53 protein-coding genes and 1 tRNA gene (1 of these 54 running past the window's edge) are annotated in these 56,253 nt (G+C 68.2%); 28 read left to right on the top strand and 26 right to left on the bottom strand.

Annotated elements, in window-relative coordinates:
- The 4 genes from AC1DH3_RS06865 to AC1DH3_RS06850 all read right to left on the bottom strand — a co-directional run.
- Positions 1 to 1,336: the 5' portion of a glycoside hydrolase family 65 protein gene (locus AC1DH3_RS06865; protein WP_476908894.1), read on the bottom strand. It extends 1,001 nt beyond the left edge of the window; 1,336 of the gene's 2,337 nt are visible here — the first part of the coding sequence; it begins with the start codon at positions 1,334 to 1,336; its stop codon lies off the left edge, out of view.
- 54 nt (positions 1,337 to 1,390) lie between these two features.
- Positions 1,391 to 2,137: an HAD family hydrolase gene (locus AC1DH3_RS06860; protein WP_441418077.1), complete on the bottom strand. Its 747-nt coding sequence runs from the start codon at positions 2,135 to 2,137 to the stop codon at positions 1,391 to 1,393.
- A 100-nt stretch (positions 2,138 to 2,237) separates the two neighbouring features.
- Positions 2,238 to 3,248 (bottom strand): LacI family DNA-binding transcriptional regulator, encoded by a 1,011-nt coding sequence (locus AC1DH3_RS06855; protein WP_441418078.1) that lies wholly within the window; start codon positions 3,246 to 3,248, stop codon positions 2,238 to 2,240.
- A 184-nt stretch (positions 3,249 to 3,432) separates the two neighbouring features.
- Entirely contained in the window at positions 3,433 to 4,050 is a 618-nt protein-coding gene (locus tag AC1DH3_RS06850; RefSeq protein ID WP_441418079.1) for an alpha/beta hydrolase, read from the bottom strand.
- Between the two features lie 405 nt (positions 4,051 to 4,455).
- Here AC1DH3_RS06850 and AC1DH3_RS06845 point away from each other — a divergent pair, with 405 nt between their 5' ends.
- From AC1DH3_RS06845 to AC1DH3_RS06815, 7 genes are all read left to right on the top strand, one after another.
- The gene (locus AC1DH3_RS06845; protein WP_138767724.1) at positions 4,456 to 4,719 is read left to right on the top strand and encodes a DUF6458 family protein; all 264 of its coding nucleotides are present in this window, start codon (positions 4,456 to 4,458) and stop codon (positions 4,717 to 4,719) included.
- A gap of 675 nt (positions 4,720 to 5,394) precedes the next feature.
- Entirely contained in the window at positions 5,395 to 6,204 is an 810-nt protein-coding gene (locus tag AC1DH3_RS06840; protein ID WP_476892974.1) for a DeoR/GlpR family DNA-binding transcription regulator, read from the top strand.
- Complete coding sequence (locus AC1DH3_RS06835) at positions 6,201 to 7,187, top strand: 1-phosphofructokinase family hexose kinase (protein ID WP_441418081.1); 987 nt, start codon at positions 6,201 to 6,203, stop codon at positions 7,185 to 7,187. Before AC1DH3_RS06840 ends, AC1DH3_RS06835 begins: the two co-directional genes overlap by 4 nt.
- 2 nt (positions 7,188 to 7,189) lie before the next feature.
- A complete protein-coding gene (locus AC1DH3_RS06830) occupies positions 7,190 to 9,256 on the top strand; it encodes a PTS fructose transporter subunit IIABC (protein WP_476892975.1) in 2,067 nt (688 codons plus the stop codon).
- A gap of 59 nt (positions 9,257 to 9,315) precedes the next feature.
- On the top strand, positions 9,316 to 9,594 hold the full coding sequence (locus AC1DH3_RS06825) for an HPr family phosphocarrier protein (protein ID WP_138767728.1): 279 nt from the start codon (positions 9,316 to 9,318) through the stop codon (positions 9,592 to 9,594).
- A 204-nt stretch (positions 9,595 to 9,798) separates the two neighbouring features.
- Positions 9,799 to 10,329, top strand: coding sequence for an SRPBCC family protein (locus AC1DH3_RS06820; protein ID WP_476908893.1), 531 nt, complete (start codon positions 9,799 to 9,801; stop codon positions 10,327 to 10,329).
- A 2-nt stretch (positions 10,330 to 10,331) separates the two neighbouring features.
- Positions 10,332 to 10,619, top strand: a complete 288-nt coding sequence (locus AC1DH3_RS06815; RefSeq protein ID WP_476892977.1) for a DUF7218 family protein — start codon at positions 10,332 to 10,334, stop codon at positions 10,617 to 10,619.
- A 43-nt stretch (positions 10,620 to 10,662) separates the two neighbouring features.
- Here the strand turns inward: AC1DH3_RS06815 and ku are convergent, their stop codons facing one another.
- The gene (gene ku, locus AC1DH3_RS06810) at positions 10,663 to 11,748 is read right to left on the bottom strand and encodes a non-homologous end joining protein Ku (RefSeq protein WP_476908892.1); all 1,086 of its coding nucleotides are present in this window, start codon (positions 11,746 to 11,748) and stop codon (positions 10,663 to 10,665) included.
- Positions 11,749 to 11,788: 40 nt separating this feature from the next.
- On the opposite strand from ku, the gene AC1DH3_RS06805 reads away from it, so the two are divergent.
- A complete protein-coding gene (locus AC1DH3_RS06805) occupies positions 11,789 to 14,314 on the top strand; it encodes an ATP-dependent DNA ligase (RefSeq protein WP_476908891.1) in 2,526 nt (841 codons plus the stop codon).
- Positions 14,315 to 14,343: 29 nt separating this feature from the next.
- Here AC1DH3_RS06805 and AC1DH3_RS06800 read toward each other — a convergent pair whose 3' ends face one another.
- Both AC1DH3_RS06800 and AC1DH3_RS06795 read right to left on the bottom strand, forming a co-directional pair.
- Positions 14,344 to 14,601: a hypothetical protein gene (locus tag AC1DH3_RS06800; protein ID WP_441418087.1), complete on the bottom strand. Its 258-nt coding sequence runs from the start codon at positions 14,599 to 14,601 to the stop codon at positions 14,344 to 14,346.
- Between the two features lie 72 nt (positions 14,602 to 14,673).
- A complete protein-coding gene (locus AC1DH3_RS06795; protein ID WP_441418088.1) occupies positions 14,674 to 14,919 on the bottom strand; it encodes a hypothetical protein in 246 nt (81 codons plus the stop codon).
- Positions 14,920 to 15,282: 363 nt separating this feature from the next.
- On the opposite strand from AC1DH3_RS06795, the gene AC1DH3_RS06790 reads away from it, so the two are divergent.
- Both AC1DH3_RS06790 and AC1DH3_RS06785 read left to right on the top strand, forming a co-directional pair.
- Entirely contained in the window at positions 15,283 to 16,872 is a 1,590-nt protein-coding gene (locus tag AC1DH3_RS06790) for an MFS transporter (protein ID WP_441418089.1), read from the top strand.
- 148 nt (positions 16,873 to 17,020) lie between these two features.
- The gene (locus AC1DH3_RS06785) at positions 17,021 to 18,088 is read left to right on the top strand and encodes an FUSC family protein (protein ID WP_476908890.1); all 1,068 of its coding nucleotides are present in this window, start codon (positions 17,021 to 17,023) and stop codon (positions 18,086 to 18,088) included.
- Between the two features lie 11 nt (positions 18,089 to 18,099).
- Here AC1DH3_RS06785 and AC1DH3_RS06780 read toward each other — a convergent pair whose 3' ends face one another.
- The 5 genes from AC1DH3_RS06780 to AC1DH3_RS06760 form a co-directional block, all read right to left on the bottom strand.
- The gene (locus AC1DH3_RS06780; protein ID WP_441418091.1) at positions 18,100 to 18,888 is read right to left on the bottom strand and encodes an SDR family NAD(P)-dependent oxidoreductase; all 789 of its coding nucleotides are present in this window, start codon (positions 18,886 to 18,888) and stop codon (positions 18,100 to 18,102) included.
- Positions 18,889 to 18,920: 32 nt separating this feature from the next.
- Entirely contained in the window at positions 18,921 to 19,730 is an 810-nt protein-coding gene (locus AC1DH3_RS06775) for a hypothetical protein (protein WP_476908889.1), read from the bottom strand.
- An 83-nt stretch (positions 19,731 to 19,813) separates the two neighbouring features.
- Positions 19,814 to 20,158: a GNAT family N-acetyltransferase gene (locus AC1DH3_RS06770; protein WP_441418093.1), complete on the bottom strand. Its 345-nt coding sequence runs from the start codon at positions 20,156 to 20,158 to the stop codon at positions 19,814 to 19,816.
- The gene (locus AC1DH3_RS06765) at positions 20,155 to 21,486 is read right to left on the bottom strand and encodes an acyltransferase family protein (protein ID WP_476908888.1); all 1,332 of its coding nucleotides are present in this window, start codon (positions 21,484 to 21,486) and stop codon (positions 20,155 to 20,157) included. Before AC1DH3_RS06765 ends, AC1DH3_RS06770 begins: the two co-directional genes overlap by 4 nt.
- Positions 21,487 to 21,606: 120 nt before the next feature.
- Positions 21,607 to 21,864 carry a metal-sensitive transcriptional regulator gene (locus tag AC1DH3_RS06760; RefSeq protein ID WP_138767747.1) on the bottom strand — a complete coding sequence of 86 codons (258 nt, stop codon included), beginning with the start codon at positions 21,862 to 21,864 and terminating at the stop codon, positions 21,607 to 21,609.
- 201 nt (positions 21,865 to 22,065) lie between these two features.
- Here AC1DH3_RS06760 and AC1DH3_RS06755 point away from each other — a divergent pair, with 201 nt between their 5' ends.
- From AC1DH3_RS06755 to AC1DH3_RS06735, 5 genes are all read left to right on the top strand, one after another.
- Positions 22,066 to 22,887, top strand: coding sequence for an SGNH/GDSL hydrolase family protein (locus AC1DH3_RS06755; RefSeq protein ID WP_441418180.1), 822 nt, complete (start codon positions 22,066 to 22,068; stop codon positions 22,885 to 22,887).
- Between the two features lie 89 nt (positions 22,888 to 22,976).
- A complete protein-coding gene (locus AC1DH3_RS06750) occupies positions 22,977 to 23,186 on the top strand; it encodes a dodecin (protein WP_175322466.1) in 210 nt (69 codons plus the stop codon).
- A gap of 18 nt (positions 23,187 to 23,204) precedes the next feature.
- On the top strand, positions 23,205 to 24,176 hold the full coding sequence (locus AC1DH3_RS06745; RefSeq protein WP_476908887.1) for an aldo/keto reductase: 972 nt from the start codon (positions 23,205 to 23,207) through the stop codon (positions 24,174 to 24,176).
- 205 nt (positions 24,177 to 24,381) lie between these two features.
- On the top strand, positions 24,382 to 24,645 hold the full coding sequence (locus AC1DH3_RS06740; RefSeq protein WP_175322464.1) for a GlsB/YeaQ/YmgE family stress response membrane protein: 264 nt from the start codon (positions 24,382 to 24,384) through the stop codon (positions 24,643 to 24,645).
- Between the two features lie 122 nt (positions 24,646 to 24,767).
- Positions 24,768 to 25,289: a hypothetical protein gene (locus tag AC1DH3_RS06735; protein ID WP_476908886.1), complete on the top strand. Its 522-nt coding sequence runs from the start codon at positions 24,768 to 24,770 to the stop codon at positions 25,287 to 25,289.
- Between the two features lie 10 nt (positions 25,290 to 25,299).
- Here the strand turns inward: AC1DH3_RS06735 and AC1DH3_RS06730 are convergent, their stop codons facing one another.
- A complete protein-coding gene (locus AC1DH3_RS06730) occupies positions 25,300 to 26,193 on the bottom strand; it encodes a putative protein N(5)-glutamine methyltransferase (RefSeq protein WP_476908885.1) in 894 nt (297 codons plus the stop codon).
- Positions 26,194 to 26,397: 204 nt separating this feature from the next.
- On the opposite strand from AC1DH3_RS06730, the gene AC1DH3_RS06725 reads away from it, so the two are divergent.
- The gene (locus AC1DH3_RS06725) at positions 26,398 to 29,493 is read left to right on the top strand and encodes an alpha-amylase family glycosyl hydrolase (RefSeq protein WP_476908884.1); all 3,096 of its coding nucleotides are present in this window, start codon (positions 26,398 to 26,400) and stop codon (positions 29,491 to 29,493) included.
- Between the two features lie 123 nt (positions 29,494 to 29,616).
- Here AC1DH3_RS06725 and AC1DH3_RS06720 read toward each other — a convergent pair whose 3' ends face one another.
- The 4 genes from AC1DH3_RS06720 to AC1DH3_RS06705 form a co-directional block, all read right to left on the bottom strand.
- On the bottom strand, positions 29,617 to 30,540 hold the full coding sequence (locus tag AC1DH3_RS06720; protein WP_476908883.1) for a serine/threonine-protein kinase: 924 nt from the start codon (positions 30,538 to 30,540) through the stop codon (positions 29,617 to 29,619).
- Positions 30,537 to 30,839, bottom strand: coding sequence for a hypothetical protein (locus tag AC1DH3_RS06715; protein ID WP_476908882.1), 303 nt, complete (start codon positions 30,837 to 30,839; stop codon positions 30,537 to 30,539). Before AC1DH3_RS06715 ends, AC1DH3_RS06720 begins: the two co-directional genes overlap by 4 nt.
- Before the next feature lie 106 nt (positions 30,840 to 30,945).
- Positions 30,946 to 31,449: a MarR family winged helix-turn-helix transcriptional regulator gene (locus tag AC1DH3_RS06710; protein WP_441418100.1), complete on the bottom strand. Its 504-nt coding sequence runs from the start codon at positions 31,447 to 31,449 to the stop codon at positions 30,946 to 30,948.
- A 147-nt stretch (positions 31,450 to 31,596) separates the two neighbouring features.
- A tRNA-Lys gene (locus tag AC1DH3_RS06705) sits at positions 31,597 to 31,669 on the bottom strand.
- A 203-nt stretch (positions 31,670 to 31,872) separates the two neighbouring features.
- Here AC1DH3_RS06705 and AC1DH3_RS06700 point away from each other — a divergent pair.
- The 3 genes from AC1DH3_RS06700 (at position 31,873) to AC1DH3_RS06690 (ending at position 34,554) form a co-directional block, all read left to right on the top strand.
- Positions 31,873 to 32,529, top strand: a complete 657-nt coding sequence (locus AC1DH3_RS06700; RefSeq protein ID WP_441418101.1) for a hypothetical protein — start codon at positions 31,873 to 31,875, stop codon at positions 32,527 to 32,529.
- A gap of 389 nt (positions 32,530 to 32,918) precedes the next feature.
- The gene (locus AC1DH3_RS06695; RefSeq protein ID WP_476892990.1) at positions 32,919 to 33,536 is read left to right on the top strand and encodes a DUF47 domain-containing protein; all 618 of its coding nucleotides are present in this window, start codon (positions 32,919 to 32,921) and stop codon (positions 33,534 to 33,536) included.
- A gap of 1 nt (position 33,537) precedes the next feature.
- On the top strand, positions 33,538 to 34,554 hold the full coding sequence (locus tag AC1DH3_RS06690; protein WP_476908881.1) for an inorganic phosphate transporter: 1,017 nt from the start codon (positions 33,538 to 33,540) through the stop codon (positions 34,552 to 34,554).
- Positions 34,555 to 34,571: 17 nt separating this feature from the next.
- Here AC1DH3_RS06690 and pstB read toward each other — a convergent pair whose 3' ends face one another.
- The 4 genes from pstB to pstS form a co-directional block, all read right to left on the bottom strand.
- A complete protein-coding gene (pstB, locus tag AC1DH3_RS06685; RefSeq protein WP_441418104.1) occupies positions 34,572 to 35,351 on the bottom strand; it encodes a phosphate ABC transporter ATP-binding protein PstB in 780 nt (259 codons plus the stop codon).
- Positions 35,352 to 35,397: 46 nt separating this feature from the next.
- Positions 35,398 to 36,507 (bottom strand): phosphate ABC transporter permease PstA, encoded by a 1,110-nt coding sequence (pstA, locus tag AC1DH3_RS06680; RefSeq protein ID WP_476908880.1) that lies wholly within the window; start codon positions 36,505 to 36,507, stop codon positions 35,398 to 35,400.
- Positions 36,508 to 37,440 (bottom strand): phosphate ABC transporter permease subunit PstC, encoded by a 933-nt coding sequence (gene pstC / locus AC1DH3_RS06675; protein ID WP_441418106.1) that lies wholly within the window; start codon positions 37,438 to 37,440, stop codon positions 36,508 to 36,510.
- 136 nt (positions 37,441 to 37,576) lie between these two features.
- A complete protein-coding gene (gene pstS, locus AC1DH3_RS06670) occupies positions 37,577 to 38,695 on the bottom strand; it encodes a phosphate ABC transporter substrate-binding protein PstS (protein WP_476892992.1) in 1,119 nt (372 codons plus the stop codon).
- A gap of 260 nt (positions 38,696 to 38,955) precedes the next feature.
- Here pstS and AC1DH3_RS06665 point away from each other — a divergent pair, with 260 nt between their 5' ends.
- The 7 genes from AC1DH3_RS06665 (at position 38,956) to AC1DH3_RS06635 (ending at position 47,197) form a co-directional block, all read left to right on the top strand.
- Positions 38,956 to 40,083: an FUSC family protein gene (locus tag AC1DH3_RS06665; RefSeq protein ID WP_441418108.1), complete on the top strand. Its 1,128-nt coding sequence runs from the start codon at positions 38,956 to 38,958 to the stop codon at positions 40,081 to 40,083.
- Positions 40,084 to 40,145: 62 nt separating this feature from the next.
- Positions 40,146 to 41,519, top strand: a complete 1,374-nt coding sequence (gene radA / locus AC1DH3_RS06660) for a DNA repair protein RadA (protein WP_441418109.1) — start codon at positions 40,146 to 40,148, stop codon at positions 41,517 to 41,519.
- Positions 41,520 to 41,614: 95 nt separating this feature from the next.
- Complete coding sequence (locus tag AC1DH3_RS06655) at positions 41,615 to 41,950, top strand: SHOCT domain-containing protein (RefSeq protein WP_441418110.1); 336 nt, start codon at positions 41,615 to 41,617, stop codon at positions 41,948 to 41,950.
- The gene (locus AC1DH3_RS06650; protein WP_476908879.1) at positions 41,950 to 43,443 is read left to right on the top strand and encodes a multicopper oxidase family protein; all 1,494 of its coding nucleotides are present in this window, start codon (positions 41,950 to 41,952) and stop codon (positions 43,441 to 43,443) included. The genes AC1DH3_RS06655 and AC1DH3_RS06650 overlap by 1 nt, the downstream gene beginning before the upstream one ends.
- A 113-nt stretch (positions 43,444 to 43,556) precedes the next feature.
- A complete protein-coding gene (locus AC1DH3_RS06645) occupies positions 43,557 to 45,653 on the top strand; it encodes a copper-translocating P-type ATPase (RefSeq protein ID WP_476908878.1) in 2,097 nt (698 codons plus the stop codon).
- Positions 45,654 to 45,667: 14 nt separating this feature from the next.
- On the top strand, positions 45,668 to 46,294 hold the full coding sequence (locus tag AC1DH3_RS06640; protein WP_476908877.1) for a class I SAM-dependent methyltransferase: 627 nt from the start codon (positions 45,668 to 45,670) through the stop codon (positions 46,292 to 46,294).
- A 192-nt stretch (positions 46,295 to 46,486) separates the two neighbouring features.
- On the top strand, positions 46,487 to 47,197 hold the full coding sequence (locus AC1DH3_RS06635) for an EAL domain-containing protein (RefSeq protein ID WP_441418114.1): 711 nt from the start codon (positions 46,487 to 46,489) through the stop codon (positions 47,195 to 47,197).
- 32 nt (positions 47,198 to 47,229) lie between these two features.
- Here AC1DH3_RS06635 and AC1DH3_RS06630 read toward each other — a convergent pair whose 3' ends face one another.
- Positions 47,230 to 48,432, bottom strand: coding sequence for a fatty acid desaturase family protein (locus AC1DH3_RS06630; protein ID WP_441418115.1), 1,203 nt, complete (start codon positions 48,430 to 48,432; stop codon positions 47,230 to 47,232).
- Between the two features lie 14 nt (positions 48,433 to 48,446).
- Positions 48,447 to 49,520 carry a ferredoxin reductase gene (locus AC1DH3_RS06625; RefSeq protein WP_441418116.1) on the bottom strand — a complete coding sequence of 358 codons (1,074 nt, stop codon included), beginning with the start codon at positions 49,518 to 49,520 and terminating at the stop codon, positions 48,447 to 48,449.
- Positions 49,521 to 49,618: 98 nt separating this feature from the next.
- Here AC1DH3_RS06625 and AC1DH3_RS06620 point away from each other — a divergent pair, with 98 nt between their 5' ends.
- Positions 49,619 to 50,821: a PucR family transcriptional regulator gene (locus tag AC1DH3_RS06620; protein WP_476908876.1), complete on the top strand. Its 1,203-nt coding sequence runs from the start codon at positions 49,619 to 49,621 to the stop codon at positions 50,819 to 50,821.
- A 37-nt stretch (positions 50,822 to 50,858) separates the two neighbouring features.
- Here the strand turns inward: AC1DH3_RS06620 and AC1DH3_RS06615 are convergent, their stop codons facing one another.
- Both AC1DH3_RS06615 and AC1DH3_RS06610 read right to left on the bottom strand, forming a co-directional pair.
- Positions 50,859 to 52,217, bottom strand: a complete 1,359-nt coding sequence (locus AC1DH3_RS06615) for a protein kinase domain-containing protein (RefSeq protein ID WP_476908875.1) — start codon at positions 52,215 to 52,217, stop codon at positions 50,859 to 50,861.
- Positions 52,218 to 52,409: 192 nt separating this feature from the next.
- Complete coding sequence (locus AC1DH3_RS06610) at positions 52,410 to 54,023, bottom strand: peptide chain release factor 3 (protein ID WP_476892997.1); 1,614 nt, start codon at positions 54,021 to 54,023, stop codon at positions 52,410 to 52,412.
- A 332-nt stretch (positions 54,024 to 54,355) separates the two neighbouring features.
- On the opposite strand from AC1DH3_RS06610, the gene disA reads away from it, so the two are divergent.
- Positions 54,356 to 55,432: a DNA integrity scanning diadenylate cyclase DisA gene (disA, locus tag AC1DH3_RS06605; protein WP_441418120.1), complete on the top strand. Its 1,077-nt coding sequence runs from the start codon at positions 54,356 to 54,358 to the stop codon at positions 55,430 to 55,432.
- 109 nt (positions 55,433 to 55,541) lie between these two features.
- On the opposite strand, the gene AC1DH3_RS06600 is transcribed toward disA, so the two are convergent.
- The gene (locus tag AC1DH3_RS06600) at positions 55,542 to 56,234 is read right to left on the bottom strand and encodes a hypothetical protein (RefSeq protein WP_441418121.1); all 693 of its coding nucleotides are present in this window, start codon (positions 56,232 to 56,234) and stop codon (positions 55,542 to 55,544) included.
- Between the last annotated feature and the right edge of the window lie 19 nt (positions 56,235 to 56,253).

Raw genomic sequence — 56,253 nt, 5'->3', positions numbered from 1 at the left:
CCCAGATGTAGCGGTTCGTGGCGAAGGCGACCGCGGCGGCGATGTGGAACTGCGCGGTGCCGGCGGCGTAGTAGGCGCTGGCTTCCAGGCCGTTGATGGTGCGCCACGGGAACAGGGCGCCGTCCACGCTGAGCTCCTTGGCGCGGACCCTGGCCTCAGGGAGCAGGTCGTGGCGGAACTCGAGGACCTGGCGGGCGTTGGCGGGGCTGGTGTAGGTCAGGTAGGGCAGCAGGTACACCTCCTGGTCCCAGAAGTAGTGCCCGTCGTAGCCGGAGCCGGAAACGCCTTTGGCCGGAATGCCGGCCACGTCTGCACAGGCCGTGGCCTGGGCCAGCTGGAAAAGGTTCCAGCGGATGGCCTGCTGCAGCTCGGCCTGGCCGCCCACCACGATGTCGCTGGTGGTCCAGTAGTCGCGGTAATGCGCCACGCTCTGGGCAAAGATCTCGGCGACTGGCAACAGGGCCCGCTCGGCGGTGTCGGCGAGGTCTTCATCCGCGGCTGCGGCGCGTCCCACGGCGTAGGAGACGCTCTTCTCCAGCACGAACGGTGTATCCGCGCTGACGGCCAGGACGTAGCGGACGCTGCTGTCGTCCTGGTCCACCTGGGTGTCGAACGGCTGGACTCCGGCGGAGGTCCAGTGGTCCACGGCCATACCGAGCCGCTGCTTGGACTCGGCGGCCTCCCAGGAGAGCCGGAGCGAACCGTCGCCGCCGTCGAGCCTTACCGGGAGCAGCACGCGGCCGGCGTGCCGGCCGGCGCGGCGCGGGTCATGCGCCGAGTGGTCCTCTACCGGCTGGTCCTGCCGGTTCACCACGGCGGAGGTCACGTCCGCGGAGATGTCCCGGTCCGCCGCAACTTCCAGCGAGATGCCGAGGGCGCCGCGCGCCTGGTACCCCACCGCGCGGCGTTCCGTGGTGGTCACGGTGGCGCCGGAACGGCACTGCCAGGTAATCCGGCATTCGTAGATGCCGGTGGCGAAGTCCACGCTGCGCCGGTAGTCCAGCACCGTGGATTCCTCAAGCGTGAGCATCTCGCCGTCGATGACCACGACGAAGTTGTTGGCATCCGGAACGTAAAGGATGCGCTGGCCGGTGCGGGCGAAGCCATAGGCATTTTCCGCGTGCTTGATGTCCCAGATCTCGTGGAAGCCGTTGATGAAGCTGCCCGGAAGCTCGGCGTCGGCGGCCGCCCAGTGGGCGCCCCGGATGCCGAGGTGGCCGTTGCCGAGACTGAAGAGCGTCTCCAGCGTTCCGGCATTGCCCGGCAGGTGGACGGTTTCCACGAGCTGCCAGGGGTCATTGGGGAACCTGGCGCGGTCCGAGGTGATGAGAGCCATGGTTGGGGTCCTTTGGCGGTGACGGTTGTGCGGGTGGGTGGTGGCGGCGGCCGGCTAGAGCAGTTCGGCCAGATCGTTGACCACGATCGTGGCGCCGGCATCGAGCAGGGTCTTCCGGCCCGCTCCGCGGTCCACGCCGATGACCGAGTGGAAGCTCCCCGCGCTTCCAGCCTGGACACCGGAGACGGCGTCTTCGACGACGACGCACTCTTCACTGGGAAGTCCCAGCAGCCGTGCGGCGTACTGGTAGGTGGCCGGGCTGGGCTTGCCCGGCAGTCCCTCCGACACCGCGACGACGCCGTCCACCACCACCGGGAAATAGTCCGAGAGCCCGGCGGCCTTCAGCACCGGGACGGCATTGCGGGAGGAGGAGACGACGGCGAGCTTGAGTCCGCGCTTGAGCGCGGCGTCGATGAAGCGGACGGAGCCCTCGAAGGGCTGCACGCCGCCGGCGGCCACGATGTCGTTGAACACCTTGTTCTTGCGGTTGCCGAGGCCGTGCACGGTGTCGTGCGCCGGATCGTCGTCGGCGGGGCCTTCCGGCAGCACGATGTTCCGCGAAGCCAGGAAGTCACGGACGCCGTCGAAGCGGGGCTTGCCGTCGATGTGGTCGAAGTAGTCGCTCTCGCGGTAGCCCGGGGCCTCCGGCACGCTCTTGAGGAAGCCGTCGAAGAGTTCCTGCCAGGCACGCTCGTGCACCACCGCGGTGGGGGTCAGGACGCCGTCGAGGTCGAACAGGATGGCGGAGGCGCCGGCGAGCACGTCTGCCGGTGCGCCGGCGGCGTTGGAGGTCTCAGTCATGGGGCGAATGTCCTTTCAGACGGTGGCGGGGAAAGTCTTGGAAAAGAAAGTTGGCGGGCCGCCCGCCGGTACGGGGCGTGCCTGCGGGCGTTGGCCGGCATCAGCGTCGGCGGCGGGTGCTCCTGCGCTCGACCAGCTTGGTCTCCAGCAGGTGCGTGGCGGGGGGATTCGGAAGCCCGGAGCGGTGGAGTCTTTCGATCAGCAGGTTGGCGGCGAACGCGCCCTGGTCGGCGACCGGCTGGGCCATCGTGGTGAGCCCGAGGAACCAGCTCATCTGATGATCGTCTATCCCAATGATGGAGACGTTTTTGGGCGCTGACAAACCGAGGTCCCGCAGGGCCATCAGCGCTCCGAACGCGGTCTCGTCGCAGCCGGCGAAAACGGCGGACGGCATCCTGCGGTTCTCGATCAGTTCGGTCATGGCCCGTCGTCCGCCCTCGATGCTGGATCCGGCGTCCAGCACCAGGTCGGGATCAACGGTCAGTTCGTGTTCGGCGAGGGCCATCTCGAAGCCGCGCCGCCGCGCGTCCGCGGTGACCACGGAGCGCTCCCCCGGCTCGCGACCGGCCAGCATCGCCAGGTCCCAGTGGCCTAACCCGAGCAGGTGGCCCGTGGCTTGCCGGGCGGCCCCTTCATTGTCGATTCCCACGTTGTCCCACGGGACGCCGTGCATGCCCACGCTCGCGACGGCGAGGCCGGAGGCTTCGACGGCGGCGATTTCGCCGCCGTCGAGGGCAACGTTCAGCAGCAGGACCCCGTCCACCCGCTGGGCCAGTCCGGCCAGGTCGCCGAAGAGCTTGCGCTGCACGCTGGGCCGGTTGCGGAGGCTGATCAGCACGGTGTCGTAGCCGCTGTCGGCGAGGACTTCCTCCGCAGCCTCGACGGCCTGGGCGAAGAACCAGGCCGTCGCGGTGGGGACGATGATCGCCACTGCGCCAGTGGTTCCGCCGGCCAGGCGCGAGGCCGCGGACGATGCCTTGTAGCCGAGCTTGGCGGCCGCGTCGGCGACTTTTGCCTGGGCCTTTTCGGACACGTTGGGGAGGTGCCGGAGAGCCCGGGAAACGGTGCAAATGGAGAGCCCGGAGAGGGCTGCGACGTCCTGGATGGTCACGCGTGGAGCCTTAGCCATGCGACACGGGCCTGGACCTTTCTTCCCCCTGCAGTAGTGGGCCGATCAAATTGGCCAAAGTTGAGTGTAAACGCTTATAAATTCGGCGCGCAAGTGGCGGCGGTTTTCCATCGAATGGAATTGCCAGAGGGTACGGAATCCGGCTCCTGAAGGTACGGAGTCCGGCTCAGCGCAGCACGTAGTGGCGCAGGAACGCGCCGACATCCACGAGTTCCGCCCGGGAGATCGCGTGGCCCATACCGGGATAGCTGCGCGCCGTGAGTTGGGTGTTGCGGTGCAGCCATTCCTCGGTGTGTGCCGTGGCGGCGTCGTTGATCACGGGATCCGCTTTGTCGCGCCCCCAAAAGAACGGCGGCCTCGCGTCGAAAGACTCGCTCATGGCCAGCAGTTCGTTGTCCAGCACGAAGCCCGACAGCCCGACGACGGCACGGAACCCCTCCGGCCGCAACCTCAGCAGGGTGCTCGCCATGGCCATGCCCTGGGAGAAGCCGAGCAGGCTGACGCTGCTGTGCCGCCCCTTGACGGCGTCGATCCAGCTGAAGACCGAGTTCGTGGCGCTGATGACGTCCGCGAAGTCGTGGGTGAGGAAGTAGTCCAGCAGGAACCAGCCGTAGTCATCGCCGATCACCTTCGGCCCGCGCAGGGCGGCGCAGGTGAAGTCGGGCGGCAGGCTGGCAAACAGGTCCGCCATCCGGGTCTCGTCCGTGCCGTAGCCGTGCAACATCACCAGCAGCGGCGTGCCAGCGCGCTCCGGCTCCGGCCTGGACCAGACAACAGTATTCATGGGGCCAGCCTAGCCAGCCCGGCCGGTGGTGCCGCTTGGCGCCACGGCGTCCGCTCCCCGTGTCCTTGCGCCGGCCCCTGCGCCGGCCCCTGCACCGGTTACCGCGCCGGTTACCGCGCCGGTTACCGGTCCTTGCGCCGGACCCTGCCACGGTTTGCGCTACGGCCCGGGAATTCCGCTACGGATTCGGACAGCTGCACCCCGGATCCGCGCCGCGCTTGCCCGGAGTTGACGCCCTTGTCCGAAAACGCCGCGGAAATGGCCCGATATGGCCCCTCACCTGCGGATTTCCCCGGCGGGGCGCGGCCAAAATCGTTGAAAGGACACGTACCGGGCTGTAGCGTGACGCTGGACAGCATGCTTAGCAATACCTATCGGTCCCACCCGGACAACAAGGAGCAAGTCATGAGAATCGGTTCCTCCATCTTCCTTATCGCCATCGGCGCCATCCTGGCCTGGGCCATCGCGCCCGGCCTGATCCCCAACGTGGACCAGACCATGATCGGTTACATCCTGATGGTGGTCGGCGTCATCGGGCTGGTCGCGTCCCTGATCCTGGCCTCCCCCGGCCGCAGCCGCACCCGCCGTGTCAGCGAGACCCGTTCCGTCGTCGACCCCAACACCGGCGAGACCATCACCCGCAATGAAAGCCGCGACGCCGGCATCTGATCCCCCGGCGCTGCGACGCGCCACCCAACTGACCCGGACGCCGGGCCGGACCTCACAGGTCGGGCCCGGTGTCGGGCGTTTAAGCTGCGGGCCCGGGGAGCTTCCCACGCCCGTCTGGCACGGCCCCGCGTCCGGACATGCCCAACGTCGGGCTTGTCCAATGGACATAGACCTGAACTGTCCACACCCCGGGCCGAGCAATGGACATGCTCCGCCGGGCAAGCGCAGTCCGGACATGCCCACCCCCGGGGTGGTCAATGGACATAGACCCGAAGTGCCCATTCCCGGACCCAGGGAATGGACATGTCCCCCGCTCTTGGTCCGCAGGAAATGGACATGTCCAACGGCTGCGGGGAACGAAGTCCGGACATGCCCAGCCTCGGACGCGGCCAACGGACATGATCCCGAAATGCCCATGCGTCGGCCCGGGGAATGGGCATGTCCCCAACTCCCGGGTGCGAAGAATGGGCATGTCCCCTTCAGGGCACAGGGGCTGGGCATGTCCCCGGGCCCTCCGACACCTCGTCTGCGTTCATGTGGTTTTTCGTTGACAAAGCCACATGAACAAAGATAAAGTCAATCAATTCCACTTCATGCTATGGGGGTCACCGAAGCAGCCGGAAGCCGCGGCACAGGAAATAGCAGCACTCGAGTAAATGTCGCAATGGAGGGCACGTGTTCGCCGAGGAACGCCAACAACTGATCGTGGAGCTCGTCGCCGCCAGCGGCCGGGCCAGTGTCACCGACCTCGCCGAGCGCTTCAGCATCACCACGGAAACCGTCCGCCGCGACCTGGCCGCCCTTGAAATCGCGGGCACGGTCCGCCGGGTCCACGGCGGCGCTGTCTCCCCCGAGCGCATCAGCACCACGGAAGAGAGCATCCTCGAGCGCACTGTGCAGCGGCAGCCCGAGAAGACCCGGATCGCGGAGGCGGCCCTGGCCCTCATCCCGCGGGGCCGGTCCGGCAGCATCCTGATCGACGCCGGCTCCACCACCGAGGCCCTCGCGGAGCTGCTCGCTGCCCGCACGGCCGCCGCCGGAGCGGCCTCCGGAACCGGGGCCGACGCCGAACTGGTGGTCATCACCCATGCACTGCCCATCGCGGCGAGGCTGTCCGGCGAACCCGGCATCGCCCTGCACCTGCTCGGCGGCAAGGTCCGCGGCCTGACCCAGGCCGCCGTCGGCCAGTCCACCGTCGAAGCTGCCGGGCGGATAAGGCCCGACATCGCGTTCATCGGCACCAACGGTATTTCCGCGGCCTTCGGGCTGAGCACTCCCGATCCTGAAGAAGCTGCCGTCAAGGCCGCCTTCGTCCATTCAGCGCGCCGCATTGTGGTGCTGGCTGATACCTCCAAGCTGGATGCAGAGACGCTGGTCCAGTTCGCCTCCTTGAAAGATCTGGACACCGTGATCACAGACACGAAACCCAGCCCGGCCCTCGCCGAAGCCCTCGCGGACGCCGGAGTGGAGGTGGTGGTCGCATGATCGTCACCCTCACGGCCAACCCCAGCCTGGACCGCACCGTGGCGCTGCCCGGCCCGCTGCTCCGCGGCGAAGTGCAGCGCGCCATTTCCGTCCGGCAGGAGTCCGGCGGCAAGGGAGTCAATGTCTCCCGGGCACTCGTCGCCTCCGGGCTGCAAACCCTTGCCGTGCTGCCGGGAGCGGCTGCGGACCCGGTGCTCGCCGGCCTGCGCGACAGCGAGGTGCCGTTCGCCGCCCTGCCCATCGGCGAGCCGCTGCGCAGCAACGTGGCGCTCACCGAGCCCGGCGGCGTCACCACCAAGATCAACGAGCCCGGTCCGGCGCTGAACGGGGAACAGCAGGAGGCCCTGATCGGGCTGCTGCTGGATTCCTCCCGCGGCGCCAGCTGGGTCGTCCTGGCCGGCTCGCTCCCCCCGGGAGTCCCGGTCGACTTTTACGCCACCGTTACCCGGCGGCTGCGGTCCCTGCACGACGGCACCGAGGCACCCCTCATCGCCGTCGACTCCTCCGGCGAACCGCTCGCCGCCGCGATCTCCGGGGACGCCCTGGGGAAACCGGATCTGCTCAAACCCAACGCCGAGGAACTGGCGGAACTGGCTGCCGCGGCCGGGTTCGCCACGGATAAGTCCGCCGAGGAACTCGAGGGTGACCCGGAGGCTGCCGCGGCAGCCGCCGCCGCCGTCGTGCGTTCCGGAGTGGGTGCCGTACTCGCCACCCTCGGTTCCAAGGGTGCGGTGCTTGTGACGGCCGACGGCGCATGGCTGGCCACGCACCCGCCGGTCAAGGCGGTCAGCACGGTCGGCGCCGGCGATTCCTCGCTTGCCGGCTACCTGCTCGCCTCCAGCCAGGGCGCCGCCCCGGCCGATTGCCTGCGTCAGGCGGTGGCCCATGGTGCCGCCGCTGCCTCGCTGCCCGGCTCCACCGTCCCGGCAGTGCATCAAACAACCCCCGCCGCCGTAACCATCACGGCCCTGAAGAAGGATTGACAGTGACCCAGCTCATTACTACCGAACTGGTCGAGCTCGACCAGAATCTAGGCACTACGCCCGAGGACGTGATCCGGCACCTGGCAGGCAGAGTTGCCGCCAACGGACGCGCCACCGAAGTCGAAGGGCTTTTCACGGACGCCTTCGCCCGCGAATCCAAGACCGCCACGGGGGTGCCGGGCGGCATCGCGATCCCGCACTGCCGCTCGACGGCGGTCACGGAAGCGACGCTGGCCATGGCACGGCTGTCCCAGCCGGTCGATTTCGGCGCCAAGGACGGTCCGGCCGACCTGATCTTCTTCATCGCGGCCCCGGAAGGCGCGGACCAGGAGCACCTCAAGCTCCTGTCCAAGCTGGCCCGGTCCCTGATCAAGAAGGACTTCACCGCAGCGCTGCGGGCAGCCGCCACGCAGGCCGAGGTCGTGGAGCTTGTCGAGGGCGCGCTGGCGGACAAGCCCGCCAGCCACGCCGCCGACGTCCCGGCCGACACTGCCGCTCCGGCAGCGGCCGGCTCAACCGCGGCAGCGCCGGCGGCCCCCGGGACTCCCCGCACCAAGCGCCTCGTCGCCGTCACGGCGTGCCCCACCGGCATCGCCCACACCTACATGGCCGCCGACTCGCTCGTGGCTGCGGCCAAGGAAGTCGGCATCGACCTGCAGGTGGAGACCCAGGGTTCCTCGGGCGCGAAGGCCCTCGACCCGGCCGTGATCGCCGCGGCCGACGCCGTCATCTTCGCCGTCGACGTCGACGTCCGCGGCAAGGAGCGTTTCGCCGGCAAGCCGGTCATCAACGCCCCGGTCAAGCGTGGCATCGACGAGCCGGACAAGATGGTCCAGGAAGCCCTCGCCGCGGCCGACAACCCCAACGCCCGGCGCGTGCCGCACTTCGGCGCCGAGGAACAGGCCCAGCACGAGGCCGAGGAAAAGGGCGAGCACATCGGCCAGAAGCTCAAGAAAGCCCTGCTCACCGGCGTCAGCTACATGATCCCGTTCGTGGCCGGCGGCGGCCTGCTGATTGCCCTCGGCTTCCTGATGGGTGGCTACCTGATCACGAAGTACGCGGACACGATCGTGGTGCAGAACAGCCTGTTCAACCTGCCAACCGAGTTCCCGGACAACGCCTGGGGCCCGCTTGGCGCCTACATCGGGGCCGTGCTGTTCAAGATCGGCGCGCTGTCGCTGGGCTTCCTGGTCCCGGCCCTGGCCGGCTACATCGCCTACGCCATCGCCGACCGCCCGGGCATCGCACCGGGCTTCGTCTCCGGTGCCGTGGCCGGGTTCATGGGGGCCGGCTTCCTCGGCGGTATCGTCGGCGGCCTGCTCGCCGGCTACATCGCCCTCGTGATCGGCCGCTTGCAGGTGCCCCGCTGGCTGCGCGGCCTGATGCCGGTGGTTATCATCCCGCTGCTGGCCTCGATCGTCGCCTCCGGACTGATGTTCCTGATCCTCGGCGGCCCGATCGTCGCCATCACCAAGGGCCTGAACACCTGGCTCTCGGGCCTGACCGGCGCCGGCGCGATCGCCCTCGGCGTGATCCTGGGACTCATGATGTGCTTCGACCTCGGCGGCCCCGTCAACAAGGTTGCCTACTCCTTCGCCGTCGCCGGGCTGGGCGCCGCATCGCTGGATAACCAGGCGCCGTGGCAGATCATGGCGGCCGTAATGGCCTCCGGCATGGTGCCGCCGCTGGCCATGGCCCTCGCTTCCACCGTCCTGAACAAGAAGCTCTTCAGCCTCGCAGAACAGGAAAACGGAAAGGCGGCCTGGCTGCTCGGGGCGTCGTTCATCTCGGAAGGGGCCATCCCCTTCGCCGCAGCAGACCCGTTGCGCGTCATCCCCGCCAGCATGGTGGGCGGCGCGGTGACCGGCGCCATTTCGATGGCGGCCGGCGTCGGCTCCAAGGCACCGCACGGCGGCATCTTCGTTTTCTTCGCGATCGACAACTTCCTGATGTTTGTCGTCTCGATCGCGGTCGGCACGGTGGTCACCGCGCTGTCCGTGATCGCGCTCAAGCGCTGGGCAGTCAAGAAGACCGTTGATACGGTTGAACCGGTTCCCGTAACCGTCTGAGCCGGTCCACCACAGACCTTCCCAAGCTGATAATCCAAAGCTGAATTCAAGGAGCAGAAATGACCGAACGTAACGCCACCATTGCCAGCCGCGTAGGGCTGCATGCCCGCCCGGCCGCCATCTTTGCCGAGGCTGCAGGCGAGTTCGATCTCGAAATCACCATCGCCCGGCTCGGCGAACCGGAGGACGAGGCCATGGACGCCGCCAGCATCCTGTCCCTGATGAGCCTGGGCGCATCGCACGGCGAGGTTGTGGTGTTGCGTGCCGAGGGCGACGGCGCCGACGCCGCCCTGGACCGCCTCGTCCAGATCCTCGAGACGGACCACGACGCCGAATAGCGCCAGCAGCGCGGACGGCGGCCCGGCAGCACCCACGGGGTGGTGCCGGGCCGCCGTCGTTTCCGGGCGCGCCCGCGCCGGAAACGCTTCATAAGGGGCCTTAGTAGATGCTTGTTTTCCCCGGCGGGCGTCGATAGCTTGGGAATCGTGGTTGCCGCCCCGGGCAGCCGCCAGGACCAGTTCCCGGCCTCAAGGAGACGAACCATGGCAAGCGTGCAAGAGAGCATTGACGTCGACGTCCCCGTGTCGACCGCATACAACCAGTGGACCCAGTTCGAGACCTTCCCGGAATTCATGAAGGGCGTCGAGGCGGTGGAGCAGATCGACGAGACCTCGCTCCAGTTCCGGACCGACATCGCCGGGGTGCGGCGCGATTACCTCGCCCAGATCACCGAGCAGACCCCGGACCGCAGGATCGCCTGGGTCAGCCAGGACAAACCGCGCAATGCGGGCACCGTCACCTTTGAATCCCTCGGCGCCGAGCGCGCCCGCGTCAGCGTCGAACTTGAGTGGGAGCCCGAGGGCGTGGTGGAGAAGACCGGCTCCGCGCTGGGTGCGGACAGCCGCCAGGTCAGCGCCGACCTGGGCCGTTTCAAGGAGTTCATCGAGTCCCGCGGCATCGAGACCGGCGAATGGCGCTCCTCCGTGGACCGCGGCGAGGTCGACGACGTCGTCCCCGCCGATGCTGTTGTCCCGGCCGATCCGGCCGATCCTGCCGACGGCGGGCCGCGGTAGCCATGCCTGCGAAAAAAGGTGCGCCGCAGGGTTCCGAGAGCCCCAGCATCAAGGACCCGGAACTTTATGAAGCGCTGTTGGAGGACGGCGCCTCGAAGCAGAAGGCAGCCCGAGTCTCCAACGCGGCGGCCAAGCGGGGCAGGTCATCGGTGGGCCGCAAGGGCGGCAAGTCCGGCGACTATGAGGACTGGACCGTCCCGCAGTTGAGGGAAAAGGCCAAGGAGATCGGCCTGAAGGGCTATTCAGCGAAGAAGAAGAGCGAACTGATCTCCGCTCTGCGGAATTCCTGAGCCGATGACGCCACAAGCGCGGGGGGCGAACCCGGACGCGGGCTCAGGCGCCCTTGCGCGCAGCCCCCTTCGCGGCGGAAGTTTTAGACGCTGTGGTTTTAGACGCTGTGGTCTTGGACGCTGTGGTCTTGGACGCTGTGGTCTTGGCGGCGGCCGCCCTGGAGGCGGTTCTGGAGGCGGTCCCCGTCCCGCCGGCACCGCCGGAGGCGGCCTTTGCAGTGGACTTGGCCGCGGCCTTCGGAGCCGTCTTGGACCCGGGCTTCCCGGCCGGCGCAGCTTTCGCCTTGCTGCCGGCCGCCGCTCCGGCGGTTGCGCCGTCGTCGTCGCCACCGCCCGCGGCCGCTCCGCGCTTTCGCTCGATGCTGCGCTTCAGCGCGTCCATCAGGTCGATCACCTCACCGGTTCCGGCTTCCGCCGCCGGAGCACCGAAGGTCTCCTCCGTGTCCAGCGACTCGCCCTGTTCGATCTTCGCGTCGATCAGCTGCCGCAGTTGGAGCTGATAGTCGTCCGTGAACTGCTCCGGCTCGAAGTCGGCCGCCATCGAGTCCACCAGGGCCGCGGACATTTCCCGTTCCTGAGCCGAGATCCGGACGCTCGTCTCGAGCGCGGGGAAGCTCGCCTCGCGCACCTCGTCCGCCCACAGCAGCCCCTGCAGCACCAGCACGTCGCCGCGGATCCGCAGCGCCCCCAGCCGGGTCTTTTCCCGCAGTGCGAACTGGACGATCGCCACCCGGTCGGTGTCCTCCAGGGCCCGGCGCAGCAGCACGTAGGCCTTGGGCGACTTCGCGTCCGGTTCCAGGTAGTAGCTCTTCTCGAACATCATCGGGTCCAGCTGCTCGGCGGGCACGAACTGCACCACCTCGATCTCGTGGCTGTTCTCCGCGGGGATCGACTTGAGCTCCTCACGGCTGAGGATCACCGTCCGGCCCTCGTCCTCGTAGGCCTTGTCAATGTCCTCGTAGTCGATGATCTTGCTGCAGATCTCGCACCGGCGCTGGTAACGGATCCGGCCGCCGTCGGCGTTGTGGACCTGATGCAGGCTGATGTCGTGGTCCTCGGTCGCGCTGTAGACCTTGACCGGCACGTTGACCAGCCCGAACGCTATTGCGCCTTTCCAGATGGCTCTCATGGCTCAAGTGAACACCAGAGCCGCACGGAGGTGAAGTGTTTTGGCTGACAGCAAGGAACGCGTCCGAGTCGACGGCCGGGAACTGGTGCTGACCAATCTGGACAAGGTGATGTACCCGGAGACCGGGACCACCAAGGCCGATGTGCTCGCCTACTACGCCGCGGTGGCGTCCGTGCTGATCCCGGCAGCGGCGAACCGACCGGCCACCCGGAAGCGCTGGGTCCACGGCGTCGGGACCGCGGAGGCGCCCGGCGAGATGTTCTTCCAGAAGAACCTGGACCACTCCACGCCGGGCTGGGTGCCGCGCGCGTCCATCACGCACAAGGAGCGGACCATCCAGTACCCACTGGTCAACGATCCGGCCACGCTCACCTGGCTGGCCCAGATTGCGGCGCTGGAGATCCACGTGCCGCAGTGGCGGGTGGATTCGCACGGCAACGCCCTGCCCCCGGATCGGCTGGTGCTGGACCTGGATCCCGGGGACGGTGCAGGACTCGCCGAATGCGTGGAAGTCGCCAAACTGGCGCGCAGCATCCTGCAGGACGTGGGCCTGGAGCCCGTGCCCGTGACCAGCGGCAGCAAAGGCATCCACCTCTACGCCGCGCTGGACGGCTCGCAGAGCTCGGACCAGGTCTCGGAGTTTGCCCACGAACTGGCCCGGGCACTGGAGGCCGACCACCCGGACTTGGCGGTCAGCGACATGAAGAAGACCCTGCGCAGCGGCAAGGTGCTGGTGGACTGGAGCCAGAACAGCGCCGCGAAGACCACCATCGTGCCCTACTCGCTCCGGGGCAGGCTCCGTCCCACTGTTGCGGCGCCGCGAACCTGGCGGGAGCTCGGCGCGCCTTCGCTGCACCAGCTCGACTACCTGGAGGTGATGAAGCGGGTGAAGGCGGGCAAGGACCCGTTCGCGGTCATCTCCGGGGCAGGGCACGCCGGTGCTCCACACGGCGCGCCGGCGGCCGGCGCCGGGGGCACGCCCGGATCCGACGGCCCAACCGCCGGCGACGGCGGCGACACCGACCCCCGGCTGGAGACCTACCGCACCAAACGGGACGCGGCCGCCACGCCGGAGCCGTTCACGGCCGAACAGCACCGCAGCAGGACCGACGGCGGCACGCTCCGGGAGAGTTTCGTGATCCAGGAACACCACGCCAGCCGGCTGCATTTCGACTTCCGCCTCGAGCGCGACGGCGTGCTGGTGTCCTGGGCGCTGCCCAAGGGTGTGCCAACCACCAAGGCCAAAAACCACCTCGCCGTCCAGACCGAGGACCACCCGATGGACTACGCGGACTTTGAGGGGACCATCCCCAAGGGCCAGTACGGGGCGGGCACGGTCAGCATCTGGGACCGCGGGCACTACGAGTGCGAAAAATGGATCGCGGGCAAGGAAGTCATCGCCACCCTCACCGGCCAGGAAGGCGGGGGGCTGGGCGGCACCCGGAGGTTCGCGCTGATCCACACCGGCCAGGCCAACGATCAATGGCTCATCCACCTGATGGACACGCCCGATGCCGGTCACGGCAACCCACCCGCCGCGGAGCGGCCCCTGCCGGCGACTGAAGACCGCCCGGCTGACTTGACCCCCGCCCCGGACCCGGCGGAGCTCTCTCCGATGCTGGCCAGCGCGGGAACCCCTGCCGACCTGGCCGACAAGGACTGGCAGTTCGAGCTGAAATGGGACGGCATCCGGGCCCTGGTCTTGGGCGACGCTCAACGGATCCGGCTGATCAGCCGCAACGGCAACGACATGTCAGCCAGCTACCCGGAGCTGACGGACCGCTCCTGCTGGCCGCCGCAGGAGTTCGCCGCCGACGGCGAGATCATCGCCGTCGGACCGGCCGGCAAGCCCGATTTCGGGCTCCTGCAGGGGCGGATGAAACTGAGCAAGGCCGCCGACGTGGCGAAGGCGCAGGCCTCCACCCCGGTGCGCCTAATGCTCTTCGACCTGCTTACCGAGGGCGGCGAGGACCTCCGGCGGCGCCCCCTCCGGGAGCGGCGGAACCGCCTCGAAACCTTCTTCCGGGATGGCGCCCGGGACGGCGCCTGCCCGGTGGAACTCTCCGAGGTGATCGACGCCGACGTCGGGCACATCCTGGAAAGCGCGGAGGAGCTGGGGCTGGAGGGCGTGATGGCCAAGCGCACCGGCGGACGCTACGTCGGGCAGCGGAGCCGGTCCTGGCTCAAGCTCAAGTTCGAGAAGACCCAGGAAGTGGTGGTGGGCGGCTGGCGGCCCGGAAACGGCGGGCGCCGCGACTCGGTCGGTTCACTGCTGCTGGGCATCCCGGACGGGGCGAAACTGCGCTACGTGGGCCGGGTGGGCAGCGGGTTCAGCAGCCGCGAACTCCGGGAACTGCGTCAGCAGCTCGATGCCATCCCACGCAAGACCTCGCCCTTCGCCGAGGTCCCGGCGGAAGATGCCTCCGACGCCCGGTGGGTGTCCGCCAGGCTGGTCGGCGAGGTCACCTTCGGCGACTGGACCGGAGGGGGCAAGCTCCGCCACCCGGTCTGGCGCGGCTGGCGCCTGGACAAGACACCGGCCGACGTCGTCGTCGAACATAAGTGAGGGCCCGCCGTGGCGGGCCCTCATGGTTCTTAGTCGTGATGGGGGATCTGCGGCCGGCTTTGCCGGTGGATCGCCGCGTCTGCCACTTGCTGTCCCTGTTGCCCGCGGACCACGTCCCGGTCCTTGGGGTGGCGGTGCTTCCCGCTGCCGTCCGGCCACTCATGGCCGTCGGCGGGCGAGGGCGGTTCCGGTCGCTTGCTCTCCGGCCCGGGAACCTCGTCCATGGACTCCGCAAGGTGACTCGCAACCTCAGGCTCGATCTCTTCGTTCGAGTGATGATCCGCCATGGCTCTTCCTTTCTGCGATGAAATGAAGCGTCCCCCAATCGTAGGTCGGCGCCGGTGAGATGTCTCTAGGTCCTACCAGCGGACTTTCTTCTGCGCGGGGCCCTGCTTGCCGCTGGCGTGGGTGGGCTTGTGGCTGCGGCCGACGCTCTGCAGGCCGGCGCCGCCGCGGGATTTGCTGGCAAGCATTTCCTTCTGGGCATCCGTGAGGCGGGACTTAACGCCCTGCTCGGGTTTTGGCGCGGCCTGGGGTTCCTCGCGGCCGCGTTCTTCCGCGCCCGGGGCTCCGGGCTCTTCGTGCTTGCCGGATTTGTCAGTCATGGAAGGCGCTCCTCGGCTCGGCGTGTGTTGGCACTGGCGGTGGCTCCACCATAGGCAGTTTCCGCGCGTCTTGAACAGAGCCGGGGACGGCCCGCTGCCGGCCGGAACGGGGGCGGAAAGGAGCCCAAACGGGCCGGCTTGGAAAAAACTTCCCCAAAAATTCCGGAATGTGGCTTCTTCCTAGGAACGGCGCGGCGAAACCGCACCCCGGATCGGGGCAGATGGCACCGCATTGGCACCGGAATCGGCTGATCATACGCCACCGGAATCGGAAACGCCATGGAAATCCCGTAAAATTGAAAGCCTGCCCGGAGCGGGGCAGCTACAAGTCGCAAGCAAATGATCTCCCTAGGAGCTTTCCAAATGCCCACAGACCGAAGCACGACCGACTCTTCAGCAGGCGTTATTCACGCCGGCGGAACCAACCAAGGCGCACCCCGGGGCGCCAAGAAACCACGGCTTCGTCGCCGTCGACTCCGCGAGTCCGACGTCAACGTCGTCGACCAGCCGATGCTTAAGAAGGCGCTAGGCGGCACCATCGTGGGTAACACCATGGAATGGTACGACGTCGGCGTGTTCGGCTACCTGATCACCACCATGGGACCGGTGTTCCTGCCGGAGGCGGACAAGTCCGTCCAGACCCTCTTCCTGCTCGGCACCTTCGCCGCCACCTTCATCGCCCGCCCCCTCGGCGGCGTCGTGTTCGGCTGGCTTGGCGACAAGATCGGCCGGCAGAAGGTCCTCGCCGCGACCCTCATGATCATGGCGGCCAGCACCTTCGCCGTCGGCCTCCTGCCCGGCTACGCCCAGATCGGCATCTGGGCCGCAGTCCTGCTGGTCCTGTTCAAGGTCATCCAGGGCTTCTCCACCGGAGGCGAGTACGCCGGTGCCACGACCTTCGTGAGCGAATACGCCCCGGACAAACGGCGCGGCTTCTTCGCCAGCTTCCTGGACATGGGCAGCTACCTCGGCTTCGCCGCCGGCGCCGCGCTCGTTTCCGTGCTGCAGCTGACCCTCGGCCAGGACACCATGGAGCAGTGGGGCTGGCGTATTCCGTTCCTGCTGGCCGGTCCGTTGGGCCTGATCGCTGTTTACTTCCGGAGCAAGATCGAGGAATCCCCCCAGTTCCAGGCCACCCTGGATGCCCAGGAGAACCTCGCCAAGGACGCCACCGCCGCTGACACGTCTGCGTCCAAGGGACCGGTGGGCATTGTGAAGGCCTACTGGCGCTCCATCATCGTCGCAATGATCCTGGTAGCCGCAGCCAACACCGCCGGCTACGCCCTGACGTCGTACATGCCGACCTATCTGACCGAGTCCAAGGGCTACGACGAGGTGCACGGCACCCTGTTGACCATCCCTGTGCTGGTCATCATGAGCCTGTGCATCCCGCTGACCGGCAAGCTCTCCGACCGGATCGGCCGCCGCCCCGTGCTGTGGATCGGTGCCATCAGCACCGTCGTCCTGGCCACCCCGGCATTCCTGCTGATCGGCGTCGGTGAGATCTGGTCCACGTTGGCCGGCCTCGCCCTGATCGCCTTCCCGGTGACGTTCTACGTGGCCAACCTGGCGTCGGCCCTGCCGGCCCAGTTCCCGACGGCCAGCCGCTATGGCGCCATGGGCATCGCGTACAACTTCTCGGTGGCCATCTTCGGCGGAACCACCCCGTTCATCGTCGCCGCCCTGATCAACGCCACCGGCAACGACATGATGCCGGCTTACTACCTGATGGCCACTTCGGCGATCGGCGCCGTGGCGATCTACTTCCTCAAGGAATCCGCCCAGATGCCGCTGCCGGGCTCCATGCCGAGCGTGGACACCCAGGCCGAGGCCCGGGAACTGGTCGCGACGCAGGATGAGAACCCGCTGATCGACCTTGAGCACATGGATATGCCGCTCACCTCGGCCGAAGCAGCCGACGGGGACGCCGGGAAGGTTCCCGCCCGCGCCTAGTCCAGGCCCGCCGGTCCGGACCGCGTAGCCCAGCGCCCCGCCCGTAGAGGCCTGTCCCGCACGCTTTTCCATTGGGGGAAGCGCGCGGGGCAGGCCTCTGGCGCGTCCCCAGCCCCCCCACACCCACCCGCAACCCCAGGAGGTCCGCGTGCAGTCCCTGTTGCGGCATGTCCGTGTTTTGCACCGGCTTGGCCCGGCGAACCGAGACAGCGTCTCCGCGCTGCGCGTCGCCGTCGGTGTGGCGGTCCCTTCGCTGGCGCTGCTCGCCGCCGGGCGCCCGGACCTCATCATCTACGCCGTGTTCGGCGCCCTCACCGGGATGTACGGCCGCTCCGAACCCCACCAGCTCAGGCTCAAGCACCAGCTTCAGGCGGCCTTCGTCCTGGTCGGCGGCCTGGGCGTCGGCGTGGCGCTCTCGGTGAACCACCTCCATTCGTGGACTCTCGTGGCCGTGGAAGCGACCCTAGCGGCCGCCGGATCACTCTTCGCGGACAAGGTCGGGCTCACGCCCAACGGCCCGTTCTTTGGCATCCTGGCGCTGGGTGCCTGCGCCTCCATTCCCACCGCGGTGCCGTGGCAACTCGCCCTGCTGATCGGTGCGGCGTCCGCCGCCTTCTCCATGGCGGTCGGATTCGGCGGCTGGGTCCGCGGCCGGGCCTGGGAGCGCGGCGCCGCCCGCGTTGTGCCGCCGCTGCGCGGGATCCGCCGTCGGGCCGCCTGGATCCACGCGGCCCGGTACCTGGCCGCGGTAGCAGCCGCCGGCAGCGTCGGGGTGCTCAGCGGCAGCGCGCACCCGCACTGGGCCATGGCCGCCGCGGCGGTACCCCTGGCGGGCGCGGACCTGCCCAGCAGCGTCTACCGCGGGCTGCACCGGATCGTCGGCACCCTGCTGGGCCTGGTCGTGGTGGCCGTGGTGCTGTTTCCGTGGGCGGGCTCGCCGCTGCGGCTCTTCCCCGGCCACGAGACCGCCGTCCTGGCGGTGCTGGTGATCGTCCTGCAATTCACCACCGAGCTCTTCATGGCACGGCACTACGGGCTCGCGATGGTGTCATTCACGCCCGTCATCCTGCTGATGACACAACTGGCGTTCCCCGCCGATCCCCGGTTCCTCGTGGCCGAACGGGCGGTGGAGACCCTGATCGGCGCGTGCACCGGCATCGCCGTCGTGGTTCTGATCCGGCGCCGGCGGCCGCTGGCCGCGACGCCGAACGCCTAGCCCGGCTGCCTCTACTTCGCGCGCCGCGGCGGCCCCGCGACGAGCCGCGCGGGCAGCACACGAGCCGCTGCCGTGAGGAGCTTGTAGCGTTTGCTCGGGATCGAGACGGCCTTGCCCTTTTCGTTGTCGGCGAGGCCTTCGCGGACCACCTGTTCGGCCTGCAGCCACATCCAGCCCGGGGTCACCGCTTTGTCCATGCCCATCCGGTCGTGGAATTCGGTGTGCGTGAAGCCTGGGCAGACGGCTGTCACCTTTACCCCGCGCCCGGCATAGGCGAGGTTGGCCCAGCGGCTGAAGCTGAGCAGCCATGCCTTCGCGGCGGAATAGGTTTCCCGCGGCAGGAAGGCCGCCACGCTCGCAACGTTGATCACCCGGCCCGAATGCCGCTGCAGCATGCCCTGCAGCGCGGCGTGCGTCAGTTCCATCGCCGTTTCGACGTGCAGCTTGAGGTGCCGTTTTTCGTCCGCGATGTCATTGTCCGCGAAGGAGTGAAGCAGGCCGAGCCCCGCGTTGTTGACCAGGATCTCGACCGGGCGCGCCGGATCGCTCAGGCGATCGACGACGGCGGACACTCCCCCGTCGTCCGCCAGGTCAGCCGCCAGCACCTCCGCCCGGACGCCGTAATTGTTTTCCAGCTCCGCCGCTCGGGCCAGGAGCCGCGCCTCATCGCGTGCCACCAAGACCACGTTGTGTCCCTGCTGGGCCAGCTGGCGGGCGAACTCGGCCCCGAGGCCGGCTGTTGCACCGGTGATCAGGGCGGTGAGGGCCGGGGCCGATGGGCCGTGAGCGGTTGTGTTCATAGCCACAGCCTAGCGCCGCCGCGTTCTGGGCCTCAGGCCAGGGCCGGCCCCGGGGCGAGTTCGCCTTCGGCCGGGCCGTCCGGAGCGCTATCCAAGGCGGCGCCGACCGGCCCAGCAACGTCCAGCGCAGCCCCGTCCAGCTCAGCCTCGTCCATGGCGCGGTAGCGCTGTTGCAACTCTTCGGCGGCGAGCTCGTACCAGGTGTGGGCGCCGAAGGAGGGGCTGGGGGTGTCCAGGTGGCGGTACAGGGCGTCGGCCAGCTGACCCAGGGCCGCGTCGGAGAGCGCCTGCACGGTGGCGGCCGGATCCAGTGTCCCCTCGAAGTAATCGGAGAGCTCAAGGCCGTCGATGAGATCAGGGCCGGGCGCAGCGGCGGTGCCCGCATCGTCCGGCGTGTGTCCCTCGATGTCGAGGTCGGCGACCTCGCCAAGGAGCTGGCCGGTGACGGCCCCGGTGATCTCGCCGTCCAGCCCGGCCAGGACCTCGCCGTCGGAACCGACGTGAACCAGGCAAATGGGCAGCTCGGCCGGTTCCTGCAGGAGAAGCCGGAAGCCCTCGCTACCGCCTGCCGCAAGGCCGACGGCGGCAGCCACGGGCTCCTGGGGCGCCGCGGGGGCCTGGTTTGCGGCGAGTTGCCGGAGGTAGAGCAGGATCTCCGGGTCGAGGTGGGAGGCGCCGTGCAGATCGATGCTGACGTCCGAGCCGGAGGCCAGTCGGCTGGCTCGCCGCATGATGTGCAGCAGGGCGGGGTAGTTTGCCTGGGTCAGGCAACCGGTGACTTCCAGAGTCACGTGTCCGGGATCGACATCAACACGGACAAGCACACGCAGTTTGTGGTTCACGGGGTTCTCCAAATGACACGTCCTTGAGCCAACTGCATAACTCAAGCTAAACCATACGAAATTGTCGCCCCGCTCACAAGCGGTTACGCCCCGGCTGGCGCCTGATCCGGCCAGTCAATGCACTGGTTGTAGGCGTCATGCTTGCGCAGGTAGCGGTAGATGTAGGGGCAGTGCGGGATGATCCGCTTCCCGGAAGCCACCACGTCGTCCAGGGCGAAGTGCGCGAGCACCCCGGCGAGCCCCTGGCCCTTGAATTGCTCGGCTGTCTCGGTGTGGATGAAGTCCACATGGCCCGGCCTGTCGATGTAGCGCACCTGGACCGCGAGCTTGCCGCCAACATGCAGCTCATAGCGGTGCAGGTCATCATTGCGGGTGGTGGAGACGTCCGGGCTGAACGTGTCTTCAGTTTCTGCCGAGTTCTCCGTCATGGTTCGAGATTGGCACGTAATGGCGGGTGTGGCAATGGCCGCACCGATCCACCGGAATCACTGGCTTCGGCGTTACGGGGCGGAACGCGGCCCAGCAGCAGCACGGCGAGCGCGAAGCAGGCCGCACCGCCGCCGAGCAGCCCTACCGTGAGCCCGTTCAGTGCCGCGTCGGCCACCGGGATGAAGACGACGACGGCGGCCGTCACCACGGCAGCCGCAGGCCGCGCGCGGGAGCTGCCCGGCGCCGTCGGCTGCTCCTCCAGCCCCCCAAACAGCGCCAGCACGGGCAGCAGCAGGGCGGCGACGCCTAACAGCACCAGCGGCCGGGTCCACCACCACGCCGCGGTCCCCCCGGTCGGCTGCGGAAAATCGGTGAGCAGCAGCAGACCGGACATCGCTGCCAGCAGCGGCAGGTGCCACAGGTAGACGGTCATGGACCGCCGTCCCACCCGGGCCAAGACCCCGCGGACCGGGCCGAGGCCGGCCAGCCGGGCGAGGAGAGGCCGGAGAAGCTGCAGCCCGGCGGCCTGGGAGACGGCAAGCAGGAACAGGGTCAGGTTGGGCGGGTTGAGGTTGACCAGCATGTTCCCGGAGTACAGCCGGAGCACCACCAGGGCGCCGAGCGTCAGGTTGCTCGCCGCCACGATGCCGAGCAGCCCCGAAGGCGTCAGGCCCTGCAGTTTCCCGTCGGCCAGGATGAAGCCAAGCTGCTGCACAGCGCACCAGAGGAAGGCCATGTTGGCGTAGGCCAGTTGAGGCAGCGCGCCGCGGAGGCAGTCCACGGCCACCACCAGGCAGAGGAGGGCGGCCAGGGTCAGCCACGGTGCGCGGGCATGGAGTGCGGCCAGCCAGGGCAGATTCAGCTGCGCCGCGAGGTAGGCGGCCAGGAACCACAGCGGCATGCCCGCGCCGGCGGCCAGCAGTTGGATCACCTGCGGGTCCACGCCGCTGAGCCGTGCGGCCCACAGGCCGGTGAACATGACCGACAGCAGCACGGCGGCCGGGCGGATCAGCCGCAGGAGCCTGCCCTGGACGAATTCGAAGGCGCTGCCGCCCTGGGACCGCAGGCGGCGCCAGGAATACAGTCCGGTGACGCCGCCGGCGACGAAGAACAGGGGCATCACCTGGAGCACCCAGACCACGGGTTCGAACCAGTGCTGGTTCCCCAGGGTGTTGTCGGAGCTCACGGTGCCGTCCGGATGCAGGACCGGGCTGACCATCATCGTGTGGGCAATAACCACCAGCGCGAGGCAGAAGAACCGGGCCAGGTCGATGACCAGGTCTCGCTCCGGCACGGCTGGTGCCGGGCCGCCTGCGGGTTGCTGCATGGCGCTCCTTACCGTCGCGGCACGGGCAACCGGCCGCTTTTCCTCCATTGTCGGCCCAGCCGGAGGGAACGCAAGAGGCCAGGACCATCAGCTGGTCCTGGCCTCCGGTGATGGATGCGCTCAGGCGAGCGAGAGGAAAAGCTTCTCCAGTTCCGCACGGTCCAGGCTCGGGTCCTCCTGCTGCATGCACTGCTGCAGACCGGTGGCGATGATGGAGAATCCGGCCTTGTCCAGGGCACTGGAGACGGCGGCAAGCTGCGTGACGACGCTCTTGCAGTCCCGCCCCTCTTCGATCATGCGAGTGACCGCCGCGAGCTGGCCCTGGGCGCGGCGCAGGCGGTTAATAACGGACTTCATGTCGGTGGGATCGAGTTCCATGGGTGCCTCCCGGAGTAGACGGATTACATTCCATGGTATACCCCCCTTGGTATTTCACATACCCCTAGTGGTATAAGCGTCCCCTGGCCGGGCCTAAACCGCGGCGGAATCCTCTCCGGTAGGGACGTAAGTACCTACCGGACGGGGGCTCACGGGCGTATTTCTGGGGGTGTGAACGCGGCCAGCTTCGGTGATCCGGTAATGGCCCGCAAAGGCGCCACCGGCGCCGGTCCGGGCCCCTGGAAACGCTACGTCGCCCTGGGAGATTCGTTCACAGCCGGCCTGGGCGATCCCGAGCCCCTCAGCCCCGGCGGAATGAGGGGCTGGGCGGACCGGATCGCGGAGGAATTCAGTGCCGCACGCGGGGATTTTTCCTACGCCAACCTGGCCGTCAGCGGCCTTGTGCTGCAGCAGATCGTGGACCAGCAGCTCGGCCCGGCGATCGCCCTGAAACCGGACCTCGTCACGCTGTCCGCGGGTGGCAATGACCTGGTCTTCCACCGGCGCGATCCCGACCGGCTCGCGGTAAGCCTCGATGCAGCGGTCGCGGCCCTCTCCGCCGCGGGGGCAACCGTCGTGCTCTTCACCGGGCCGGACTGGGGCGACACCCCGGTCTTCGGCCACATCCGCGGCAAGGTGGCCGTCTTCAACGAGAACATCCGGACCATCGCCGCCCGCCATCACGGCGTCATCGCGGACTTGTGGGCCTTGCGGCAACTGAGCGACCCCAGGATGTGGGATCCGGACCGGCTGCATTTTTCCCCGCTCGGACACCACACGATCGCCGGCATGGTGCTGGACACCCTGCAGGTCACGCACAGCCTGCAGCCGCTGCAGCCCAAGCCGCTGCCCGCCGGCAACTGGCGGGAGACCCGGGCCGGCGACCTGGCCTGGGCCACGCATTACCTGCTGCCCTGGATGATGCGGCGCGTCCGGCCGCGCGACGGAAGCGCCCCTCCCGCCCCCAAGCGGCCCGAACCGGGTCCGGTCTTCGGATCGCCGACCAACGCGGCGCACCCCTAGTACGGCCGGGCTGTGTCGGCTAATCTGCAGGGACGGCCTCCGGCCAACGGCCGGGGACAGCAGACCGATGACGATCCCGAGGAGCGAAGTTGTCTAATCACACCTACAGCATTTCTGAAATTGTCGGGACCTCGAATGAAGGCGTGGACGCCGCCGTGCGCAACGGCATCTCCGAGGCTGCAAAAACCCTCCGGAATCTGGACTGGTTCGAAGTCAAGGAAATCCGCGGACACCTCGAAAACGGCCAGGTTGCCGACTGGCAGGTGACCATCAAGCTCGGGTTCCGCCTGGAGCGCTGACGTCCGGGAGGGCGGCGCATGGAGTACACCCAGCTGGGCCGTTCCGGCCTGAAAGTCTCCCGCCTCTGCCTGGGCACCATGAACTTCGGGCCGCAGACCGAGGAATCGGACGCCCACGCGATCATGGATTCCGCGATGGACGCCGGGATCAATTTCTTTGACACGGCCAACGTCTACGGCGGCTCCACGCACCGCGGCTGGACCGAGGAGATTTTAGGCCGCTGGTTCGCCAAAGGCGGCGAGCGCCGGGAACGGACGGTGCTCGCCACCAAGGTCTACGGCACAATGGCTGACCGGCCTAACGAGTCCCGGCTCTCCGCGCTGCATATCCGCCACGCCCTCGACGCAAGCCTCCGGCGCCTCCGGACGGATTACATCGACCTGTACCAGTTTCACCACGTGGACCGGAACACGCCGTGGGACGAAATCTGGCAAGCAGTTGACGTCGCCGTGCAGCAGGGAAAGATCCTCTACTCGGGCAGCAGCAACTTCGCGGGCTGGCACCTGGCCCGGGCGCAGGAAGCGGCCGCCCGCCGGCATTCGAACGGCCTGGTCAGCGAACAGTCCATCTACAACCTGCTGACCCGCAACGCCGAACTCGAGGTGATTCCGGCCGCCCAGCACTATGGCCTGGGGATCCTGCCGTGGTCTCCACTGCATGGAGGCCTGCTCGGCGGAGTTCTCAAGCAGGAGCACGAGGGTGTCCGCCGGAGTGAAGGCCGCTCGCTTGAGGCCCTGAAGAAGCACCGGAACCAGATCCGCCGGTACGAGGACCTCGCGGACGAACTCGGGCACGAGCCGGGGGAACTGGCGCTGGCCTGGCTGCTGCACCAGCCGGCTGTCACGGCGCCGGTCGTCGGCCCGCGCACCCGGGAGCAGCTCGGCGCCACCCTGCGCTCCTTTTTGGTGCAGCTCGACGTCGAGGCCCTGGGGCGCCTCGACGCGATCTTCCCCGGCCACCGGACCGCCCCGGAGGACTACGCGTGGTGAGGACTGCGGCGGCCGGCGTCGCGCTTGGGACGGGCGTTTTTGACCGCCCGACACTCCCGAAATTCCCTGTGAATACAAGGGTTTTCCAAACTTTTCCGGGTGTCGAGTGGCGTTTTGATAGTAAGCATGATTAGTATTTAGGCAGAAGGATGAAGCGCACCCGGCAACCCGGGTGTCTCCTCAATGAAAGAGAAGGGCCGATAAAATGGGTTTTTTCGCATTTCTTATTCTGGGTCTTATTGCCGGAGCAATTGCTAAGGCTATCCTGCCGGGACGTCAGGGCGGTGGCTGGGTCATCACGCTGATCCTCGGTGTTGTGGGCGCCCTCCTGGGCGGCCTCATCGGTAGCGCTATCTTCGGCACGGGACTGCAGGAATTCTTCTCGCTGACCACGTGGCTGCTGGCGATCGGCGGTGCGATCATCGTACTGCTGGTCTACGGCATGATCACCAAGCGCTCGCACCGCTAAAACGGTGTGACCGGAAAACCGGTCCCGGGATTATTTCCTGGGGCCGGTTTTTTTGGTACCCGTCGACATTTCAACACGACTTCAAGAGCACCCTTCCATAGAACACAGAGCAGGAGTACAGCATGAAAGCCAAACTTCTTTTCGGCACCGGCCTCGCGGCAGGTTACGTCCTTGGATCCCGTTCCGGGCGGGCAGCCTACGAAAAACTGAAAGCGCGGGCAGCGGGCCTCTGGCAGAGCAAGCCGGTCCAGGACAAGGTGGCGGCCGCGACGGAAGCGGTCAAGGAAAAGGCCCCCGAGGTTTCCAGCCAGCTCACCGAGGCCGCCCGCCGCGCGGGCACGGTCATCAGCTCCGCCGTCCACCGGGACGAGACCTCAGCCGGGAGCCCCGCACCCTCGGGGACGCCGTCCGCGGCGACCCCGGCCGCAGCGGGCACGCAGGCCGGCGGCGCGATCCCCGCACACAGCACCCACCCCGGCACGGCCAACCTGGGGACCTCCGGCGGCGCCCACGCCGCCGTGGACACGGCCTCCGACGTCGCTTCCGATCCGGCTTTGAACGATGAGACCGGGCAGGACTGGTCGGATGAAGGCGGCGCTACGCCGGCCGGACCGGCAACCAATGTCGACCCGGACAAGCACTAACGGGTCCCCGCTAACGGCCCTGCTTTGAGCGTCTGGCAGCAACCGCGCCCAGTACGACGGTGGCGTCCCGCTTCCGGGAGCTGAAGACCCGGCCGGAGAGCCCGCTCCCGGCGAAGATTCGGACCGTCTGAGGCGCCTGCTGCCGGCTCGTCTCAATCAGTAGGTGGCCGCCCGGCGCCAGCCACTCCGGCGCCGCGGCGGCCACACGCCGCTGCAGTTCCAATCCGTCCGGGCCGCCGTCGAGCGAAGTCCGCGGCTCGTGCAGGCGCGCTTCGGGCGGCATGGTCCCGATCATCCCGGAGGGAACGTAAGGCGCGTTCACCGCCAGAAGATCCACCCGGCCGCGCAGCCGGTCCGGCAACGCCCCGTACAGATCGCCCTCGTGGACCTCTCCGCCCAGCGGGAGCACGTTACGCCGCGCGCAGGCCGCCGCCGCAGGATCGATGTCGGCAGCATGCAGCTCCAGCGGCCCCGCCGCAGCCGCCAGCGCGGCAGCTACGGCACCGGAGCCGCAACAGAGGTCGACGACGACTGGAATCCCCACTGCCCCGGCCGCCCGGCGCGCCTGCAGGACTTTTGTTCCCCGCCGGACGAGATACTCGGTGCGGCGGCGGGGCACAAAGACTTGCGGGTCCAGGGCGATGCGGAGGCCGCAAAACTCCGCCCAGCCCAGCACTTGCTCCAGCGGCACGCCCGCGACCCGCTGCCGGACCAGCGTCTCCAGTTCTTCGTCCGTGGCCGCCGTGGCCACCAGCAGGGCGGCCTCTTCTTCGGCGAAGACGCAGCCGGCGCTACGGAGCCGGCTGATCACCTCCGCCGCCCGCGGGGGCATGGTCCGCATGGCGTCACGCCCTTCCGCCGCGCCCTCCGGCAGCCGTGTCCGCAGCCGCCCTGAAAGGCCCATGCTATCCAAAGCGGCACCGCGGCCCTACGCCTTGCCCGCGGAATATCCCGCGAACCGAATCGCACCGGCCAGGGGACCCCTGGCTGAATATTTGCTGGAAAATCCATGTGCAAGCGCTTACAATTGTGACTTGGCTCTCAGTAGCCGGTCTCCCGCATCCGTCCCTTCGTCGAGGCAACGTCGCTCACCCGGAAGGTCTCCATCGTGTTCACCCGCAGCTCCAGCCTGCCCAGGCCGCCCCGTTTGAGGCGCGGCGCAGGGCGCCACCACACCGCCCGCGCCGGCGTCGCCCTCGTGGCGGCGCTGGCCGCCGCCGCCGTCGCCGTCGTCCCCGCCCAGGCCGCCCCCGACCCCCGGGGCCCGGGCGCCCCGTCGGCTGCGCATTCGCTCCGCGGGCCGGTCACCGACGAGCGGTTCTACTTTGTGATGGCGGACCGCTTCAACAACGGCAGCGCCGCCAACGACGACGGCGGCCTGGGTCCCAACCCAATGGTCTCCGGCTTCGACCCGACCAAGAAGGGCTTCTACAACGGCGGCGACCTCAAGGGCCTGCGGGACAAGATCGACTACATCCAGGGCCTCGGCACCACCTCGATCTGGCTGACTCCGAGCTTCAAGAACAAGGCCGTCCAGCCGGAGGACCAGTCGGCCGGCTACCACGGCTACTGGGTCACCGACTTCACCCAGATCGACCCGCACCTGGGCACCAACGCCGAGCTGAAGACCCTCATCGACGAGGCGCACGCCCGCGGCATGAAGGTCTACTTCGACATCATCACCAACCACACCGCCGACGTGATCGGCTACGAGCAGGGCGACCGCACGGCGTACAAGTCCAAGGACGCCGCCCCCTACCTGACCGCCGCGGGCGAACCGTTCGACGACCGTGACTACGCCGGCACGGGCACCTTCCCGAAGCTGGATGCGGCCACCTCGTTCCCGTACACGCCGAAACTCGCGCCCGGCGAAGAGAACCTCAAGGTCCCGGCCTGGCTCAACGACACCACGCTCTACCACAACCGCGGCGACACCACCTTCGAGGGCGAAAACTCCTCCTACGGCGACTTCTTTGGCCTCGACGACCTGTTCACCGAGCACCCGAAGGTGGTCAACGGCATGGTCAACATCTACGAGAAGTGGATCGGCGACTTCGGCGTGGACGGCTTCCGGATCGACACCATGAAGCATGTCAACGACGAGTTCTGGCAGCAGTTCGGCCCCCGCGTCCTCGCCTACGCCAAGGCGCACGGCAAGGACGAATTCTTCATGTTCGGCGAGGTCTTCGACACCTCCAAGAGCTTCACCTCCCAGTTCACCACCCGTAACAAGATGCAGGCCGTGCTCGACTTTCCGTTCCAGGAGGCGGCCCGGAACTTCGCCTCGCGCGGCCAGGGCGCCAAGGAGCTGGAGACCTTCTTCGCCGGTGATGACTGGTACACCGACGCCGACTCCAACGTCTACGAGCTCCCCACGTTCCTGGGCAACCACGACATGGGCAGGATCGGCAGCTTCATCACCGCGGACAACCCAGGCGCGGACGACGCCGAACGCGTCGCGCGGGACCGGCTCGCCCACGAGCTGATGTACTTCTCCCGCGGCAACCCGGTGGTCTACTACGGTGATGAACAGGGCTTCACCGGCCCCGGCGGGGACCAGGATGCACGCCAGACGATGTTTGCCAGCAAGGTCCCGGACTACCTCGACGATGACCTGCTCGGCACCGACGCCACGCATGCGGGCGACAACTTCAACACCGCCCACCCGCTGTACCGCGACATCAGCGAACTCGCGGCCCTGACCACCGAACACCCGGCGCTGCGCAACGGCGCGCACCAGAACCGGTACGCCTCCGACGGGCCGGGCATCTACGCCTTCTCCCGGACCGACGCCAAGGACCAGCGCGAGTACGTTGTCTCCATCAACAACAGCAAGCAGGCCCAGACCGCAGCGGTCCCCACCTACGTGGGCAAGCGCACCTTCAACCGGATCTACGGGGAGGCAAGCGCCGAGGCCAAGACCTCGGCGGACGGGAAGCTGACGGTCACGGTTCCGCCGCTCTCCGCCGTCGTCTACGAATCCGCCGGCCGCATCCCGCACTCCAAGGCAGCGCCGGCCGTAAGCCTGCAGGCGCCGGCAGCCTCTGCCGCGGACAACAGCCGCGTACGCGTCGCGGCCGACGTCGACGGCACCTCTTTCTACGAGGTAACCTTCCAGGCCCGCACGGCGGGCGGCGCATGGGCCCCAATCGGTACTGACGACACGGCGCCCTACCAGGTCTTCCATGACGTCTCCGCCCTGAAAGCCGGCACCGCCGTGGAGTACCGCGCCGTGGTGCTGGACAACGGAGCGCACACCTCGGTGAGCCAGCCCCGCAGCGTCACCGTCCCGTCCCCGGTGCTCAGCATCGTGAACCCCAAGGAAGGCAGCAGCGTCCGCGGCAAGGTCGAGGTCAGTGCCGTCGCCAGCCCGGAGAAGGCCGACTACGTGGTCCGGTTCGAACGCAGCATCGGCGGCGGGACCTGGACGAAGTTTGGCGAGGACAGCTCCTCCCCCGACTACACCGCCGTGGATGACCTGGCGGGCCTGTCACTGCCGGACGGGACCCAGCTGCGTTATCGCGCGCTCTTGACGGTGCCGGGGGCCGGCGAAGTGGTCAGCGACGTCCGCACGGTGGTCGCGGGGGACCTCCCCCAGCCCAATTCGGTCACCATTGCGGGCAGCCTCAACTCGGAAATGGGCTGCCCCGGGGACTGGCAGCCGGCCTGCCCGGCAGCCTTCCTCAAGCTGGATCCGGCGGACAAGGTCTGGCGCCTGGCCGTTCCCGACCTGCCCGCCGGCAGCTACGAATTCAAGGCCGCCATTAGCGGCTCCTGGGACGAGAACTACGGCGCGGGGGGCGGCGCCAACGGCAGCAACATCGTGCTGAACCACCCGGGTGGCGCGGTGACCTTCCGCTACGACAACAGCACCCATGTGATGAGCCCGGTCTACGCCTCGCAGCAGCCGGCCGCGGTGGCGGCTGCCGGGGACCTCGATTCGGAGCTGGGCTGCCCGGGCGACTGGATGCCGGACTGCCCGCAAGCCCAGCTCGCGCTGGATCCGGCGGACCTCGTTTGGAAGCTGACGTTCCCGGAGCTGCCGGCCGGCACCTACTCGTTCAAGGCCGCGCTCAACCGTTCCTGGGCCGAGAACTACGGCGCAGGCGGAGTCCCGGGCGGTGGAAACCTCAGCCTGGTGCACGACGGCGGCCCGGTCACCTTCCGGTATGACCACTTCACCCACCTGATCACCGCCGGCTAGCACCGGGGTCCGACGGACACAGGAAGAACGCCGAAGGCCGGCCTGCACTGAGCGTGCAGGCCGGCCTTTTGACGTACCGGGAGTCGAACCTCGAGTCGGTCAGCCGGCCACTCGGTCCGCGCCTCAGCCGACCAGACGGAGCGGCGGGAGTGCCCGGGCCAGCCGCGTTGCCAGCTTGTGGGCCGCCGCCGCCGAGGGCCGCGCTGCGGGGTCCATCGCCGTCATGGCCGTCAGCAGCGACACCCAGCCGGCACCGAGCTGGGCCGGAATTTCCGGTCCCCGCAGGGTGCGGGCCACGAGCGACTCGACCGGCGTCCCGGGGTAGGCCTTCACGCCGGTAAGGCACTCCAGCAGCACCAGTCCCAGCGCATAGACATCCGTGGCAGCGTTGACGGGCTGACCGGCCGCCTGCTCCGGGCTCATGTAATGCACGGTGCCCGACGAATCCCCCGGTTCAGGGGCTGTCCCGGCCGGCGTGGCGATCCCGAAGTCGGCGATTCGTACCGAGCACCTCCGGAGCGCACTAAGCAGGATGTTTGCGGGCTTGATGTCCCGGTGGACCAGGCCGCGCGCGTGGACGTGCCCCAGCCCGGACAAAGCGGCGGCGGCCCAGCCGGCCACTTCCTCCGGCCCGGTGGCGCCGCCGCGGATCCGCTCGGCAAGGCTGCCCCCGTAGGCGAATTCTTCGACCAGGAAGGGCCGGCCCGCCCACTGGTCACCGGGCGGGACCGTGCCGGCGGCAATGAAGCGGACCACGGCGGGGTGATCCAGGGAGGCGAGTACGCGCGCTTCTGCGTGGATCCGGTTGGCGTGCTTCTCGGCGGGACCTTCGGCCACCTTGATGGCGACCGGACGGTCGCTGAGCAGGTCTGTTCCGCGGAACACCGTGGCAGTCGCACCGCGTCCCAGGAGCTCGTGGACCAGGAAGCGTCCGCCGGGAGCGTCCGGCAGCGGCAGGACCCTGGCATTGAGGCCGGCGCCGGACGCTGCTGCCGCTCCGGACGCGGGGCGGCTGTGTGCCACCGCGAGCACTGGAAGGGCGGTCACGAAAGCGCGGCCAGCGCGTTGGAAGTGTGGACAATGCCATCAAGCTGGAAACCGCAGGAGCAACGCCACACCGGCGGCAGCTCCGCGGAGCCGATCCCGGCGTCGAACGAGTAAGCGGACATGGCGTCCAGCGCCGGGGCAGTCCACTCCATCGGAGCTCCGCAATGGCTCGGTGCCTTGCTGGCGGTGGTCATAGGCAGGACGGGGGCGGCGGCGCCCGGCTCTGCCGGGGAGTCCGGCGCACCCAGAGGGGCCGCACCGGCTCCCGGGATTCCGGTGATCGTCAACAACTCAGCCACGACTCCTCCACGAAAACGATTATCTAACACAAGTAGTAAGCATACATATCACTAGTCCAACTAGCTAGTTGCTGTCTAGATAATCTTCGCGGATGTTCCTGTCGGCTTAGTGGCGCTCGACCTGTTCGGTGAGGGCATCGGCCATCCGGCGCAGGAAGGACACGATGATGCGGCTCTCCTCCGCGCTGAGCTCTTCGGCCACCGCCAGCATCCTGCGGTGCATCTCCCCCAGCGTCTCGCGGACTTCCGAATCCGTCGCGGCGGTCGGCACGATCACCAGGGAGCGGCGGTCCGTGGGATGGGGCTCGCGTCGCACGTGGCCGCTGCCGACGAGCCGGTCGATCAGCGAGGTGGTGGACGCCGTCGTGATGCCCAGCGTCCGGCTCAAGTCCTTGGGGCCCACCCGCTCCCCGGCGGCCTGGGCGCGCAGCAGATAGCGAAGGGCCAGCAGGTCGGTTTCCCCCATGCCCATCGAGTCCCGCGTCGAGCGCCTGGTGGCAACCTCGGCGGCGCGGTAGCCGCGGAGGGCCTGCAACACCGCGGTGGGCGGGTCAAGCCGCTCATCCGGCCCATACCAGTACCCTGAGCCTGCTGCGCTGTCCGAGTTCATCCGATAATCCTAGCCGATCTAACTACTAGGCAGGCTTGCTTACTGCACGGGGACGGCCCGGGCGGGCGCGTCAGTCCCCGGACGCAAAAAACCCCCGGCGTCCTGTCGCCAGGATGCCGGGGGTTTTTCCACTCTTCGCTAAAAGAGTGGGCCCTGTGGGGATCGAACCCACGACCCACGGATTAAAAGTCCGATGCTCTACCAACTGAGCTAAAGGCCCCAGCCGACAGCCCCAACCGGCGGAAAAATCCGCTGTTGACAGGCGCGTCGGCCCAGTCCATTTCTGGACGTTAATACTGTACCCCAGACGCAGGCGAGCTTTGTCACCGGGCCCGACGCGCCGCCGTCGTCCGCTTCCCGGGCGTTGTCCCCGCACACGGGGGCATGCTCGATTCCCGGAATGCACAGGAGTAGCGTGGTGGCATGAGCGAGCAAGCAGGAGCCAGCAGCCCCGGACCGCACCGTCACCACAAGCCGAAGCCCTTTGCGCCGATCGACTTTGAGCCTTTCGCCGGGGGTGCGGACCCGGCGCGGGTTTCCGAGGCGGCCCACCTCGCAGCCCAGGCGCTCGTCCGCCGCGGACGGGACAGCGACGACCCCAAGGTCACGCGGCGGCTGGTCAAACTCGCTGATGAACAGGGCCTCGATGCCATAGCCGAAATGTGGGCGGAGAGCCCGGCGCGGTCCCTCCCTGGCGCGCTCTGGCGGCTCTACGCGCTGCGGGCCGCCACGATCCGGGATCCGGAACGGATTTCGGTCTACTTCAGAGCGGGCAAGGACACCGCCCAGGTGTCCCACGTGGTGGCCGGCGCAGCCGAGCCTCCGGGCGCCGAGGAAATGAAGTCGATGGCGGACGCCATCCTCTCCGGCGCCTTCGACGGGGAGTTCGACGTCGCACTCGAGCGCTCGGCGGCATTCTGCCGGGTGGTGGCGCTGGGCCAGGCCACACTTGCCGACGGCGCGGAGCACAGCAACGCCAATCATGCGAGCAAGCTGACGCGGAATTCACACCTCCTGGTCAAGACCGCCGAGGACCTCGAACATGCCGCCAACGCCTGGCGGCTGGGCGAGCTGGACTGAGCCCTCCGGCGGCTGGTGGGCGCCGGAAATCGGCCGTCTAACCCCGCCGTGCGGGCACTGTCAATACGCACGCCGGGGCCCTGCTGTCAATGTTGACTTGGTCCCCCCGAAGTAGAAAACTAAAGGCGGTGCCGAGCCGCGAAACCCCCGGGCTTCAACAATTAGCCGCCTAGAGCGGCCTACCGCCGAGAGGCGTATCCGGTTCGGCACCATTTTCATGCCCGTTGCCAGTGGCCCGTTCCGGCCGGCCCGGCGCCCGGACTTCGGCCGGCCGTTCCCGCCGGCCGAAGTCCGGGCGGTAAAGTAAACCCCATGCGCGGGCCATCGTCACGTTCCAGGGCCGGCAGACAACGCCCGTGTAAGCCTCGTCCGGAGACCGGTAACCCCACGTGAAGCTGCGCCTTTTCCCCCAGGAGCCCGCAGGGCTGAACCTGCTGTCCCAGATGGCCCACCAGATAGCCGTGGCCACGGGAACCCTCTCGGAGATCCTTGGCGCGCCCGCCAGCGAACATGCGCGGCTGGTGGAGGACATGCACGACCACGAGGCGAAGTCGGCGGAACTGCATTTTGCCCTCCTGACCCACATGCGGACCAGCTTCCTGAATCCGCTCCCCCGCGAGGACATGTATGCGCTCTCCCGTTACCTCAACGAGGCAATGGAGAAGCTCGACGCCGCCGCGGACCTCGTCTTCCTGTACAAGCTGGAGCGGCTGCCCAAACGCGCGGCCGACCAGCTGGAAATCATCAGCCGGCAGGCCGAACTCACCGTTGACGCCATGCGCCAGCTGAACAACCTCGATGACCTGGAGGACTACTGGATCGAGGTCCTCCGTCTCACCAAGCGGGCTGAGCGCACCCACCGGGTCTGGGTGGCGGACATGATCAAGGACATGAAGTCGGCGCAGTACGCGCGCAACCGCGACATCGCGGACCAGCTCGTGGAAGTCACCAAGGACATGCGGCGGATCGCCACCCAGGTGGGCAGCATCATCGTCAAGGAATCCTGAGGTGTCCGTCGTTTTCTTTGCCCTGGTGGTGCTCTTCGCCGGGGCGTTCGCCTTTCTCAACGGCTTCCGCGACGCGTCCTCCTCGGTTGCCCTCGCCGTCCGGACGCGTGCCCTGACCCCCACCGTCGCGGTGCTCCTGGCCGGGCTGTTCAACTTCATCGGCGCCGGGCTGAGCGCAGCCCTGGCGCTGGAGGTCAGCCGGACCTGGGTGGTTCTTCCGCCCGGCGGCAACGGCCTGACCATCCTCATCGCCGGCCTGCTGAGCGCCGTGCTCTGGGGCCTCTTCACGTGGTGGCGCGGCATCCCGGCCTCCTCGACACACGCGCTCGTGGGGGGCCTGGCCGGGGCCGGCGTCGCCAGCGTTGCGGTAGGCGGACATTCGGTCCTGGGCGTGGACCAGTCCTTGCTTTTCCAAGTGGTGCTGCCCCTGCTGCTCTCCCCGGTCATCGCTTTCGCGGGCGCCTATCTGCTGGTCTGGCCGGCCACGTGGGCAGCCCGCTACACACCGCCGAGCGTCGTGAATACCAGGTCCAGGCGCGCCCAGGCCATCGCCGCGGGCGCCGTCGCTTTCGGCCACGGCCTGCAGGACGGCCAGCGCACCAGCGCCGTGCTGATCCTGGCGATGCTGGCCGCGGGGCTCCCCGACGACGGCACCACCCCCGTCTGGGTGGCGCTCCTGACCGCGGCCATGCTGACGGCAGGCACACTCGCAGGCGGGTGGCGGATCTCCTACACGATCGGCTACCGGATGATCCGGGTCGACCCCCTGCGCGGCTTCGTCGCTCAGCTCTACAGCAGCGCCATCCTGCTGGTGGGCGCGATCGGCCTGCACTGGCCGATTTCCACCACCCACACCGTGACCTCCGCGGTGCTGGGGGCGGGCACCAACCAGAGATACACGGCGACCAACCGCCGGCTGGTGCTGCGGATCCTCGCCTTCTGGGCACTGACGCCGCTGGTCACCGCCGCGGCGGCCTTTGTGCTGGAACTCGCCCTGTCGCCCCTCGCGGGGCTCTAGGGACCCGTCGGCTGCTCTTATCCGAAGCGGCCGGAGACGTAATCCTCGGTGGCCTTCACGGAGGGGTTGCTGAAGATGGTGTGGGTGTCCCCGTACTCGATCAGCTTGCCGGGCTTGCCGGTGCCGGCGATGTTGAAGAACGCCGTCTTGTCCGAGACGCGGGCAGCCTGCTGCATATTGTGGGTCACGATCACCACCGTGTATTCGTCCTTGAGCTCGTTGATGAGGTCCTCAATGGCGAGCGTGGAGATCGGGTCCAGCGCGGAGCAGGGCTCGTCCATCAGGATCACCTGGGGCTCCACGGCGATGGCGCGGGCGATGCAGAGGCGCTGCTGCTGGCCGCCGGAGAGCCCCGAACCGGGCTTGGCCAGGCGGTCCTTGACCTCGTTCCAGAGGTTGGCGCCGCGCAGGGAGCGCTCCACGAGCGAGTCCGCCTCGCCCTTGGAGATCTTCTGGTTGTTCAGCTTCACGCCGGCCAGCACGTTGTCCCGGATGGACATGGTGGGGAACGGATTGGGCCGCTGGAAGACCATGCCGATCTGCGAGCGCACCGTCACGGGGTCCACGCCGGGACCGTAGAGGTTGTCGCCGTCGAGCAGCACTTCGCCTTCCACCCGGGCGCCGGGGATGACTTCGTGCATCCGGTTCAGGGTGCGCAGGAAGGTGGACTTGCCGCAGCCGGAGGGGCCGATGAAGGCGGTGACGGACTTGGCGTCGATGTTGATGTTGACGTCCTCGACGGCCAGGAATTTGCCGTAGTAGACGTTCAGGTCTTTGACGTCGATGCGCTTAGACATGCTGTTCCTTCACTTGTGGTGGTGGGGCCGGGTGCCTGCGGTGGCCTTAGCGGCCGGCCTTCGGGGCGAAGATGCGGGCCACCAGGCGGGCGGCCAGGTTGAGCAGCATCACGAGGATGATGAGGACCAGGGCCGCGCCCCAGGCGCGCTGGTCGGACGGACCCGGGTTGGACGGCGAGGTCGGGTTGAGGATCTGCGTGTAGATGAAGGTGGGTAGCGAGGCCATCCAGCCGCCAAACACGTTGTTGTTGATGGAGGTGGCGAAGCCGGCGGTGACCAGGATCGGGGCGGTTTCGCCGATCACGCGGGCAATGGCCAGGGTGACGCCGGAGGCGATGCCGGAAATCGCCGTCGGGATGACCACCTTGAGGATGGTCCGCCACTTGCGGACGCCGAGGGCGTAGGCGGCTTCGCGGAGTTCGTTCGGCACGATCTTGAGCATTTCCTCGCTGGAGCGGACCACCACCGGGATCATCAGCACCGAAAGTGCGACGGCGGCAACGGCCCCGGTCTTGGTGCCCGGGCCGACGACGGCGAAGAAGAACGCTGCGGCGAACAGGCCGGCCACGATTGAGGGGATGCCGGTCATCACGTCGACGAAGAAGGTGATGGCACGGGCCAGCGCCCGGTCCTCGCCGTATTCGACGAGGTAGATCGCGGTCAGCAGGCCCACCGGGACCGAGATGACGGTGGCGAGCAGGGTGATCTGCACGGTGCCGACCAGGGCGTGGTAGATACCGCCCAGCACGGGGGCGCCCTGTTCGACGGCCTTGTTGTCGTAGGCGCCGGTGACCCCGTTCATCGAGGTGGTCAGGAAGCCGGGGTCCACCAGTCCCGGCAGACCCTTGACCAGCACGGTCCAGATCACCGAGATCAGCGGCAGCAGGGCAATAAGGAAGGCGCCGGCGACGAGGCAGGTGGCCAGTTTGTCCTTAGCCTTGCGCGAGCCCTCAACTACGGCGCTCCAGCCGACGAGCCCGGCGGTGAAGAGCAGCGCCGAGACGATGCCCCAGCCGAAGGCGTTGAAGCCGACCAGGGCCAGGATGGCGGCACCGATGACGAGGGCGAGGGCCAGGACGATGTACGGCGCGGCCTTGGGCAGTTGCCCCTTGGTCAGGGCCGAGCGTTTGCGCACCGGGGTCAGGGTGGAGGTCATTTAGTTGGCTCCCGAGAATTCTTTGTGCCGGGTGATGATCCACCGGGCAATCATGTTCACACCGAGGGTGATGACGAAGAGCACCAGGCCGGCGGCGATCAGCGTGCTGACCTTCAGGCCGCTGGCTTCGGGGAAGTTCAGGGCGATCTCGGCGGCGATGGTCTGGTTGCCGGACTGGATCAGGCTTGCCGTGAGGGCGCCGGAGGAGAGCACGAGCGCGACGGCCATGGTTTCGCCAAGGGCACGGCCCAGGCCCAGCATCACGGCACTGACGATGCCCGGGCGGCCGAACGGCAGCACGGCCATCCGGATCATTTCCCAGCGGGTGGCGCCAAGGGCCAGTGCGGCCTCCTCGTGCAGCTTGGGGGTCTGCAGGAAGATTTCGCGTGAGAGCGAGGTGATGATCGGCAGGACCATCACCGCGAGCACGATGCCTGCCGTCAGGATGGTCTTGCCGGTGGCGGACGCCGGGCCCTGGAAGATCGGCAGCCAGCCCAGGTTTTTCGCGAGCCAGTCGTAGGCGGGCGCGATTTCCTTCGCCAGGAAGGCGGCGCCCCACGCACCGTAGACCACCGAGGGGATGGCGGCCAGCAGGTCCACTACGTAGCCAAGGCCGGACGCCAGCCGGCGCGGGGCGTAGTGCGAGATGAAGAGTGCGACGCCGATGGCCACGGGGGTGGCGATGACCAGCGCGATGACGGCCGCGATGAGGGTGCCTATGACGATCGGCCAGATGTAGGCGAAGAAGCCCTCGCCGCCCTGGATATCGGCGGCCGGGGCGGTGAACGCGGGAATCGCCTGGATGACGAGGAAGAGCGCAACCCCAAACAGGACGGCGAGGATCAGGCAGCCCGCTGCCAGGGTGGCCCCTGAGAAGACTTTGTCCCCGGCACGGCCTGCGCCCTGGGGTTTGGTCAGGGAGGTGGAGGTCATACCTGGCCCTTCGGTGTCGGTGTTGCGGATGTACGGAACGTCGTGGAACGGCCCGTAGCGAAACTGCGGGTGACGCGGCTAAGTTCCCCGCCCTGCCATACGGCGGGGCGGGGAACTCGACCGTTCAATTCAAACCTTACGACTTGACCTTGATGGATTCGATCGCCTTGACACCCTTTTCGGACAGGGCGGAGGACAGCGGAGCCGACTTGGCGGACTCGGCAGCGGCCTTCTGGCCCTCTGCGGAAAGTACGTACTTCTCGAAGGCCTTGACCAGGTCAACGGTTTCCTGCTTGGCATAGGTGCTGCAGAGAACGTGGTAGGAGACCAGGACCAGCGGGTAGGCGCCGGCTTCGGTGGTGGTGCGGTCCAGCTTGATGGCAAGGTCGTTGGCGCCGCGGCCCTCGACAGGCTTGCCCAGGTCAACGGCCTTGGAGGCCGCTTCCGGGGAGATCTTGACGAACTCGGAGCCAACCTTGATCTGGGCGGTGCCCAGCTTGCCGCTGACGGCCGAGTCATCGGCGTAGGTGACCGCACCGGCGGTGTCGGTGACGGTCTTGACGACGCCGGAGGTGCCCTTGGCGTTCTCGCCCTTCAGCGAAGCCGGCCAGACACCGTCAGCCTTGTCCTTCCAGACGGCGGGAGCCGCTGCGGAGAGGTACTCGGTGAAGTTCTTGGTGGTGCCGGAGTCGTCAGAGCGGTTGACCGGGGTGACTTTGAGGTCCGGCAGCTTGGCGTCCGGGTTCAGCGCGGTGATGGCGGGGTCGTTCCACTTGGCGATCTCGCCGCGGAACATCTTGGCCGCAGTGGTTGCGTCCAGCTTCAAGTCCGTCACGCCAGGCACGTTGAACGCGATGGCGATCGGCGAGATGTAGACGGGAACCTCGATGGCGCCGTCGGGGCCGCACTGGTCCTTGGCCTTGGCGACTTCCTCGTCCTTGAGGTAGGCGTCGGAGCCGGCGAACTGGGCCGAGCCGTCGAGGATGGCCTTGCGGCCTGCGCCGGAACCGTCCGGGGAGTACTGCACGTTCGCGCCCTGGTTGGCGGAGGCGAAGTTGGTCTTCCACACGTCCATGGCCGCACCCTGCGCGGAGGAACCGATGCCGGTCAGCGTGCCGGTGACCTTGGAGCCAGAGGCCGCCTGGGTGCCCGCAGTGGTGTTTGTTGCGTTGTCCGAACCGCAAGCGGTGAGCGCGAGTGCGCCGGCTGCGATAACAGCAATGGCCGCGTTGCGGCCGAAGCGTGATGCCTTCACTAGATGTACCCCTTCCAGGGTTATTCAGATGCGTGTCGGACCGGAGACGTCCGAGCAATAAAGACGGTGGATACGTTTTGTACCTTTACCGAAGTTAGGTGCCCCAGGTGAAGAGAATTGGGGTCCAAAGTGAACGGAGGGTTAACGACGTCGGACCATTGGTCGACGACGGACGGGTCGGTCTTGCGTTAGCTGAGTCACAGCCGTAGGGGCCGCGTCCCGCAACCTTGGCGCCGCGGACAGCAAATAGACTGGTGGGCATGGCCTCCGCTACTGGGTTCACCGCAAGCGCACGATTCCTGCGCGGCCGGGTCCGCACCGGATTTGTCCGGAGCCGTAATTCGCTGGTGCCTGCGCTCCAGATGACGGCCTGCGCGGTAGGGGCCTACGCCTTCGCCGAGTACGTCCTGGGCCACACCGGGCCGTTGTTCGCCGCCACCTCCTCCCTGATCGCCCTGGGCTTCTCCCGTGATCCGCGGCTTCGCCGCGTCGTGGAGGTAGGCCTGGGCTGCACCATCGGCATTGTGGTGGGCGACCTGTTGCTGCACTGGCTGGGCGCGGGAATCTGGCAGGCCGCCGTCGTGCTCCTTTTCTCGATTCTACTGGCGCGCTTCCTGGACAGCGGAACTATTTTCACCACCCAGCTGGGGCTGCAGTCCCTGCTGGTGGTGCTGCTGCCGGCTCCCGCCGGAGGACCGTTCACCCGGAGCATCGACGCCGTCGTGGGCGGCGTCTGCGCGCTCCTGGTGACTTTCCTGATCCCCAAGGATCCGCGGCGCGAACCCCGCAACGACGTGAAGAAACTGCTCCACGAACTAGCGGAGGTCCTGCGCGAGTGCTCCTCGGCCCTGACCCACAGTGACTCCACCCAGGCCTGGCATGCGCTGATCCGGGGGCGCAACTGCCAGCCCCTGGTCGATGCGATGCGCCAGACGCTGCGCTCCTCCGGCGAGGTGGCCACCCTGGCCCCCGCCTACCGCCGGTACCGGGACGAGCTGGACCGGCTGGCGCAGTCGGTGGACTTCATCGACCTCGCGCTGCGCAACAGCCGCGTGTTTGCGCGCCGGTTGACCAGCGCGATCAACCACGCCGCGCTCTCGGACGAGGCCACCGAGAACATTGCCGAGGTCCTGCAGGAGACTGCCGCGGCGATCGATGAACTCGGCCTGGGGCTGGCGGAGGTGCACGACGGCGTCCGCCGCGCCCACCTGCGCACGGCCCGGGTGGAACTAAGCGAAACGGCGGGCCGGCTGCACCCGCGCCTGCTGGACGTGCAGCGGCTTGAGGGGGAAACCGTGGTTATGCTCTTCCGCCCGCTCATGGTGGACCTGCTCGAAGCCGCCGGCATGGATCCGAACGAGGCCCGGGACATCCTGCCCGCCCTCTAGCCCCTGCTGCCGGCCAGCGGTCCCCGGGCCTGAATGTCAGTGCCCCCGGTTAGGGTGGAGCAATGGCAACAAAGACTTCCCGCGCCGCCAAGGCGCCGGGCTACAAGTGCGCGGAGTGCGGCTGGACCACGGCCAAGTGGGTGGGCCGGTGCGGCGAGTGCCAGGCCTGGGGCACCGTTGAAGAGACCGGCGCCGCCGTGGCGCGGACGACGGCGGCGACCACCGTCCTGGAGCCGGCCCGCCGCATCGCCGACGTCGATGCCACGACGGCGGCGTTCCTCCCCACCGGGGTAGACGAACTGGACCGCGTGCTGGGCGGCGGACTGGTTCCCGGCGCCGTGATCCTGCTGGCCGGCGAGCCCGGCGTGGGAAAGTCCACGCTGCTGCTGGACGTCGCGGCCAAGTTCGCCCGCACCGCCCAGGACGTCCTCTACGTCACCGGCGAGGAGTCGGCCGCCCAGGTGAAGCTGCGCGCGGACCGGATCGACGCCGTCGCCGAATCGCTGTACCTCTCCGCCGAAACGGACCTCGGCCAGGCGCTGGGGCAGGTGGAAAAACTGGAGCCGAGGCTGCTGGTTGTGGACTCGGTCCAGACGCTGAGCAGCGCGGACGTCGAAGGCAGCGCCGGGGGCGTCTCCCAGGTCCGCGAAGTCGCGGCCTCGCTGATCGCCGCCGCCAAGCGCCGCAACATGACCACCCTGCTGGTGGGGCACGTGACCAAGGACGGCTCCATCGCCGGGCCCCGGCTGCTCGAGCACCTGGTGGACGTGGTCTGCCAGTTTGAGGGCGAGCGGCACTCCCGGCTGCGGCTGCTGCGCGCGGTGAAAAACCGCTACGGCCCCACCGACGACGTCGGCTGCTTCGACCTGAACGAGGACGGCATCGTCGGCCTGGCCGATCCCAGCGGCTTGTTTGTCTCCCGTACCAAGGACCCGGTGTCCGGCACGTGCATCACGGTGACGCTGGAGGGCCGCCGGCCGCTGCTGGCAGAGGTCCAGTCCCTGCTCGCCGAAAGCGCCAACGCGCAGCCGCGCAGGGCCACCAGCGGCCTGGACAGCTCCCGGGTGGCGATGCTCCTGGCCGTGCTGCAGCAGCGCGCCGGCTGCCTGCTGCACAAGGATGACTCCTATGTCGCGACCGTGGGCGGGGTGAAGCTCAGCGAACCCGCCACGGATCTCGCCGTGGCCCTGGCTGTTGCCTCGGCGAAGGCCAAGAAGCCGCTTCCGCAGCGGCTGATCGCGTTTGGCGAGGTGGGCCTGGCCGGCGAGGTCCGTCCGGTCCCTGGGATCAACCAGCGCATCCAGGAAGCGCACCGGCTGGGGTTCACGCACGCCGTGGTACCCGCCAGCCCCAACGGGCCAGGCCCGGTCCCGGCGGGCTTCTCGGTCCGGGAAGTCAGCCACCTGGCCGAGGCCTTGAGCCTGCTCATCAGCTGACGGCGCCTGGTCGGAGGGCGACTTAGGACCCTAGCGCTACTGTCCCGGCGGGAGCACCATGGGATCAGTAACTTCCGTTGGCGAAGGGAACAGTCATGATGTGGGGTTACGGGCAGAACCTGTGGTGGATGTGGCTGTGGGGCGTGCTCTTCCTCGTCGGAGTCGCGGTGCTGGTGCTGCTCGCGGTCCGGATCTTCGGCGGGCCCGGCCACGGAGCGCAACCCGGGCCGGGACACCCCGGTCCCTACGGCCAACCAAGTCCCTACGGCCAACCCGGGCCCTCGCCCCAGCCGGGCACGCCCGGCCGGAGCCCTGGAACCCCGGGCGGCAGGAGCCAGGCCCGGCTCATCCTCGATGAGCGCTTCGCGAGAGGCGAACTGACGGCAGAGCAGTACCGCGAGCACGTTAAGGAACTCGGCGAGGGGCCGTAGTGCCTGCTATCAGCCGCCGCAGCGCCTTGTTGCTGGGCGGGGTCGGCCTTACCGGCACCGTTGCCGGGGGCGTCGGCCTGTGGTGGACCCTCAACTCGCGGCCGTCGCCGGTGACCGGGGAGCCCCTGGGGCAGCCTTCGGCGCTCAGCAGTTCGGGCGGCCTCCTGGAAGCCAGCCTCCAGGCTGCCCCGGGCCAGTTCCCGCTGGCCGGACGGCAGGCGGGGGCGCTGGGCTACAACGGCAGCATCCCCGGGCCCACCCTCCGGCTGCGCGCCGGGGACGTGCTCAGGCTCAAACTGGTCAACAAGCTGGCCGAACCCAGCAACCTGCACCTGCACGGACTCCACGTCTCGCCCCAGGGCAACGGCGACAACGTGTTCGTGGCCGTTGACCCTGGCAGCAGCTTCGACTATGAATACCGGCTCCCGGCCGGGCACCCGCCGGGCTTGTACTGGTACCACCCGCATCACCACGGCCGGGTCTCCGACCAGATCTTCGCGGGCCTCTTCGGCGCCATCATCGTCGAAGATCCCGTGCCGGTGCCCGCGAGCGCCGAACGCGTACTGCTCGTCTCGGACACCAGCCTGGATGGTGCCGGGAACGTGGCCGAGGCCTCGCAGCAGGACCGGATGGCCGGGCGCGAGGGTGCGCTCCTGCTGGTGAACGGCCAAGCCAATCCCCGTTTGGGCGCGCGGCCGGGGCAACGGGAACGGTGGCGCATTGTGAACTGCTGCGTGGCCCGGTACCTGCGCTTGCGGCTGGACGGGCAAAAGCTGCAGCTCCTGGGCATGGACTCCGGACGGTTCCGGTCGCCGTCGGACGTTCAGGAAGTGCTGCTGGCGCCGGGGAACCGGGCGGATCTGCTGGTCACGGCCGCCCTCGGGCAATCCGAACTGCGCGCGATGCCTTATGACCGCGGGACCATGCCCGGCATGAGCCGGCGCCGCATGGGTCCGGGCCTGCCGGCGGAGCAGGACGGGCCGGCGGATCCGGCCGGCACCACCTTGGCAACGCTGGACGTGGCCGGCGACCCGGCCCCGCCAGCCCCCGTCATTTCAGCCGGGGCCGCCCCGCCTGAGTTGCGCTCCGCCGCCGTCGCCGCGCGCCGGCAGCTGGTGCTCGCCACTCCCATGGGGCCGGGGTCGGGTCAGGGAATGGGCGCGGGAATGATGGGCTTCACCATCAACGGCCTGGTCTTCGACGAGCGAAGGACGGACACCACCGTTGCCGCCGGGACGGTTGAGGAGTGGGTCCTGGTCAACCGCAGCCCCATGGACCACCCCTTCCACCTGCACGTGTGGCCGATGCAGCTCATAGCGGAGAATGGCCGCGCCCTGGAGACGGCGGTTCTCCGGGATGTAGTCAACGTGCCGGCCAACGGCCAGTGCACGGTCCGGATCGCATTCCGGGATTTTACCGGCCGCTCCGTCTACCACTGCCACATCCTGGACCATGAGGACCTCGGCATGATGGGCGTCATCGAGGTGCGCTGACCCCGGGTTCGGAGTGCCCGGCCGATTCAACGACGCTCTTGCCAAACATACCCCCCGGGGGTATGTTTGAAGTCGGTAACAGGACAGCCACGACTTCTCCGGAGGCAGGAACCATGGACCACCAGCACAGCGGACAGACAGACCAACTGCGGGCCGGCACCGGCCACTCCGGCCACGTCCAGCCACAGCCCGGCCGGGACGATGAGCACCTTGTGCACAGCCACGGCCAGCATGCCGGCCACAGCGTCGCGATGTTCAAGAACAGGTTCTGGCTGACGCTGGCGCTGGCGGTCCCCGTGGTGCTGTTCAGCCCCATGTTCGGACACCTGCTCGGCTATGTGCCTCCGGTTTTCCCCGGTTCGGCCTGGATCCCGCCGGTACTGGGGACCGTCATCTTCTTCTATGGCGGGCAGCCCTTCCTCAAGGGCGGCCTGGATGAACTGAAGAGCCGCAAACCGGCCATGATGCTGCTGATCGCCATGGCCATCAGCGTCGCTTTCGTCGCCTCGTGGGTCACGAGCCTGGGCATCGGGGGGTTTGACCTCGACTTCTGGTGGGAGTTGGCCCTGCTGGTGGCGATCATGCTGCTGGGGCACTGGATCGAGATGCGCGCCCTCGGCTCGGCGCGGGGCGCGCTCGATGCCCTCGCCGCACTGCTGCCGGACGAGGCGGACCGCATCACCGCAGCGGGCACGGAGACCGTCAAGGTCAGCGAACTCCTGGCAGGGGACACCGTCCTGGTCCGCTCCGGAGCCAGGATGCCGGCCGACGGCGTGGTCGTCGACGGCCAGGCCGAGTTCGACGAGTCGATGATCACCGGCGAATCCAAGACAGTGCTCCGCTCACCCGGAGACAAGGTCGTCGCCGGGACCGTGGCCACGGACAACACGGTCCGCGTGCAGGTCACCGCCGTCGGGGATGACACCGCCCTGGCCGGGATCCAGCGGCTGGTGGCCGAGGCGCAGGCCTCCTCGTCCAAGGCCCAGGCCCTGGCCGACCGGGCTGCAGCATTCCTGTTCTACTTCGCCGCCGGCGCCGGCGTCATCACGTTCATCGTCTGGTCCCTGCTGGGCAGCATTCCCGACGCCGTCACCCGCACCGTCACCGTGCTCGTGATCGCCTGCCCGCATGCCCTGGGCCTGGCCATCCCGCTGGTCATTGCGATTTCCACCGAACAGGCCGCCCGGGCCGGAGTCCTGATCAAGAACCGGATGGCACTGGAACGGATGCGGACCGTCGACGTCGTCCTCTTCGACAAGACCGGGACCCTCACCAAGGGCGAACCCGCCCTCAAGGACGTCGCCACCGCCGACGGCGTGGACCGGAACAGCCTCCTGGCGCTGGCCGCGGCCGTCGAGGCAGACAGCGAGCACCCGGTGGCACGTGCAATCGTCCGGGCGGCACGGCAGCAGGGCCTGCAGATTCCGGCGGCTACAGGATTTTCGTCCATGACCGGCCGCGGCGTCCGCGCCACGGTCGGCGGCAGGACCATCCAGGTCGGCGGCCCGGCCCTGCTCCGCGACCTCGAAGCGGAAGAACCGCAGGCACTCGCAACTGCCACCCGGGCCTGGATGGACCGCGGCGCGGCCGTGCTCCACGTCATTGACGGGGATAAAATCCTGGGGGCCGTGAGCCTCGAGGACGCCGTGCGGACCGAGTCCCGGCAGGCCGTAAAGGCCCTGCAGGACCGTGGCATCAAGGTCGCCATGATCACCGGCGACGCCCGTCAGGTCGCCCGCGCCGTTGGCGAGGAACTCAACATCGACGAGATCTTCGCCGAGGTCCTGCCGGCCGATAAGGACAAGAAAGTTGCCGAACTGCAGTCCCGCGGCTTGAAGGTGGCGATGGTGGGCGACGGCGTCAACGACTCCCCCGCGCTGGCCCGGGCCGAAGTCGGCATCGCGATCGGCGCCGGTACCGACGTCGCGATGGAGTCCGCCGGCGTCGTCCTGGCCGGAAACGATCCCCGGGCCGTCCTGTCCATGCTGGACCTTTCCCGGGCCAGCTACCGCAAGATGTGGCAGAACCTCATCTGGGCCACCGGCTACAACATCGTCTCCGTCCCGCTGGCCGCCGGCGCCCTTGCCTTCGCCGGCGTCGTCCTCTCCCCCGCGGCCGGAGCGGTGCTGATGTCCGCCTCAACGATCGTGGTGGCGCTGAATGCACAGCTGCTGCGGCGCCTTAAGCTCAATCCGGCCCAGGTCCGCTGAACCAAAGGACGCCCATGGATGCCCACACCCCGTCGTTCGGACGCTCGTATGCCCGCGTCGGGCCCCGGATGGACGCCCGCGGGGCGGCCGACCACCGGCGGCGCCTCGTCGAAGCGGCCCACGGCGCCGTCGTCGAGATCGGGGCAGGCTACGGCGCGACCTTCCCGTTCTATCCGCCCGCGGTGACGGGGGTGCTGGCGCTCGAACCGGACCCCACGCTCCGGGCGCTGGCCCTGGCCGCCGCAGCGACGGCGCCGGTGCCGATCACCGTCCTGGACGGGGTCGCCGAGTCGCTGCCGGCCGCGGACGGCTCGGTGGACGTCGTCGTCTCGAGCCTCGTGCTGTGCAGCGTGGCCGAGCCGTCCGCTGCCCTGGCCGAAGCCGTCCGGGTCCTCAAGCCGGGCGGCCAGCTGCTGTTCTATGAGCACGTCCGCTCCACGCACCGCGTGCTGGGGTTGGCCGAGGACCTGCTCACACCGCTCTGGAGCCGCCTGGCCGGCGGCTGCCACCCCAACCGGGACACTCCGTCCACCATCGTAAGGGCCGGCCTGGCAGTCGAGTCACTGGACCGCTTCGGCTTCGCGGTGCTGCCCGGCAATCCGCCGCTGGCCCACGTCCTGGGGGTGGCGGTCAAGGCCTGAGCCGGCCGCCGCACCGGGGACACGGGTCCGTTACAGCGCGGCGGAGGAGGCCCGCGACACGCGCATTTCACCCCGGACACGGCGGGATCCCGGCTGCGGCTGTTGCCCTACAGTGGACGTAATCATCGAAAGGACCCCCACATGGCATGTGACGGCTGCACGGCTTCTCCGAGACTCGACTTTGATTTCAGCATGGCTTTCCAGCCGATCTACGACGCCGTCGCCGGCCGCGTGTGGGGCTATGAGGCCCTGGTCAGAGGCTTGTCGGGCGAGGGCGCCTATGACGTTCTGTCAAAAGTCTCACCGGAGCAGAAGTACCGCTTTGACCAGGCCTGCCGCGTCAAGGCAATCGAGCTGGCATCCCGCCTCTTTCCTGCGGGTGAGGAGCTGATGCTGTCGATCAACTTCATGCCCAACGCGGTCTACGAACCGGCTGCATGCCTTCGTGCGACGCTGCAGGCAGCCGCGCGATGCAGCTTTCCGACGTCGTCGATCATGTTCGAATTCACCGAAAATGAGGAGGTCTCGGACACGGCACACCTCACGAACATCATCACCGAGTACCGCAAGCACGGTTTCACCACCGCCATCGACGATTTTGGCGCCGGCCATGCGGGACTTGGCCTCTTGGTCGATTTCCAGCCCGACCTGATCAAGGTCGACATGAAACTCATCCGAGGGATCGACTCCAGCCCGGCCCGCCAGACCGTCGTCGCCGGCATCGTCGGCATCGCCCGGGAGCTGGACATCACGGTGCTCGCGGAAGGCATTGAGACTGAAGCGGAGTTCCTGGCCCTGAAGGCAACCGGCATCCGCCTGTTCCAGGGATATTGGTTTGGGAAGCCCGCCTTCGAGGAGCTCCCCCGGGTCCACCAGGAGTCGGTTCTCAGCAGCACCGCCTAGCGTCTGCCGCCTCCCCCGGCGGACCCGGGCGCCTAGGCCTTCTTCGGCGGCAGGGCCAGCCGGAAAATCTTGGCCCAGGTGGAGCCGACCTGCTTCCAGATCGGGCCCGTGGTGTACGGCAGGCCGTAGCGTCGGCAGATCTCCTGGACCTTCGGGGCCACCTCGGCATAGCGGTTGGACGGCAGGTCCGGGAAGAGGTGGTGCTCGATCTGGTGCGAGAGGTTGCCGGTCATCAGGTGCATGAACTTGGAGCCGGAGATGTTGGCCGAGCCGATCATCTGGCGCACGTACCAGTCGCCGCGGGTCTCGCCGTCGACCATTTCCTCGGTGAACGTATCCGTCCCGTCCGGGAAGTGCCCGCAGAAGATCACCGCGTGGGCCCAGACGTTGCGGACCGCGTTGGCGGTCAGCGTGCCGTAGAGGGCCTGCTTGCCGGAGCCGGTGAGCATGGCGACGGCGGGCGTGGCGGCGTAATCCTTGGTGAACTGCTTGAGGGCCTTGCGGCCGAGCGCCTTGAGGTCCTTGTTCAGGGCTTCTTTGGACTTCCTGCCCTCTTTGTAGTCCACGAGTTCGAGGTCATAGATCGCGATGCCCCACTCGAAGACCGGCGCCAGCAGCGCGTTGTAGAGAGGGTTGCCCAGGTTGAAGGGCTTCCATTCCTGTTGCGGATCCATGCGCAGCAGGTTGTACCCGATGTCGTTGTCCTTGCCGACGACGTTGGTCCACCGGTGGTGCAGGTCGTTGTGGGTGTGCTGCCAGGAACGCGCCGGGGTGACAAAGTCCCACTCCCAAGTGGTGGAGTGGATGTCCGGGTCCCGCATCCAGTCCCACTGGCCATGCAGGATGTTGTGTCCCAGCTCCATGTTTTCCAGGATCTTGGCGAAGCTCAGCAGCGTGGTGCCGGTGACCCAGGCGGCCTTGTTCTTGCTGACCAGGAGCGCAGCGCGGCCGGAGATCTCCAGGCCGCGCTGGATCTTGATCATGCGGCGGATGTAGGCGGCGTCCGAGGAGCCGCGCTTGGCGAGGATGTCGTCCTTGATCGCGTCAAGTTCGCGGCCCAGCTCCGCCACCTGCTCGTCCGAGAGGTGCGCTGCGGCGGGCGGCCGGAGCAGCGGGCTGCCCGTCTCGGCGAGCGCCCCTGGCCGCTTCTTTGCGGCGGCAACGACGGCGGATCCGGACTGGGCGCCAGTGTTGCCGCTTTCGGCAGTATCCGGCTTGTCAGCAAGTGTGGTCATGTGGTGGTTTCTCCTCAGAGGTCGAGGTTAACGGGTCCGGCGGCTGCCGAGACACACGTTTGGATTAGTTGGCCGGGCTCGCCGTGGACTTCGCCCGTGCGCAGGTCACGGATCTGGCCGGCCCGGAGCGGGATGAGGCAGCTGTGGCAGATGCCCATGCGGCAGCCGCTGGGCATCAGCACGCCGGCGTCCTCACCTACGTCGAGCAGGGGGGTGTCGCCGTCGGCTTCGACTTCACGGTCGGAGGCTTCGAAGGTCACCAGACCGCCGTCGTGCCCCTCGCCGCCGGCCAGGTTGGTGCTGAAGCGTTCGATCGTCAGGGTTGCGGCCGTGTCCTTGGTGCCGGGCGCGGCCTCGGATTCCCAGAGCGCCTCGGCGTCGTCGAGGAAGCCCTCGGGGCCGCAGGCGTAGGCGGCGCGGTCCCGCCAGTCCGGGCACAGCGCGTCGAGTCCCGCCGCGGTGCTGAAGTCGAGCCGCCCGCGTTCCCCGGTGAACCAGTGGGTGACCTTGAAGTTGGGGAACTGGTCTGCGAGTTCGGCCAGTTCCTCGCGGAAGATGGCGTCGGCCGCCGTCCGCGCCGTGTGGATGAGGACCACGTCGGCATCGGGACGGTGCGGGACAAGCGTGCGGACCATCGACATCACCGGGGTGATGCCGCTACCCGCGGTGAGCATCAGCAGCGGGCGCGGGTGTTCGGGGAGGACGAAGTCGCCCTGCGGCGGCGCGAGGAAAAGGACGTCGCCCGGCTTGGTGGTGCGGACCAGGGTCCCGGAGACGGCCCCCATGTCCGTGACGGTGATGGCGGGGTCCTCGCCGGCGGGCGCGCTGAGCGAGTAGGACCGCCAGTGGCGCACGCCGTTAAGTTCGACGCCGATGCGGGCCCACTGGCCTGCGCGGTGCGCTTGCCAGCCTCGGCCGGGACGGAAGAAAATGGTGGCGGAATCGGCCGTTTCTGGAACCACCCGGGTAACCACGCCGCGCAACTGGCGGGCAGAAAACACGGGGTTGAACAGCGACAGAATGTCTTCTGGAGCTAGTGGGGTGGTCAGTAGAGATGCGGCGCGCGCCAGCTTACGGAGCCGGATCATCTACTAAGCCTATGTCAGGTTGGGTCATAATTCTTCACCCAAGGCATACGATCGACTCAAAGAAACTATCTCCACGAAACAATTTTGGGATACCCGTCATGGATGCTCCTCCCGCCGGCCACTCCGGCTACCCCGCTTACGATCCGCCGTGGCTGGCGTTGCCGAAGGAGGTCAGCGACATGCTCCGGCCCAGGATGCCCGGCATCGTGGAGGCCATCATCGACGCCGTGCCACAGCTGGTTCCCGCCTATGCCCGGCCGATCGAGGGCCGCTTCGGGCGGGGGCTGCGGCGCGGCGTCGCGGCCGCCCTGGACCGCTTCCTGCAGCTTCCGGGCACCACGCTGCCGGCGCTTTCCGAGGAGAGCCGGCAGCTGGTGGCGGGCCTGGGCAGCGGCGAGTTCCGGCAGGGCAGGAGCATGGATGCCCTGCTCAGCGCCTACCGGATGGGGGCCCGCGTGACGTTCCGGGAGATGTCCAAGGTCTCGGTGGAACACCATCTGGGCCAGAACGTGGTGGTGGACCTCGGCGAATCGATCCTGGCCTACATCGATGAGCTCTCCGCGGTCAGTGCCGAGGCCTACGCTTTTGAGCAGTCCGAACGTGCCGGCGCGGTGGACCGGCGCCGCACCGAGCTGCTGGACCTGCTGCTGCTGGGGCAGGCGGACGAGGCGGCGCTGCGCCAGACGGCGGCGATGGCGGACTGGTCCCTGCCCCCGCGCATGACGGTCGTGACGCTGCCGGTGGACCGGGCCGCCGGGCTGCGGCTGCGGCTGGGCCCGGGAACCCTGGTGATCGAACGCGAGACCGACGCCGTGGCTCTGGTCCCGGTCCGCAACTCCAAGTCCGCCCGGAAGGACCTCGACAAGGCACTCCGGGGCCGCGGCGCCTCCGTGGGTCCGGCCGGCGGCTGGGAGAAGGTCCCCGAGTCCCTGCGGCTGGCCGTGCTGGCGGCATCGGTGCTGCCGCACCGGGACGGTCCGGAGGACGCGCCGATCTGGGCGGATGAGCATCTCGCGGCGGTGATCCTCGGCGCCGAGCCCTCCGCCATCACCGAGCTGGCCAACCGCCGCCTGGCCCCGCTCGAGGGTCTCCGCCCGGCGCAGCGCGAACGGCTCGCCGAAACCCTGTTGTCCTGGCTGCGGCACTGGGGGCAGCGGGCGCCGGTGGCCGCCGAACTGGGCATCCACCCGCAGACCGTCGGCTACCGGGCGGCCCAGCTGCGCGAACTGTTCGGGGACGCGCTGGAGGACCCGGTGGCGCGGTTTGAGCTGGAGCTCGCGCTGCACGCCGGCAGGCGCTGACCCGGGGACCAGCGCTAGCTGGCGACGCCGGCGCGCGCTAGCTGGCGATCGCCTCGCGGCTCTGCAGCCGCATTTCAAGGTCGTTCATGACGATCGCGGCCAGGTCCTCGAGCGTCCGGGTGTCCTCGGCGGTGAAGTGCCGCGGCTGCCGGTCCAGGATGCAGAACGTGCCGAGGTTGAAGCCGTCCGGGGTGCGCAGCGGAACGCCGGCATAGAACTGCAGGCCAAACTCCCCGGCTACGAGCGGGTTGGACAGGGTCCGCGCGTCCCTCGCGGCGTCCTCGATGATCCAGGGCCCGTCCTGCAGGATCGCCGAGGCGCAAAGCCCCGGATCCCTGCCGATCTGGGTGACTTCGGTGCCGTGGTGGGCCTTGAACCAGATCCGGTCGTGGTCCACGACGCTGACAATGGCGACCGGCACCGAAAACACGCGGGCTGCCAGCGCCGCGATCCGGTCAAAGGCGCCGTCCGCCGGGGTGTCCAGGATCCGGTACCGCTCGACGGCGCGCATCCGGCCGTCCTCGTCGTTCGCCGCCGACGCACTGTTCTGCCGGTGACGGCCGGCGCCGTTGATGACTTCCTGGCGCAGGGCAAGGGAAACCTCGCGGGCGTCCGGCCGGGTGGCCGGATCGCGGGACAGCATGGAGGACAGCAGCGCCACCCACATGGGGGCGAGCTCCTCCGGGATCTGCGGGTCGTGGAGCAGCCGGGCGACGGCGGACTGGATCGGCGCGCCAGGGTAGGCCATCTTGCCGGTCAGCCCCTCGAGCAGCACGAGTCCGAGCGAGTAGATGTCGCTGGCCGGGCCGGCCGGTTCACCCCCGGCCTGCTCTGGGCTCAGGTAGGCCGGGGTCCCGGAGGTGCCGCCGTCGTCGTCCGCGCGGTTGTGCCCCAGGATGGCCGCGACGCCGAAGTCGGTCAGTTTCGCCCGGGGGCGGCGGTCGTCGTTGCTGTAGTCCACCAGGAGGATGTTGGCCGGTTTGATGTCCCGGTGCACGATCCCGTGGTGGTGGATGTAGGAGAGCCCGTCAGCCAGGTCGTAGCCGATGTGGGCCATGTGCGCGGCGGAGAGCGGGCCCTGCAGGGACCGGTGGCGCAGGTCCTGGCCGCGGACAAGTTCCATCACGAGGTAGGTCAGCCGGGACTCCGGATTGCTGAGGTCGGCGCCGGCGTCGAACAGGGTCACCAGGGCGTGGTGGCTCATCCCCGCGAGGATCCGCACCTCCTGGCCCTGGCGACGGGTGTGCTCAAGGTCGTCCGCGTCGTTGCGGAAGAGCTTGACCGCCACCTCGCGCTGCAGCAGTTCGTCGTGCGCCCGGTAAACAGTTGATTGGCTTCCCCTGCCAATGAGGGCCTCGATCCGGTACCGCCCGCTGAGCAGGAGGCCGGATTCCATAGATATTGTCAACGAGTTTTCTTGTTCCCTCAATACGGGTCCGCACATGGAATCGGACAGAGCAGTCCCAAAAGCCGGCCAGATCGGCAAGCGCCCGCGAAATTAGCAAGGTTACTTATGTTACCGCGGAATGCGGATTCCGGAAGACCTGCGGGCGGGAAATTTCCGGGACCCCGGCGGGGCTCGCGAAGGCTATTTAGCCGGGTTGTGCGTGCCGATCGGCACCAGCGTCAGATCCGGGTGGTTCTTCTCGATCCGGCGCAGCGCCCAGACGTCGTTGAACAGGGCCAGATACTCGCCGTCGGAACGCAGCAGCACCTCGGCGCCTTGTACGTTCGCGAGCGTGGGCATGGCGTCCGCCGTCGTGATCCTGGCCAGCGAGTAGGGCAGCCGTTCGAGCCGCATCGGGGCGCTGAAGTCGTGTGCCATCCGGTCCTCAACCACTTCGAACTGCATAGGACCGACGGCGGCCAGCACAGGGGCCTGGTCGCCACGGATGTCGGAACGGAGCACCTGGATGACGCCCTCGTGCTCCAGCTGTTCGATGCCGCGGCGGAACTGCTTGAAGCGGCTGGGGTCCTTGGAGCGGGCCACCTGGAAGTGCTCGGGGGCGAACAGCGGGATCGCCGGGAACTCCACCGGCTGCTCCAGGAACAGGCTGTCCCCCACGCGCAGCGAGGAGGCGTTCACGAGGCCCACGACGTCACCGGGGAAAGCCTCGTCGATCACCTCGCGTTCGCGGCCGAACACCTGCTGGGCGTACTTCGTCGCGAATGATTTCCCGGTCCGTCCCTGCGTGACCACCATGCCGCGTTCGAAGACGCCGGAGCAGACCCGGATGAACGCGACGTGGTCACGGTGGGCCTTGTTCATGCCGGCCTGGACCTTGAAGACGAACCCGGCGAACGGGGCGTCCACGGGGCGCGCGGCGCCCTCAACGTCGGGCCGCGGGGCAGCGGGCGGGGCGAAGTCCACGAGGGCATCGAGGATTTCCTTCACGCCGAAGTTCAGCGCAGCGGAGCTGAACAGGATAGGCGTCGCCTTGCCGGCGTGGAAGGCCTCGACGTCGAACGCCAGGTTGGATTCGATCACCAGGCCGGCCTCGTCCACGGCGTTGGACCAGTCGCCGCCCTGGCTGGCGGCGGCCTCCTCCGGGGTGAAGTACTCCGTCAGGGCGATGTTGGCGCCGGCATTGTTGCGCTTGAACTGGGCGAAGCGGTCGTTGCGCAGGTCCCAGACGCCGCGGAAGTCGCCGGAGATGCCGACCGCCCAGGTCAGGGGCATGGGCTGCAGGCCGGTCCGTTCGGTGATCTCATCCATCAGGGCCAGGGCGTCCAGGCCGGGCCGGTCCCACTTGTTGATCACGGTGATGATGGGCAGGTTCCGCTGCTTGCAGACCTCGAAGAGCTTCATGGTCTGGGTTTCCAGGCCCTTGGCGGCGTCCACGAGCATCACGGCGCAGTCCACGGCGGCCAGCACCCGGTAGGTGTCCTCGGAGAAGTCGGCGTGGCCCGGGGTGTCCAGCAGGTTGATGACGGTGTCGCGGTAGGCGAACTGCAGCGCTGCCGAGCTGATCGAGATGCCGCGGTCCTTCTCCATCTGCATCCAGTCGGAGACGGTTTCCTTGCGGTTGGCCTTGCCGCTGGACGCGCCGGCGGTGCCGATCACCTTGGCGTGCAGGGCCAGGGCTTCGGTCAGCGTGGACTTGCCGGCGTCGGGGTGGGAGATGACTGCGAAGGTCCGGCGCCGGGCTGCCTGCTTGTGAATCTCGTGGACTCTGGCGGGGCTGTGGACTTCTTGGGACACGGTGCTACTTTCGCTGCGGCTGGGAACGGGTCACGGCGCGGAGAGCCCGCGGTACACCCTAGGCATCAAGTTTATCGCAGGCGGCGGCAGGCCCGGGCGGACGGCCGAAAACGCGGGTTCCGCCGGCGGGCGGACGGCCGTCTGCGCGGGACCCCCGGGCAGGCGTAAATGGGGCACTTTGAGGCTTGACCGTGCGGAAACAGCCCGCCGTTGCCCCTATGATGGTGCATACGGGAAACCGGGCACTTTTGTTCTTGCCGGCCGCTGATGGATTTGTCATCAAAACCGGCGCACTTGCGGGCTGCGGCCTGCACCTTTGAAAGGGAATACCTATGGCTCGGAGTCCCGAGGATGCACTTAAGGCGACTCTGGCCAGGGTGGCGCCGGGGACGGCCCTGCGGGACGGCCTGGAGCGAATCCTCCGCGGACGTACCGGCGCCCTGATCGTGCTGGGCATCGACCGGACCATCGAATCCATCTGTTCGGGTGGGTTCGAAATCGGCATCGACTTCTCCCCAACCCGGCTGCGTGAACTGGCCAAAATGGACGGCGCCATTGTCTGCGACAAGGATGCGAGCAATATCCTGCGGGCCGGCGTCCAGCTGGTGCCCGATTCGAGCATTGAGACCCAGGAGACGGGAACCCGGCACCGGACCGCTGAACGCGTTGCCATCCAGACCGGCGTTCCGGTCATCTCCGTGAGCCAGTCGATGCAGATCATCGCGCTTTACGTCAACGGCCTGCGCCACACCCTGGAAGGCTCGGAGAAGGTCCTGGCCCGCGCCAATCAGGCCCTCGCCACACTGGAGCGGTACCGCTCCCGCCTGGACCAGGTGACCAGTTCGCTGTCGGCCCTGGAGATCGAAGCCATGGTGACGGTCCGCGACGTGGCCGTGACCCTCCAGCGCCAGGAGATGGTGCGGCGCATCTCCGAGGAGATCTCCCAGTATGTGCTGGAACTCGGCGAGGACGGCCGTTTGCTCTCACTCCAGCTGGACGAACTGACGGTAGGCCGAGGGCCGGGCAGCGACGTGATCATCCGGGACTACTCGGGCCCCAGCGCCTCCGCCGCGGATATCGAAAACGCCGTCAAGGCCCTGGTGAACCTGGGCCCCACCGAGCTCATCGACCTGGGCAAGATCGCTGGCATTGTCGGCTTCGCCGGCGGTGAGGCGAACCTCGACGCCGTCGTGCAGCCGCGCGGATACCGCCTGCTTTCCGGGCTCAAGGCGGTGCCGAAAGCCGTTGCCGACCGCCTGGTGGACCACTTTGGCGGGCTGCAGTTCCTGATGGCTGCCACCATTGATGACCTCATGACGGTGGACGGCATCGGCGACCAGCGCGCCCGGACGGTCCGCGAAGGCCTGAGCCGGATGGCCGAGGCCAGCCTGCTGGACCGGTTCCTCTAGACCGGTTCCTCTAGACCGGTTCCTTTGGGCCCCGCCTAACCCCTGTCCGCTGCTCCGTAACCGCCCTTTTCGGCCCGCAAAACGGCACCTGCGGAGCAGTCGAAGTGGACTAGCCGAGCTGGAAGACGGCCTTGGGGCTGGTCTTGTTGCCGAGCCTGGCGGTGAAGACGTAGTAGGCACCGCCGCCGCCCGGCTGGGCGTCCACGACCTTGCAGCCCTCAGTGGACCGGTTGCGGTTCCACGGGAAGTTCGCCGTCTCGCTGCCGCCGGGGCGGATGGTCTTGACCAGGTCGCTGCTCTCCGCCTGGCAGTCCCGGGACGAGAAGATCCGGTCCGAGCCGCTGGTGATCAGGTACTCCATCTGCGAGGTCCCAAGGTTGACCTCGCACGAAACCTTGTTGCCGTTGGTGACCTTGAGGGTCAGCAGCGGGTTCTCGCCAGCCGCGTAGGCGGCCTTGTCCGTGGCCGCGGTGACCTTCAGGAGCGTCTCGTCACAGCCAGCTCCCGCCGTCGGCGGGGCCCCGGCGGACGCCTCCGTGCTGGCGGGGGTGCTGCCGGGCTTGGCCGTCTGGGTCGAGTCACCGGACGTGGCCGCCGGTCTTTCGCCGTTGAGGACGCTGGAAATCGCAGCGAAACCGCCGACAGCGAGGGAAAGCACCAGCACCAGGGCGGCTCCGACGAAGAGCCGGCGTCGGCGGTAGACAGGGCTGAGGGGTTTCCGGGCCGGCCTGCCGCTGGTCTTTGCCTTGGCGGAAGCCTTCGGTCCCGAACCGTGCGTTCCTGAGTTGCCTTGCCTGACCATCCTTCTAGGCTAGATAACG

Source organism: Arthrobacter sp. 05L428, assembly GCF_056397665.1.
This window is presented reverse-complemented; position numbering and strand designations above follow the sequence as displayed.

Bases quoted from the DNA above. Each gene is read 5' to 3' on its own strand.
- AC1DH3_RS06860 (WP_441418077.1), bottom strand. From the start codon at position 2,137: ATGACTGAGACCTCCAACGCCGCCGGCGCACCGGCAGACGTGCTCGCC.
- AC1DH3_RS06850 (WP_441418079.1), bottom strand. From the start codon at position 4,050: ATGAATACTGTTGTCTGGTCCAGGCCGGAGCCGGAGCGCGCTGGCACG.
- AC1DH3_RS06845 (WP_138767724.1), top strand. From the start codon at position 4,456: ATGAGAATCGGTTCCTCCATCTTCCTTATCGCCATCGGCGCCATCCTG.
- AC1DH3_RS06835 (WP_441418081.1), top strand. From the start codon at position 6,201: ATGATCGTCACCCTCACGGCCAACCCCAGCCTGGACCGCACCGTGGCG.
- AC1DH3_RS06825 (WP_138767728.1), top strand. From the start codon at position 9,316: ATGACCGAACGTAACGCCACCATTGCCAGCCGCGTAGGGCTGCATGCC.
- AC1DH3_RS06820 (WP_476908893.1), top strand. From the start codon at position 9,799: ATGGCAAGCGTGCAAGAGAGCATTGACGTCGACGTCCCCGTGTCGACC.
- AC1DH3_RS06815 (WP_476892977.1), top strand. From the start codon at position 10,332: ATGCCTGCGAAAAAAGGTGCGCCGCAGGGTTCCGAGAGCCCCAGCATC.
- ku (WP_476908892.1), bottom strand. From the start codon at position 11,748: ATGAGAGCCATCTGGAAAGGCGCAATAGCGTTCGGGCTGGTCAACGTG.
- AC1DH3_RS06800 (WP_441418087.1), bottom strand. From the start codon at position 14,601: ATGGCGGATCATCACTCGAACGAAGAGATCGAGCCTGAGGTTGCGAGT.
- AC1DH3_RS06795 (WP_441418088.1), bottom strand. From the start codon at position 14,919: ATGACTGACAAATCCGGCAAGCACGAAGAGCCCGGAGCCCCGGGCGCG.
- AC1DH3_RS06790 (WP_441418089.1), top strand. From the start codon at position 15,283: ATGCCCACAGACCGAAGCACGACCGACTCTTCAGCAGGCGTTATTCAC.
- AC1DH3_RS06780 (WP_441418091.1), bottom strand. From the start codon at position 18,888: ATGAACACAACCGCTCACGGCCCATCGGCCCCGGCCCTCACCGCCCTG.
- AC1DH3_RS06770 (WP_441418093.1), bottom strand. From the start codon at position 20,158: ATGACGGAGAACTCGGCAGAAACTGAAGACACGTTCAGCCCGGACGTC.
- AC1DH3_RS06765 (WP_476908888.1), bottom strand. From the start codon at position 21,486: ATGCAGCAACCCGCAGGCGGCCCGGCACCAGCCGTGCCGGAGCGAGAC.
- AC1DH3_RS06760 (WP_138767747.1), bottom strand. From the start codon at position 21,864: ATGGAACTCGATCCCACCGACATGAAGTCCGTTATTAACCGCCTGCGC.
- AC1DH3_RS06755 (WP_441418180.1), top strand. From the start codon at position 22,066: ATGGCCCGCAAAGGCGCCACCGGCGCCGGTCCGGGCCCCTGGAAACGC.
- AC1DH3_RS06745 (WP_476908887.1), top strand. From the start codon at position 23,205: ATGGAGTACACCCAGCTGGGCCGTTCCGGCCTGAAAGTCTCCCGCCTC.
- AC1DH3_RS06740 (WP_175322464.1), top strand. From the start codon at position 24,382: ATGGGTTTTTTCGCATTTCTTATTCTGGGTCTTATTGCCGGAGCAATT.
- AC1DH3_RS06735 (WP_476908886.1), top strand. From the start codon at position 24,768: ATGAAAGCCAAACTTCTTTTCGGCACCGGCCTCGCGGCAGGTTACGTC.
- AC1DH3_RS06730 (WP_476908885.1), bottom strand. From the start codon at position 26,193: ATGGGCCTTTCAGGGCGGCTGCGGACACGGCTGCCGGAGGGCGCGGCG.
- AC1DH3_RS06710 (WP_441418100.1), bottom strand. From the start codon at position 31,449: ATGAACTCGGACAGCGCAGCAGGCTCAGGGTACTGGTATGGGCCGGAT.
- AC1DH3_RS06700 (WP_441418101.1), top strand. From the start codon at position 31,873: ATGAGCGAGCAAGCAGGAGCCAGCAGCCCCGGACCGCACCGTCACCAC.
- pstB (WP_441418104.1), bottom strand. From the start codon at position 35,351: ATGTCTAAGCGCATCGACGTCAAAGACCTGAACGTCTACTACGGCAAA.
- pstA (WP_476908880.1), bottom strand. From the start codon at position 36,507: ATGACCTCCACCCTGACCCCGGTGCGCAAACGCTCGGCCCTGACCAAG.
- pstC (WP_441418106.1), bottom strand. From the start codon at position 37,440: ATGACCTCCACCTCCCTGACCAAACCCCAGGGCGCAGGCCGTGCCGGG.
- AC1DH3_RS06665 (WP_441418108.1), top strand. From the start codon at position 38,956: ATGGCCTCCGCTACTGGGTTCACCGCAAGCGCACGATTCCTGCGCGGC.
- radA (WP_441418109.1), top strand. From the start codon at position 40,146: ATGGCAACAAAGACTTCCCGCGCCGCCAAGGCGCCGGGCTACAAGTGC.
- AC1DH3_RS06655 (WP_441418110.1), top strand. From the start codon at position 41,615: ATGATGTGGGGTTACGGGCAGAACCTGTGGTGGATGTGGCTGTGGGGC.
- AC1DH3_RS06645 (WP_476908878.1), top strand. From the start codon at position 43,557: ATGGACCACCAGCACAGCGGACAGACAGACCAACTGCGGGCCGGCACC.
- AC1DH3_RS06640 (WP_476908877.1), top strand. From the start codon at position 45,668: ATGGATGCCCACACCCCGTCGTTCGGACGCTCGTATGCCCGCGTCGGG.
- AC1DH3_RS06635 (WP_441418114.1), top strand. From the start codon at position 46,487: ATGGCTTTCCAGCCGATCTACGACGCCGTCGCCGGCCGCGTGTGGGGC.
- AC1DH3_RS06630 (WP_441418115.1), bottom strand. From the start codon at position 48,432: ATGACCACACTTGCTGACAAGCCGGATACTGCCGAAAGCGGCAACACT.
- AC1DH3_RS06625 (WP_441418116.1), bottom strand. From the start codon at position 49,520: ATGATCCGGCTCCGTAAGCTGGCGCGCGCCGCATCTCTACTGACCACC.
- AC1DH3_RS06620 (WP_476908876.1), top strand. From the start codon at position 49,619: ATGGATGCTCCTCCCGCCGGCCACTCCGGCTACCCCGCTTACGATCCG.
- AC1DH3_RS06615 (WP_476908875.1), bottom strand. From the start codon at position 52,217: ATGGAATCCGGCCTCCTGCTCAGCGGGCGGTACCGGATCGAGGCCCTC.
- disA (WP_441418120.1), top strand. From the start codon at position 54,356: ATGGCTCGGAGTCCCGAGGATGCACTTAAGGCGACTCTGGCCAGGGTG.
- AC1DH3_RS06600 (WP_441418121.1), bottom strand. From the start codon at position 56,234: ATGGTCAGGCAAGGCAACTCAGGAACGCACGGTTCGGGACCGAAGGCT.